Here is a 55052-nt window from a genome sequence, read left to right as displayed (position 1 = left end):
GCACCGACAGCGCAGCCGTGACCAACGATGCCGCACAGCCTGCCGTGACGCCGCCGACCACGACGGACACGGACACGCCCGGCACCAAGGGCACGACTGTAACCGATCTGTCCGACCTCAAGAGCATCGCCGGCGACACGCCCGATGCCGATGCGGTCGGCGGCGAGCCCAGCGAACCGCGTGCGCCCACCATGCCGCTGCGAGAGCAGGAACTGGACCAGTATGGCCGCGCCTATGCCACCGGTCGCCGCAAGGATGCGGTCGCCCGCGTCTGGCTGAAGCCCGGCAAGGGCAAGGTCACGATCAACGGCCGCGAGCAGGAAGTGTATTTCGCACGTCCCACGCTGCGCCTCGTCATCAACCAGCCCTTCGCCATTACCGATCGCGAAGACCAGTATGACGTGGTTGCCACCGTTTCGGGCGGCGGTCTGTCCGGTCAGGCCGGCGCTGTGAAGCACGGCATCAGCCAGGCTCTGACGCGTTACGAGCCCGCACTGCGCAGCACGGTCAAGGCCGCTGGCTTCCTCACCCGCGACAGCCGCGTGGTCGAACGTAAGAAGTATGGCCGCGCCAAGGCCCGCAAGAGCTTCCAGTTCTCGAAGCGCTGATCGGCTTTTCGATACACAAACAAAAAGGGGCGGCCTTCGCGGGCCGCCCCTTTTTTCATTTCGGCGATGCACTACCCGATCAGTGAACCGGCGGATCGGTTCGCGGCACCCGTCCGGCAGGCGCGATCGGTTCGCCCGGGCGGCGCGGCGGAGTCGCATCTTCGGGTACATCGAGGATCCGCATGGCGTCGTTTTCGATATTTTCCATATTGCGAACTTCGACACGCAATCCGGCTGAGTCGATGCGCAATTCATTGAAGCTTTGCGGGGTCGATCTGACTCGCTTCGACAAGGTGCCCGCACCGACCATCCGCACCGGTCCGTTGACCGTCTCGTGCACAAGGTCGAAGGCGTCGTGCACATGGCCCGATAGCACGGCCAGCACATCGCGCTTCGCAAGCTCGGTCAGCGCCTTCTGGCCATGCTTGGTAAGAGCAGTGCCCTGAGTCCCGACCTCCACCAGCGGGTGGTGCACCGTCACCAGTGCCTGTTTGCCCTTCGGCAGGGCGTCGATCTGCGCAAGTGCCTTCTTCAAGGCGCTATTCGTCACCCAGCCCTTGGACCAGTTGAAGCGGGGCTGGGCGCGAACAGCTGTTTTCAGCGGGACAACCGCAATGCCGGGCAAATCGAGAGCACGTTCAACCACGGCTTCCATGCCCTCGAATCGCTTGTACGGATTGAAGAAGCGCTCGATCACATTGAAATAGGGCATGTCGTGATTGCCCACCTCGACGGTGACCGGCACATCCAGCGTCGTGATCCATTCGCGCGCGGCGGCAAATTCGCGGTGCCGCGCCCGCATGGTCAGGTCGCCGGTGATCAGCACTGCATCGGGCCGGTGCCGGGCGATTTCGTCCCTCACCCAGTCAAGAGCGACGTTGCTTTCCAGACCGAAATGAATGTCGCTCAGGTGAAACAGCAGGGTAGGTTCAGCCATTGCGCGGTCCAAGCAGATCGACCCTGAGCCGGGCAAGGGAAAAACGTTCGGTCGGCATGCCTGTCGACCGTTCGCCATCGGTCATCAGCGGTAGCGGTTCACCGCGTGTCGATTCGAGCGTCAGGCCAGCGACCGGCTCAAGATCGTCATGCGGTCCGTCCCGGAATTCGCGTTTCAGGATGGCGAAGCCCTGCTGCAGATATTCGCCGATCCCTTCCGCGCCATAGCCTTCCACGCCGATGGCATTGCCGTCGAGCACCAGCCGAACACCGGGATAGCCTTCCTCGCGCCCCAAGACAGGGTCTGTGACCCGCACCCAGGGGCCTGACGCACTTCGTTCCGCAGCATCGATCGATTTGGCAAGAACCTCGCCCAGATTGTGATCGCGCATCTCTTCGCGCACGTCCGCCCAGCGCGCTCCCGGCCCGGCAACCACTTCCGCCAGTGCCGTGTGGTTCCGGCCCCTGATGCAGGCCATCCGCATGGGGGCGAATTCGCCTGCGCCAAGTGAGCGTATAATCGCCAGCGGGTCACATTGCGAATACAGGCGATGGCACAGCAGGTTGGCAGTGCCGCCGGGCAAGGCCAGGATCGCGCCCTTCCATTCCGGCATCCCCTCCTCCGCCTCAAGCCGAGTGATCGCGCCGTTTAGGGTCCCGTCACCGCCGTGGATCACGATATGGGTCACCCCTGCGGCATCGGCCATTGCAGCATCGGGCAGATCGTCGTTTGCGCAGTCCAGAACCCGTTCCGGCGCCATGCCGATCACCGCGAGTTCGTTGCGTATCTTGGCGATCAGCGCATCATCGTGACTGCCGCTCGCCTCGTTCACGATCAGCCAGGTGCGATTGCTCTTCATGGCTGCACAGCGGTTTTAGGGGCGGCAAAGTTCCCGCCCGGTTTCAGACAATTGGCGATCGCGGTCACATGCGCTTCGTCATGATCGACCATGCGGCGAAACCGTTCATGAGCGTGTAGATGCCATATCCCCAGATCGCACCGTTCCAGCCGCCGGCGGCCGCCAGCATGATTCCGACGAGGATGGCGAATTCCACCGCCAGCATGATCTTGCCGCCGCGCGAACGGGCTGCGCTGGACAGTTTACTCAGCGCCGGGTGGCCGCTTTCGATTACCGCCTTGTGCAGCGCGAAGTTCAGGACGCCGAGAATGAAGGGCAGCAGCAATTCCATGCTTTTCCATCCTGCGCCGATCACCGCCAAATTGCAAAACCAATGCGGTCAGCGGCCTGCCATCGCCTTGACGCCGGGCAGATAGGTTCGCCCGATACGAAGGTCTTCGCCATTCTCCAGTTCCACGCTCCACACGCCCAGCCCGTCGTGGCGCAACCCCCGGATCGTGTCGCGGCGCAGGATGGTGGAGCGATGGATACGAATGAATTCCTTCGGGTCCAGCCGCTCCTCCAGCCCGGCGATCGTCTTAAGCAGCAGATAGCTGCTTTCGCCCACATGCAGGCGGACATAGTCGCGTTCGGCGTCGATGCGGGCCACCTGGGCAATATCGATCCGCAGCAATTCACTGCGGTGAGGGACCCACAGTTCCTGCAGCCAGCCCTCGTCGCTTCCATTCTGCGCACTGTCGCGCGGCTCTTCCGACCCCCGGGCTTGCGTCCGCGCAATCGTGCGGGCGACGGCGCGTTCCAGCCGTTCGGCAGAGACGGGCTTCAGCACATAATCGACAGCATCGAGATCGAAGGCCTCGACCGCGAAATGGTCATGAGCCGTGACAAAGACGATGGCAGGTGCAGGCGCATCCGCCCGCTCCCTGGTATTGGCGGCAAGGCGCCGGGCAACCTCCAGCCCGTCCAGATGCGGCATCGTCATGTCGAGCAGGACCAGATCGGGCGCGAGTTCGCCGATTCGCTCCAGCGCCTCTTCGCCATCTGCGGCATCGCCGACGATCTCGATCCCGTCCAGCCTGCCGCAGATTACCCGTAATCTCTCGACCGCCAGCGGCTCGTCATCGACGATCAGGATACGCAGCCGCTGGCCCTCAGTCGTTGCGGCCATGCAGCCCGCTCTCCTCACCTTGCGTCAGCGGCAAGGATATTTTCGTGGCATAGCCACCTCTCTCCAGCGGCCCCGATGTCAGCGAGGCCGCGTCGCCGAAACGGGCCTGCAACCGGTCGCGCACATTGGCAAGACCTATTCCGAAGCCGGAGATACCCTTTTCGTCCCCACCCGCCCCGTCATCGCGGACCTCGATGAACAGCCGGCCATTCTCCTGCCTCGCCGAGACACTGATCGTCACCGGCCGGCGCTGCGGCGCGACAGCGTATTTCACCGAATTTTCCACCAGCGGCTGCAGGATCATTCCCGGAACCCGCGCTTCTTCGAGATCGCGGGGCAGTTCGAATACGGGGCGCAGCCTTTCGGGAAAACGCACCGCCTCGATATCGAGATATTGCTGCTGCAGGTCGAATTCGTCCGCCAGTGCGACATCCATCGTCGGCGAATCGGCGAGCGAATGCCGGTAGAAGCGCGAGACTGCCTGAATCATCTCCTCCGCCCTGTCTGCGCGGCCGGTCATTACCAGCGCCGACAAGGAATTGAGCGTGTTGAACAGGAAATGCGGATTGACCTGGTAGCGCAAAGATCGCAGTTCGGCGGCCTTGGCGGCCCGGCGGAACTCGCCCTCGCGCCGTTCCGCCATGCGCGCCTGCGCGCCCGCCAGCAGCGCGAAATACAGCGCGGCCCATGCCAGCAGCAGGAAGTAGCGGCCCAAGGCCACATCTGTCAGCTGACGCCAATTATCCAGCCCGCCATCGGCAGGAGCGAGGGTGATGGTACGCGCCGGAACATCGCCGTTTCGCAGATCGCCTCTTTCGGGAAGATAGGGGATTTCGGCAAGGAGATTGCCCGTCTGGTCGCGGTAGATGCGCACACCCTGTTCGGCTCCCATCTTTTCAATCATGCGGCCTTCCAGTTCGGCAAAGGCCATCTGGTTCGCCTGGGCGATCAGGACTGCAGCCGGAATCGCCATCACCAATGCGGCAACGATCTTGATCAGAAGCGAGCGCGCGTCGAAGGCGCGCAGAACGATCCACAGCGCCAGGGTAACGACCATGCCGGTCCCGCAGACCAGCGCCCGCGCTGCCAGCAGTTCACCCTGCAGGTCCAGACCGATGATCGCGCCGCGGAGCGTGGTGATCGCGAAATAGCACAGCCACAGGCCCAGGATACTGGCGAGCACATGGCCCAGCGGCACACGCGCCTCATGTTCTGCGCAAGGGCGCTTTCCAACCGCACCAGCATCCGCTGACGAGTTCCCGGTAAAGGAGATATGGCGAGGGGCGTGCATGGTCCCTCACCCTACATCCAGTCCGAAGCTGCGCCAGCCCCCGTCATCGACGCGGCTAGCCTGTTTGTCGAACAGGTTCAGCCTGCCAGCAGACCTTCCCTGGCGATGCGTTCGCGCCAGTACGCCGGGGCGAGCGTGTGAACATTGTTGCCCGCACTGTCGACGGCGACGGTCACCGGCATGTTCTCGACCGTGAATTCGTAGATCGCCTCCATTCCCAGATCCTCGAACGCGATGACTTTTGCATCCTTGATCGCCCGGCTGACCAGATAGGCCGCCCCGCCGGTCGCCATCAGATAGGCCACCTTGAAACGGCTGATCACCTCTACCGCATTGGCACCGCGCTCCGCCTTGCCGATCATGGCGAGCAGACCGAGGTCGAGCATGGTTTCGGTAAACTGGTCCATCCGGGTCGCGGTGGTCGGACCGGCGGGGCCGACGACTTCGCCCATGACCGGATCGACCGGCCCGACGTAATAGATGGCGCGCCCACGGAAATCGACCGGCAGATCCTCGCCCGCCGCCACCATGTCGCGGATCCGCTTATGCGCCGCATCGCGCCCGGTCAGCATCCTGCCCGACAGGAGCAGGCGGTCGCCATTCTGCCAGCCCTGCACTTCTTCGGGCGTGAGACTGTCGAGATCGACCCGCTTGGCCGCCGCATCGGGCTGCCAATTTACATCGGGCCAATTGTCGAGGTCCGGCTTTTCCAGATAGCTCGGCCCCGATCCGTCCAGCGTGAAATGCGCATGGCGGGTCGCGGCGCAGTTCGGGATCATGGCGACGGGCTTCCCCGCAGCATGGCAGGGCCAGTCGAGGATCTTGACATCCAGCACTGTGGACAATCCGCCCAGCCCCTGCGCCCCGATGCCCTGGGCATTCACCGCATCAAAGATCTCGATCCGCAGCTTCTCGATGTCGTTCGACGGGCCGCGCGCCTTCAACTGGGCCATGTTGATCGGCTCCATCAGCGACTTCTTGGCCAGCTTCATGCAATGTTCCGCCGTGCCGCCGATGCCAATGCCGAGCATGCCGGGCGGGCACCAGCCCGCGCCCATGGACGGGATCTGTTCGATCACCCAGTCAACGATATTGTCCGACGGGTTCATCATCTTGAACTTGGACTTGTTCTCGCTGCCGCCGCCCTTGGCCGCCACGTCGATGTCCACGCGATTGCCCGGCACCATGTCGACGCTGAGCACGCAGGGCGTGTTGTCGCGCGTGTTGCGCCGAGTGAAGGCAGGGTCGGCCAGGATCGAGGCGCGCAGCTTGTTCTCGGCGAAATTATAGGCGCGCCGTACGCCTTCATCGACGACTTCCTGCAGGCTGCGGCGCGAATCCAGGCGGCAATCCTGCCCCCAGCGGATGAACACATTGACGATGCCGGTGTCCTGGCAGATCGGGCGGTGTCCTTCGGCGCACATCCGGCTGTTGGTCAGGATCTGCGCGATCGCATCCTTGGCTGCAGGACCCTGTTCGGCCTTGTACGCGTCGCCAAGGGCGCGGATGTAATCCATGGGGTGGTAGTAGGATATGAACTGCAGCGCGTCGGCGACACTGTCGATCAGGTCGCCCTCGCGAATGATGGTGCTGCTGGTCATGCCGTTCATCGAATGCTCGCTCCTGCCGGTCGAAGGAAAGGCCCCATAGTCCGAAGGTGCCGCTAGCGTCAAAGCGCTTGGAAGCCGGGGTCTTCACGCCTATGGATGTTGACCAAGTGTATTGTTGCTATAATACGGTTGATCCTATGACCCAGATGGACTTCGGTGCCGCCCGGCGCGCCATGATCGACAGCCAGTTGCGCACCAGCGGGGTGAACGCACCCTTCGTGCTCGACCGCATGCGTACCGTGCGACGTGAAGATTACGTTCCCGATCACGCCCGCGGCTCTGCCTATATGGACCGTGCCGTTCCGCTCGGCGGCGGGCGCTTCCTCGCTCCTGCCGTGTTTCACGGCGCCATGCTGGAGGAAGCCAGGCCGCGGATCGGCGACCGGACGCTGGTGGTCGACGGCGGCAGTAATTACCTGCCCGCCCTGATCGCCACTCTGGTCGGAACGGTCGACACCATTTCGGCCGACGAGGCTGCCGGTATTGCGGACGAAGGCACCGAAGGCGAATACGATCTGCTGCTGGTGGATGGCGCGGTCGAGAAGCTGCCTTCCGGCCTGATTTCCAGGGTCAAGGACAATGGCCGCATCCTGACCGGCCTCGTCAAGAACAGCGTGACCCGCCTCGCCATCGGCCGCAAAGTCGCGGGCCATGTGGCACTGCTGCCGCTGTCGGAAATGGGCATTCCGCATCTGCCGCAGTTCGACATAGCCAGGGAATGGAGCTTCTAGGAATGCATCGCATCGCATCGGGGGGTGTGCGCACATGATGGTCGATCGTGGATCCCGTCGCGCTTGCAAAACCGCGCCTTTCAGGAAGTTCTGGCGGGTCGCCCTGCTCGGCGCGGCTGCCGCCGTTGCCACGCCCGCATCGGCCGATACGCTGCGCGAGGCGCTGGTGCAGGCCTATCTGACCAATCCGACGCTCGAAGGCGCACGCGCGCAGCAGCGGGTGACAGATGAAAACGTCGCCATCGAAAAAGCCGCAGGCCGCCCCAGTGCCGATGCGACCGGACAATATATCGAATTTCTGAAGCAGAACGCCACCAGCTTCACCGCACCGGCGCGATCCGTTGGCGTCGGCATCGATCTCGGCGTGCCGATCTATACGGGCGGAGCGATCAAGAACAGCATCCTCGCCGCCGAAACTCGTGTCGAGGCGGGTCTGGCCGATCTGCGCGGAACCGAAAGCGCGCTCTTCACGCAGGTCGTTGCAGCTTACATGGACGTGATCCGGGCCGAGGCGCTGGTCGGCCTTGCCGCCAATCAGGTGGATATTCTGGGTGTCAATTTTGAAGCCACCAGTGATCGCTTTGAAATCGGCGACCTCACCCGCACCGATGTGGCCCAGTCGCAGGCTCGGCTTGCCTTGGCGCAGGGCGACCTGCAATCCAGCCGCTCGAATCTGATCGCCGCGCGCGAAATTTACATCCAGTTGGTAGGCGAGGCACCCACCAATCTCCAGCCGCCGCCGCCGCTGCCCAATCTGCCCGACAGCATCGCACAGGCGGTTGAAACTGCGCTGGATAACAATCCCGACCTCATTGCGGCCGAAATCCGGGCGAGGGCGGCAGGTTACGACATCGACGTCGCCGGCGCGAGCCGGCTGCCGCGAGTGTCGCTATTCGCGGGCGGCGATTACACCAACTATCTCGGCACTTTGGGCGATCCGGGTATCGGTGCACCCGTGACAATCCCACAGGTCGCTACTTCCGCGCAGGCCGGTGTCCAGTTCTCGATCCCCATCTACCAGGGCGGGCTGCCCGCTGCACGGGAGCGACAGGCGCAGGCGCTTGCCGGTGCGGCGCTCGAGCAGGTGATACTCGTCGAACGCGATGTCATCGCGCAGGTACGGTCGGCCTTCGCAAGCTGGCAGGCCGCGCTCGCCATCGTCGAATCGGCACAGGTAGCCGTGAGCGCCGCGGATCTCAGCCTTGAGGGCGTGCGCGCGGAAAATACCGTCGGCAACCGGACAATCCTCGATATTCTGGATGCCGAACGTGAGCTGCTCTCCTCGCGGGTGCAACTGGTGACGGCGCGGCGGAACGCCTATGTCGCAGGGTTCAGCCTGCTCGCCGCCATGGGCCTTGCCGAGGCGCGTGATCTGAGCCTCGACGAAGACGGCATCCTTTACGATCCGCTGCTGAATTACGAACGCGCCCGCGACAGCTGGTGGGACTGGGATCGCCAGCCCGATCCGGTCACCCAATCGACGCGGACCGTTGACATACCGGCACCGGACGCGGAAATTCCCGCCGAATCGGAACCGGCCGACGCTATCTACTGACAGGCGCGGTCGACGGGCTGAAATTAGGGATTTGGGCAGATGCAGCACAATGGCGACGCTTCGGTCGAGGAAATTCTCGAATCGATCAAGAAAGTCATCGCCCGCGACAATCGCGCCGGCGCCGCCGACCTTCGCAGCCGGCGCGAACGTGCCGGTGTGACCCGTGCCGAATCGCAAACGGCCGAAGCATCGGACCTGGAACCCGTCGATGCCGAGGAAGCCGAGGAAATCCTCGATCTGGGCGAGGCCGATCTGGCCGATGACAATGCGGAAATGTTCGGGCCGCCTGTGGATGGTCGGGCAGACGGGGCCGATCACGGCGAAAACGACGACCTGGACGAGCCTCTGATCAATGCCGGCGGCAGCGCGTCGATGCGCGACAATTTCGCCGCGCTTGCCATGCTTGCCCAGCCCGGTGCAGCCCCGCAGATCGTGCGCAGCGGCGAAACCTCGCTGGAAGGGCTGACCCGCGAATTGCTGCGGCCGATGCTGGCGCAGTGGCTCGACGACAATCTGCCGCCGATGGTGGAAAAAATGGTCCAGGCCGAGATCGCCCGCATCGCGGGCAAGCGTTCCTGAAGGCAGCCTGCGAAAACCCTTTCCCGATGCGGCGTGCCGTTCTATCCCCTGACACATGAAGATAACGCTCGGGTTCGCTCCCATTGTCCTGGCCGCCTGCGTGGTTGCCGCTCCCGCCTCCGCCCAGCAGAAAGCACCTGCGCCGCAGCAGGACCGGCCGGTCATGACTGCGCAGGATCTCGTCACTCTGCCCCGTCTCGGCGGCGTGGCGCCGTCACCCGATGGGCAGCGCGCGATCTACGGGGTGACGACTACCGATCCGCAAAATTACGAACGCAGTACTTCCTACAAGCTCAAATCGCTCGTCGATCTTTCCGCCGATCCCATCCACGTTTCACTGCCAGAGGGCGCCTCCTCTCCGGCTTTCGGAACAGACGGCTGGCTGTACTTTCTTGCACCAGCCGACCGGCTACAGACAGCAGGGAATAGCGGTGAAACTTCGGCAGTCCAGCAGGTCTGGCGCGGCAGGCTTTCCGCCAGCGGCGTTCTGTCGGAACTGGCGCTCGTAACGGATGCTGCAGGTGATGTCGGGGGTTTCATACTCTCGCCCGACGCTTCGCGCATCGCCCTGCTGGGCGACTTTGCCCGCGAATGTACAACCTTCGCCTGTGACGCACCGGGCGCCACCCATCTGCCCGGCCCCGGCACCGGACGCCTCTACGACAGCAATGTCGGCTTTGTCCGGCATTGGGACCAGTGGGAGACTCCCGGCATATATGGGCGGGTCTTCACCTATGATCTGGTGAACGGACGGACAGCCGGCAACGGTATCGCTGCGGACGGTCCGGCGCAGTCTGCAGCCGGTGCTGCCGTTCTGATTGGCGATACGCCGACGAAGCCCTTCGGCGGAACGGAAGAGGTCGCCTTTGCCGCAGACGGGTCTGGCCTGTTCTTCGCCGCCCGCCAGGCCGATGCGATGGAGCCGCGCAGTACCAATGTGGACATTTATTATTCCGACCTGTCGGGCGGCGCACCGGTCAATCTGACGGCGCAGAACGAAGCCACCGATACGCTGCCCGCTCCCAGCCCCGACGGCAAATGGCTGGCCTATGCCGCCATGGCGCGTCCCGGTTACGAGGCCGACCGCCTTGTCATCCAGTTGCGCGATCTGCAAACCGGACAGACTCGTGCGCTTACCGGAGAATTCGACCGCAGCTTCGGATCGCTCGCCTGGACACCCGATTCGCGCTGGATCATCGCCACGGCGCAGGACACGCTCGACACGCCCGCCTTCCGCATCGATCCGCAAAGCGGGGCAGTCGAACCGCTCGATCTCATGGCCGGGAACGAGGCGCATATCGGCAGCGTCATGCCGCTTCTGGGCGAACGCTTGCTGTTCACCCGCGATTCGGTCGGCGCACCGGCGGAACTGTTCCTGTCCGAACGCTGGGGTCAAGCCGAACCCGTCACCGATGTCGCGACCAGCATTGTCGGCCAGCAGGCTTCGGTCAGCACGCGGCGGTTCAATTTCCCCGGCGCGAATGGCGACACGGTCTGGGGCCAGATCCACAAGCCTGAACGGGTTTCGGGCGGTACGGCGAGCCTCCCCGTCATCCTTTATGTTCATGGCGGCCCGCAGGGGTCGTTCAACGATGCCTGGTCGACTCGCTGGAACCCGCGCGTGCTGGCGAGCCAGGGTTATGCGGTGGTCTCCATCGATTTCCACGGTTCGACCGGGTACGGACAGGCCTTCACCGACAGCATCAATCGGGACTGGGGCGGTAAGCCTCTCGAGGATCTCCAGCTCGGGCTGGCGGCGGCGCTTGCGCTCGACCCTCAGATCGACGGATCGCGCGCCTGCGCCATGGGGGCATCCTACGGCGGATACATGATGAACTGGATCCAGGGCCAATGGCCCGAACGGTTCGACTGCCTGGTGCAGCATGACGGCGTTTTCGACCAGCGGGCCATGTATTACGAAACCGAGGAACTGTGGTTCATCGAATGGGAGCATGGCGGCGACGCCGGCCCGCGCGCCTATTACGAAGACCCTGAGATCTACGAACGCTGGAACCCTGCCAATTACGTGCAGAACTGGCAGACGCCGATGCTGGTCATCACCGGTGAACAGGATTTCCGCATTCCCTACACGCAGGGTCTGGCCGCCTTCACCGCACTGCAACGGCGCGGTATCGAAGGCGAATTGCTCGTCTTCCCCGATGAGAATCACTGGGTGCTGAAGCCGAAGAACTCGCTGCAATGGCACAATACGGTCTTTGCCTGGGTGGACCGCTGGTTGAAGCCGGAGTGAGCGCCACCGTTTCCACACCCGCAAGCGATCCGCGCTTCTCGGGCAAGGAGATTGCCAAGGCGGAACGCTGCCTGACGAAGCTGGGCGGCAACGACATACGCCGCCACATCTTCCTCTGCGCGCTACCGACCAAGCAGAAGTGCTGCAGCCGGGAAGAAGGCGAGCGGGCCTGGAAGTTCCTCAAGAAGCGGCTGAAGCAACTCGGCCTCGTCGGTCCGGTTCGCGAAGGCGAAGGCGGGGCGATCGGCGGCGTTCAGCGGACGAAGGCCGATTGCCTGCAGATCTGCAAGGCGGGGCCCATCGCCGTCGTGTGGCCTGACAATGTCTGGTATCACCATTGCGACGAGGCGGCTTTGGAACAGATCATTCAGCAGCATCTCATCGGCGGCCAGCCGGTCGAGGAATTTCGCCTCCATCCACAATCCGCGACGGATGCAGCTGACGGCTGATTTCTACCGGTCTTTCCAGCCGTCGCTGTCGTTGATGCGATCGTCGACGGTTTCGTCATGACCGGTTCCGCTCGACAGGAATACGAGGCCCATCAGCGCTGACATCAGCAGCATGGCCAAGCCGATGCCGAGCCCGGTTGCGATGTAGAAGTGGACCGAAACCATCCCATTATAGGCATACAGAATGCCGAGCGACACGATTACGGTGGTCAGCGTCACCGCCACCATGAACCGCATCAGGCGCTTGAAACGCGCCCAGGCGAAACGGGCGTTCTTGGAATCTTCCAGAGGGCTGTTGCGGTTCACTGCGCTTTGATGGACCCCTGCCCCGCCCGATGCAAGCTTTCCGGCGAGGTCTGCTTACGCAACGCCCTTCAATTTGGCGTTTCCGGCAGGACATGTCATTCTGCTTTCACTCGAGGATGCAGGAGACCGGGAAAATGGAAGTCGCCAAATTGCTCAAGGGCCGTGATCCGGCCGACATCATTCGCTGCGATGTCGGTTCGACGGTGCGCGATGTCGTTGCCTTGCTCGCGGGCAAGCGGATCGGCGCGGTGCCGGTGATGGAAAGAGGCACCGTTGCCGGTATCTTTTCCGAACGCGACGTCCTCTACCGCCTGGCGGATGAAGGGGCGCTCTGCCTCGACCGCAAGGTGGGCGAGGTGATGACCTCGCCGCCGATCACGGTCGAACCGTCGACGGATACCGACGAGGCCATGGCGCTGATGACCCGCCGGCGCATTCGCCATTTGCCGGTTTGCGACAAGGGCGAAATGTGCGGCTTCGTGTCGATCGGTGATCTGGTCAAGTCGCGCATGGATGCGATCGAGGCGGAGGCGCAGAACCTGCGCACCTACATCCAGACAGCCTGACCGCTTGAGGACCCCGGCAGTGCTCCCTATATCGGCATCATGGCCGACCCCTTGACCCTGTCCCCCGCCGCCGCGCAGCGTGTGGCCCTGATCGCCGAAAAGCAGGCGAAACCGGCGATCTTGCGCCTGTCGGTGGAAGGCGGCGGCTGTTCTGGATTCCAGTACAAATTTGCCTTGGCCGACGGTGCCGAAGCCGACGATTCGGTCAGCGAGCGGGACGGCGTGCGGCTGGTGGTCGATCCTGTCAGTCATGATCTGGTCGCCGGTGCGGTGGTGGATTATGTCGAATCGCTTGGCGGTGCCGCCTTCCGGGTGGAAAATCCGATGGCAGCGGCGGGCTGCGGCTGCGGCTCCAGCTTCGGAATCTGATCGGCGGCTATCCGGTCTGACAATCGGATCGGGCCAATAGCTCTGGTCAAAACCTGCCCCGTTCCATAGGAATCGCGGGCATGAAGATTGCCACTTTCAACATCAATGGCGTCAAGGCACGCCTTCCCCGTCTGCTCGAGTGGCTGGAGGAAACGCGGCCGACTGTCGCCTGCCTGCAGGAGATCAAGAGTCCGGACGAAAACTTTCCGGCGGAGGAGTTCGAGAAGATCGGCTACCACGCCATCTGGCACGGGCAGAAGAGCTTTAACGGCGTGGCGATACTGGCTGACGGGGTGAAACCGGAGGAGACGCAGCGCGGCTTGCCGGGCGATCCCGATGACGACCACTCCCGCTATCTGGAAGCCGATGTGAACGGGGTGCGCATCGCCTGCATCTATCTGCCCAACGGCAATCCGCAGCCCGGCCCCAAATTCGACTACAAGCTGCGCTGGATGGAACGGCTGCAGGCGCGGATGCGGGAATTGTGGGCGCTGGAAGTGCCCTGCGCGGTCGTTGGCGATTACAACGTCGTCCCGCAGGACAAGGACATCTGGTCAACCGCCGCTCTGGCCAGCGACGCCCTGATGCAGCCTGAGTCGCGCGACGCCTATTCCCGCTTGCTTGCGGACGGATGGACGGACGCCATCGACACGCTGAACCCGCGGGGCGGCATCTGGACCTTCTGGGATTACCAGGCCGGGGCATGGCAGCGCGATCATGGCTTTCGCATCGATCATCTGCTGCTGTCGCCCGAACTGGCGGATCGCCTGGTGGCCGCCGGTGTCGACAAGGCGCATCGCGGGCGAGAGAAGGCGAGCGACCACGCGCCGGTGTGGGTCACCCTGGCCGAACCGGACTGAATTCCTGGGCGTTCATGAAAGAGGGGCCAGTCCGCAGCGGACCAGCCCCTTTTCTCAAGGTCCAGGTTTTCGCATTCAGCGATAGAAGATGTGCGTATCGATCGTGGCGCGCGCGATCTTGCTGCGGCTCCAGCTCGGCTTCACATATTTCGCGTGGAAATACAGCGAATCGTCGGCCGGACTTTCCCAGGTGCCTTCATGTGCGATCTTCGCGATGGCTTTCGCCTTGGTCCAGGCGGCCGATGAGCGCTTGATGCTGGGCATCTTACCGCCTTTAACGAAAGAGAATTGCGACCGCTGATAAACGACGCCGCAATAGCTGGACGGAAATGCACGGTCTTCCGAACGATTGATGATGACCTGCGCCACGGCAAGCTGGCCGTCGAGCGGTTCGCCCCGGGCTTCGAAATAAACGGCGCCGGCGAGGCATTCCATCTCGGGCGACAATTCGCTCTGGCGCGGCATTTCGCCCACCAGTTCATGCAGCGAAGCAGCATCGATGTTTGCGGATGTGGATTCCGGCTCATCGTCCTGTTCCGTAGTTTCAGAAACTGGCTGGACGATCTCTTCGGACACGAAGACCGGAGTGGCGACGGGAACGCGTTCGCCTGTCAGTTCGGCCTCGGGAAGCTGAAGCCGCGGGGTTTCCAGCGCATCTTGTGCGACAGCACCGGAACCATTGGCAGCGAAAAACGTAAGGGTTGCAGTGACGGCTATGGCCGCGAAACTTGCAGTAAAATTTTTCTTGCGAGCATTCTTTTTACGCGAGGTATGGCTCATATTTTCCGTTACTTACGGCGGTGAGCGGACTGACGCAGGCGGGAACCGTTTGCTTGGTGCAAATCTGTAACTGGTTCTTCGGGCCTGCCGGCCACTCCCCGTCTGCGCGCTGACCCGGTGACCCCATTGCCACCCGTGCCGCCTACGCCGTAGGAAGTGGCGCCGAAATAGTCTCAATCGAAACCAAGTCAAGTTAACCGGGCGCACCTGCGATGAAGCGTTCCGGGTTCGGGACATCCAGTTCGACTATCCAGCAATCACTGTCCTGCTGCTGTCTGCGGCGCAGATACTCCTCAAATTCCTCTTTTTTATCAGGTATTTGATGTTTAGCGACTTGGTACGAACGACTGCCATCCGGTAATGGCATGCGTTCCCACAACTGGCCGTTTCGCGCCGAATCCATGGTTAAGATCAGGATCGTACCCGCATCTCGTTCGCCCTTGGCTAGAACCGTCGCGAACCCTCCCTCCGCATTAACAGAACGGATCAGACCGGCGATTTCGACATGTGCAGGCAGCCGCGAATCCATGGAATTTCACCTATCTCGAATATCCGGCAAGCCCCGACAGGGCGATTCGCGACCGCATGAAGGTGCCCGTGCCGCGGCCAATCTCGTCACCCTCTTCGTCCGTCAGCCGCGACTCGGCCACCAGTACTCGCTTGCGCCCGCTTATCCAGCGCCCCTCGGCCACGACCTTGCCGCCGCGCACCGGCTTGGTGAAATGCAGGTTGAAGCTGGTGGTGAGTAGAAAGCGGTCCGTCACCAACGTGTTGGCGGCATAGAAGGCGGCATCGTCGAGCATCTTGAAATAGATGGTGCCGTGCGCGGCGCCTGCCGCGTGGTACACATCTTCCGATACCGTGAAGACGAGGCGGGACAGCCCCTCGCCCGCGATATGTAGTTCCGACGGGAACATCGAATTGACCGGCGCTGCATTGTAAAGCCGCTCCAGCGCACGGTAATGCGACGAAGCGCCATCACGGGTCTGTTCAGGCAGCATCGCGATCGGTCGCATTGGCGATGAGGGCGTAGAGAGCTTCTGCATTGGGCGCCTCTGTCATGGCGCGGTGTGTCGCATCGCTGCGAACCATGCGCGAAATCGCGGCAAGGGCATGAAGATGCGAAACACCGGAATTGTGCGGCGAGAGCAGACCGAACACCAGATCGACCGGCAATCCGTCAGCTGCTGCGAAGTCGACCGGCTGTTCCAGGCGCAACAGCGCCGCGATTGGCCGCTTGACTGCGCCAGACCGTGCATGGGGGATGGCGACGCCCCGCCCAAAGCCCGTGCTGCCGAGCGCTTCACGCTCAAGCAGGTCGCGCAGGATCTCTGCCTCGTCGAGATCATAAGCGCGTGAAAACCGCTGCGCCAGCAATTCGAGTACGGCGTCCTTTGCAGTCGCAGTCACGGTTTCCACCGCTTCGGGCACAAGTCTGAATATTGCGGTCATTGTCTCGCTACGGGCGCTATCGGGCGTGATGCGGATGCGCGCCCGCAAGGCTATCGCATCCGCCGAAGAGGTTTGCAGCCAGAGCTGCATCTGCGGTGTTCGTTACCCCTGTTCAGGGGTCGCTGTCACTGCGGTTCGACCCAGCCGATCGAACCATCGTCACGCCGATAGACCATATTGTGCCGCCCGCTACCCGCGTTCTTGAACAGCAGCGCGCTGGTGTCCCGCAAATCGAGCATCATCACGGCGTCGGCAACGCTGGTTTCGGGTATGTCGACGCGTGTTTCGGCTACGATCAGCGGGGCGTCGCCCTCGGCGTCATAGCTTCCCTCATCGCTGCTGTCGGCATCGTCATCATGCGTATCGGGCAAGGGGGCGAAGACCGTGTAGGCGGCTTCTTCCATCTGCAGTGCGTGGTCCGCCTGTTCATGGCGATCTTTCAACCGCCGCTTGTAACGGCGTAATTGCTTGTCCATCTTGCCCGCGGCCTGTTCGAACGCCTGATGTGCATCATGCGCCTCGCCGCGGCTCTTCACGGTAAGGCCCTGCCGCACATGGGTGACGATATCGCAGGTGAAGGCCCCTTGTGGCCCCTTGCCGAAGGTAGTGTGCGAGGAAAGCCCGCCGTTGAAATATTTGTCGACCATCGCGTTCAGCCGGTCCGAGGCGTGATCCTGCAGTGCAGCGCCGGTTTCCATCTGATGACCCGAAACGCGAATATCCATGATTTATGCTCCTTCGGTGCGATGCGACCCGTCGATTTTGCCTGATTATTCAGGCACCCCAAAGGGGTGAGTCCATCTTACTTATAAACTCCCTGTGGCGCGCAAGTTCCGCCGCACTGGCCATATGCGGGCGCGGTTCGCGGCGGGGACGGGCGATTTCGCGGGAAAGCGGCGCCAGCGCGATACTGCCTGCCACCCCAGACGGGTGCGACATGGCCGTATTCGCAGCCGCGAGTTCCAGCCCGATCTGCCGCCCGCCGGTCAATTCCACATAGACCTGTGCCAGCAATTCGGCGTCGAGCAGCGCGCCGTGCTTGACGCGGTGACTGCGATCGATGCCGTAACGCGAACACAGCGCATCGAGCGAAAGCTTGGCTCCGGGATGCCGTTTCTTCGCAATTGCCACCGTGTCGATCATGCGCGTGAGGCAGATCGCCGGCTGGCTGCACAGGCCCAGTTCCGCGTTGAGGAAGCCGAAATCGAATGCGGCATTGTGCGCCACCAGCGGCGAATCGCCGATGAATTCGATCAGTTCCGCCGCCTTGTCGCGGAAGAACGGTTTGTCCGACAGGAACACCGCCGAAAGGCCGTGAACCGCCTCGGCCCCGGCAGGCATATCGCGTTCGGGATTGTAATAGCAGTGATAGGTCGCGCCGGTCGTGACCCGGTTCACCATTTCGATGCAGCCGATTTCCACCATCCGGTCGCCGCTTTTCGGGTCGAGGCCGGTAGTTTCCGTATCGAATATGATCTCGCGCATGGTCTCTTGTATCGCCAAGCTGCGCCCTCTTGGCAAGGGGAGGGCGGCAGCGATCATCTGCGGCGATGACCGGGAAGGTCAGGCCTGGCAGCCGGCCAGTTCCGCGATCAGTCGGCGAACGGATTCTTCTGTCTCGGCAAGGCTGGTGCCCGTGTCGATGATGTGATCGGCCCGCTCCCGCTTCTCTGCATCGGGCATCTGCAGTGCCAGGATCTGCGAGAATTTCTGCGGCGTCATGCCAGCACGGGCGAGCACGCGGGCGCGCTGCACCTCGGGCGGCGCGGACACCACGATGATGCGGTCCACACGGTCTGCTCCGCCTTTCTCGAACAGCAGCGGAATGTCGAACAGCACCATGGGCGCGCCGGCATGTTCAAGGAGGAAGGCCTGCCGTTCGGCGGCGACGGCGGGGTGGATGATGCCCTCCAGACGCGCAAGCGCGGCGCCAACTCCGAAGACCTGCTCGCCCAGATGCTCCCTGCGCACGCCGCTCTCATCGGTGCTGCCGGGGAAAGCGGCCTCGATCTGCGGGATCAGCTTGCCGCCCGGGCCCTGCATGGCGCGCACGGCAGCATCGGCGTCGAAGACCGGCACGCCTTCGCCAGCGAACATCGCGGCGACTGTCGATTTGCCCATGCCGATGGAGCCGGTGAGCCCGAGAATGCAGGGCTTGCTCATGCGGTCAGCATCCGGCGCAGATCGGCATCCCCGCTACGGTCCGGCGCCTGTCCGAAGAACAGGGCAAAAGCCGCAGCCGCCTGCCCGATCAGCATGGCCAAGCCGTCCACAGTTCGAAATCCGGCCGCGGCACCTTGTTTCAGGAGCGGCGTGAGCGGAGGGCTGGTGACGATGTCGTAGATTATGCTCCCCGGCGGAGCATGGCTCAGATCGAATTCGAGCGGCGGCTGGCCGGTCATGCCGAGCGGGCTGGCATTGACAACAAGATCGAGAAGCTGGCTGCGATTGTCGAAAGCGAAGTCGGTGCTCGTGGCAAAATGCGACATGCACACCGCGTGGTGCTCACCGCCTTGCGGCAGTTCGTCCAGAATGGCCTGCGCCTTCGCAGGATTGCGGCCCGCGAGTACCAGGGTGAAGTTCCGGTCTGCCAAGGCATTGACGATGGCCCGTGCAGCGCCGCCCGTTCCCAATATCCGCGCCATCCGGAAGAGATGCGGCTGGCGCAGGTCGGCGGCAATCGGTTCTAGAAATCCGGCGGCATCGGTATTGTAGCCTGCAAGGGTGCCATCGGCTTCGCGGATGATCGTGTTCACCGCACCGATCCTCTCGGCCACGGGATCCAGTCGATCGCACAGCGGCAGGACCGCTTCCTTGAGAGGCATGGTGACGTTGCAGCCCCGCCAATCCGTATCGCCCCGGCGGCTGGCCACGTAATCCGGTAGCTCCTCCCGCGTGACTTCCGTTGCAGAATATCCGGCGTCGATGCTGGCGCGGTTCAGCCAGAAATTGTGGGTAGCCGGCGAACGGGACTGGCGAACAGGGCTGCCAATCACTTCGGCAAAAGGACGGCTCATGAGGGCAACGTCCCCAAGTCGCGCAAGGCGGCGAGCACGGGCACCAGCGGCATGCCAAGCACGGTGAACATGTCACCTTCCATGCCGGCGAACAGTTGCACACCCTGTCCCTCTATACGGAAGGCCCCGGCGCAGTGGGTGATCGCCGGCCATTCCATGTCGAGATAATGTGCGATGAAATCTTCCGACAATTCGCGGATTTGCAGTTTCGCCAGCGCAGTGTGTTGCCACAGCGTCTCCTCACCCCGAACCAGGGCAGCAGCACTGTGCAGATGCATGGTCCGGCCCGAAAAGAAACGCAGGTGCTCGGCGGCGGCTTGCCGGCTCCCCGGCTTGTCGAAGCGGCGGCCTGCCACACTGACGAGCGAATCGCTGCCGAGAACCAGCCGGCCGGGCAAGCGATCGGCAACATTGCGAGCTTTCTTTAAGGCGAGTGCGCCAGCCACTTCGGCAGCACTGGCATCGCCGAGCTTTGCTTCCAGCGCGCGTTCATCAACGTCGGCAGGGCAGGGCTCGAACAAGACCCCCGCCGCGCGCAGCATGTCCTGGCGCGAGGCGCTTTTTGAAGCGAGAACCAGCAGGCTCACCGAACCACCTCGCTCATATCGGCTTGGTTCCGGTTTCGCCTTTTCGCGCATTGCGGCTGCGCTCGTTGTATATCTTGATGATGGCTGCGGCAGTTTCCTCGATCGATCGGCGGCTGACATCGATGACCGGCCAGCCATTGTCGGCGAACATGCGGCGGGCATAGCGCAATTCCTCCGTCACCCGGTCGTTGTCGACATAGGCGGTCTCTGTGCGTTCGTTCAGCGTCAGCAACCGGTTGCGGCGGATCTGCACCAGCCGGTCGGGCGAGGTGGTCAGGCCCACGACCAGCGGCTTGCGCAGGCCATATAGCGCCTGCGGAGGCGGGCTTTCCGGCACTATGGGGATGTTGGCAACGCGGTAGCCGCGGTTGGCGAGATAGATGCTGGTCGGGGTCTTCGACGTGCGCGACACGCCGGCCAGCACCATCTCGGCTTCCTCCCATTCCTCCCAGGCGATGCCGTCATCATGGGCGATAGTGAACTGGATCGCCTCCACCCGTTCGAAATAGGCTTCGTCCATCAGGTGCTGGCGCCCCGGCCGACCATGCGCCTCCTGCCCCAGCTGCACCTCCAGTGCCTCGGTCACGCGGTCGAGAACAGGCACGGCGGGAAGGCCGAGGCGGCGGCAATGCGCCTCCAGCGCCTCCCGCGTCTGGGTGTTCACCAGGGTAAACAGGACGAGCCCCGGGCTGGCGGCAAGATCGCTGACGATCCGGTCGAGATGCTGGTGCGAACGCACCATCGGCCAGAAATGGCGAATGACATCGGCATCCTCGAACTGGGCGAGGGCGGCCTTGGCGATCATTTCCAGCGTCTCGCCGGTGGAATCGGAAAGGAGGTGAAGATGCGTCTTCTTTGCGGGCAGATCGCCGGGTTCCGCTTCGCTGGACTCCGGCTCATCGCCGTTGGAAAGGGAATCCTGCTGCAAGCCTTTTGCCTCCGCTATCCTGCAGATGTGGGCACTCGGAGGATCTCTCCCGCCCCTGTGGACAGGTGCCGGTATAAACCACGGGACAGGCCCGTGGACAAGCGGAAGGGCTGATTTCATGCCCGCTACCAGCCTGCTAGCGGCCGATTTGTGGACAGGCCTGCCAGCTTGCCAACAGCCTGTGGACAGCGTGGACAGATGCCGTTTGACTCACGGCATGACAGGAGTCGCCAGGCGGCACCCCCCTGTTCAGCCGGGGAGAATTCGGGCAGAGCCGCTTCGTCCCCGTTTTCCACAGGGCCAACAGACTCCATCAATCCTTTTAAGAATCTTTATTATTTTGGATAGGAACCGAGATGCCCGGTCTTCTTCTCGACACCCTGCGCGGAAATCGCGCGGATCGCGTGCCGCTCTGGCTCATGCGGCAAGCAGGTCGGTATCTGCCGGAATACAGGGCCTTGCGCGCCGACAAGGGCGGCTTCCTCGACCTCTGCTACGATGCCGAGGCTGCGGCCGAAGTGACCGTGCAACCGATCCGGCGTTTCGGCTTCGATGGGGCGATCCTGTTTTCCGATATTCTGATCGTGCCGCATGCCATGGGTCAGAAGCTGGAATTCCTCGCCGGAGAAGGACCGCGCCTCTCGCCTACCCTGCTGGAAAGCACCCTGGATGCGCTTGAAGGAGTGCCTGAGCGCCTCGACGCGATCTATGCCACCGTGGCCCGGGTTCGCAGTCTGCTCGCACCTCAGACCGCGTTGCTGGGCTTTGCCGGAAGCCCCTGGACGGTCGCGACCTACATGATTTCAGGCGAGGGCAGCCGCGACCAGCACGATGCCCGGGCGCTGGCCTATCGCGATCCCGCGAGAATGCAGGCGATCCTCGATGCCGTGGGCGATCTGACCGTGGATTATCTCTCCGGACAGGTGAAGGCAGGCGCGGAAGCGGTGCAATTGTTCGACAGCTGGGCGGGCAGCCTGGCGCCGGACGAATTCGACCGCTGGGTCGTGGCCCCGAATGCGCGCATCGTCGATCGGTTGCGCGCGCTGCATCCGGATTTGCCGATCATCGGCTTCCCGAAAGGCGCGGGTGAGAAATTGCCGCGCTATGCCGAGGCGACCGGGGTCGACGCGCTTGGCGTGGATGAAACCATCGATCCCGATTGGGCAGCCCGCCATCTGCCTGCCGCCATGCCCTTGCAAGGCAATCTCGACCCGCTGCTGCTACTGGCTGGGGGAAGGGCGCTGGAAGACCGCATCGATGTGATCCTGCGCGCTTTCGCCGGGCGTCCGCATGTTTTCAATCTGGGTCATGGTATCGATCGCCGAACCCCGATCACCCATGTCGAGCGGCTGGTGGAGAAAGTGCGCGGCTGGCAGGGGTGAAGCGACGCTGTTCGCGGACGATGCGGAAACACTGGCGCCGCGGCCCCGTCTTGCCTAAACGGCCAACATGCAGGAAACGCTCGCCATGCTTTATTTCTGGCTGAAAGCCGGTCACCTCATCTTTGTCATCTTCTGGATGGCCGGCTTGTTCATCCTGCCGCGCCAGCTGATCTACATGCATGCCTCGCCAGCCGGATCGGAAGAAGAAGCACTGTGGGCATCGCGCGGCCGCACCTTGCGCAAGATGATCCTCATTCCCAGCCTGATCGTGGTGTGGGTGCTCGGCCTTATCCTGGCCGTGACCATCGGCGCTTTCGAGCAGGGCTGGTTTCATGCCAAACTGCTGCTGGTCATCTTGCTGACCGCCTATCACGGCTGGCTGACCGGCGTGGCGAAAAAGATGGCGGGCGGGGCGCGTCCTCTGACCGAAAAGGCCTTGCGCCTGTGGGGCGAGGTTCCTGCCGGTGCCGTGGCGTTGATCGTCGTGCTGGTGATCGTCAAGCCGTTCTGAACAAGCGCCTTCGCTTCTTGCGAATAGGATTGACCGGCGCGCTGCGTCGGCGTAAATCTCCGGTCCTGCTCCGGATCGGGGTTTCGCGCCTGCCGCGATGCTCCACGGGTTCGCTTTCCCCAAGCCCTACGACCTGCCGGCCCGCAAACTCCCTTTCTGGAATATATCTATGCATCTCAAGGAACTGAAACAGAAACCGCCGGCCGATCTCGTGCAGATGGCGGAAGACCTCGGCGTCGAGGGCGCCTCCACCATGCGCCGGCAGGATCTGATGTTCTGCATCTTGCGCGAACTGGCGGAGGATGAGGAATATGAAGAAGAAATCATGGGCATCGGCACCATCGAGGTGATGTCCGACGGCTTCGGCTTTCTCCGCAGCCCCGAAGCCAATTATCTCGCCGGTCCTGACGACATTTACCTGTCGCCCAACCAGGTCCGCAAATGGGGCCTGCGCACCGGCGATACGGTCGAAGGCCAGATCCGCGCACCGCGCGAAGGCGAGCGCTATTTCGCGCTGACCAAGCTGACCAGCGTCAATTATGACGATCCCGACCAGGTTCGCCTGCGGACCAATTTCGACAACCTCACCCCGCTCTATCCGGATGAAAAGCTGTCGCTCGACACGCTCGACCCGACGGAAAAGGACAAGTCCGCGCGAGTGATCGACATCATCTCGCCGCAGGGCAAGGGCCAGCGCGCGCTGATCGTCGCGCCGCCGCGCACCGGCAAGACCGTTCTGCTGCAGAACATCGCCAAGGCGATCACCGACAATCATCCCGAAGTGTTCCTGCTGGTTCTGCTGGTCGACGAACGGCCCGAGGAGGTCACCGACATGCAGCGCAGTGTGAAGGGCGAGGTCATCTCCTCCACCTTCGACGAACCGGCGCAGCGGCACGTGCAGGTTGCCGAAATGGTGATCGAAAAGGCGAAACGCCTGGTCGAGCACAAGAAGGACGTGGTCATCCTGCTCGATTCCATCACCCGCCTCGGCCGCGCCTACAACACCGTGGTTCCCTCCAGCGGCAAGGTGTTGACGGGCGGCGTCGATGCCAACGCCCTGCAGCGCCCGAAGCGCTTCTTCGGTGCGGCGCGCAATATCGAGGAAGGCGGATCGCTGTCCATCATCGCCACGGCGCTGATCGATACCGGCAGCCGCATGGACGAAGTGATTTTCGAGGAATTCAAGGGCACCGGCAATTCTGAGATCGTGCTCGACCGCAAGGTCGCCGACAAGCGCATCTTTCCGGCGCTGGATGTCGGAAAGTCCGGCACTCGCAAGGAAGAGCTGCTGGTCGAAAAGGACAAGCTGTCGAAAATGTGGGTGCTGCGCCGCATCCTCATGCAGATGGGCACCATCGATTCGATGGAGTTCCTGCTCGATAAGATGAAGGATTCCAAGACCAACGAGGATTTCTTCGCCACCATGAATCAGTAGGGAAAATCAGTAGGGTGGCGCGCCTCGCGTGAACCGGCGGGTAAGATGTTCCTGCTAATCAGCGCGCATGATGCGCCAATATCTCTATTCCAGCACAGCTGCACCGGGCTTCGGGCAGGTCGACATGGTCGATCTGCTCGAAGCTTCGGCGCGTAACAACGCCGCAGCCGAGATCACCGGCTTTCTCCTGTTCGACGAGAGCCAATTCCTGCAAATGATCGAGGGTCCGGAAGCGGCGCTGCAGGATCTGATGCGCCGCCTGGGCCAGGACAAGCGCCATGGCGATATCGCGCTTCTGGAAGACCTGCCGCTCACCACGCGCAATTGTCCGAAGTGGACGATGAAACGGCTCCGCTTGGGTATCGCCAGCGAATTGCAGGCTCTCGTGCCGCGCAGCCTGCCGCTCGCAATCCGCCGCAAGGTCATGGACTTTGCCGCGCACCGCGCTGCGGCATAGCATGGCGTTCAGGCGGCTATCCTGAAGCTGCTTGCCTGCGCCCCCTGCCAGTATCGCCCATATTGCGTGTTCTCGGCAGCGGTAAGAAGTTCGCCTTCCTGCAGGAAATTGTAGAAACCGTCCATCGGACCGGACTGCACGGTGTTCAGCCTTTCGCTGATGTGGTGCGGCTGGATCTGCCACGGATTGTCCAGCCCCATCGCCACGACGATCTCCCGCAGGCCATGCAGGGTCTGCCGCTGGAAACGGGCCACCCGCGGCCCTTTGTCCGCGACCACCAATCCGCGCTGACGGGTGCGATCCTGCGTCGCGACCCCCGTGGGGCAGGTATCGTCATGGCACCGCATCGACTGCACGCAACCGAGCGCGAACATGAAGGCGCGCCCCGAATTGCACCAATCGGCGCCAAGGCCGAATTTCATCGCCATGCCTGCGCCGGAATGTACCTTACCTGCGGCGGCGACTTTCACCTGGCTCTTCAGACCCGTGCCGACGAGAGCGTTCCGCATCAGGATCAAGCCTTCGCGCAGCGGCATGCCGACGCGGTTCGAAAGTTCGAGCGGGGCCGCGCCCGTGCCGCCTTCCGCGCCGTCCACGGTGATGAAATCCAGCCTTATCCCGGTCTCCAGAATCGCCTTCGCCATGGCGAACACCTGGTGCGGCTGTCCGACGCAAAGCTTAATGCCGACCGGCTTGCCGCCGGAGAGTTCGCGCAACTGCGCTGCCCATTCCAGCATCCCGACCGGTGTCGAAAAGGTCGAGTGAGCGGCGGGCGATACGCAATCCTCACCGCGTTCCACACCGCGCGTCTCGGCTATTTCCTGCGTGACTTTCGCACCGGGCAAAACTCCGCCATGCCCCGGCTTGGCTCCCTGGCTCAGCTTGATCTCGATCATCTTTACCTGATCGAGTGACGCATTCTCTGCAAACATCTCGGGATTGAACCTGCCGTCTGGATGGCGGCAGCCGAAATATCCCGAGCCGATCTCCCATACCAGATCGCCGCCATGCGACCGGTGATGGCGCGACAATCCGCCTTCGCCGCTGTCGTGGTAAAAATTGCCCATCGCTGCACCCTGATTGAGCGCGAGGATCGCATTCGCAGACAGCGAGCCGAAGCTCATGGCTGAAATGTTGAGCAATGCCGCATCGTAAGGCTTCGTACATTGGTCGCTCCCGACCAGGCAGCGCCATTCCTCGGCGGCCTGCGCGTTTGGCACGATGGAATGGGCCAGCCACTCATATTCTTCGGAATAGACGTCGAGTTCGGTCCCGAACGGATAGGAGTCGAGTTGCCCCTTGGCGCGAGCATAGACGAGCGCCCGTTCGTCGGGATTGAACGGGCGCCCTCCGAGATCGCTTTCGACCACATACGACCGAAAATAGGGCCGCAGCGATTCCATCAGCCAGCGAAACCGCGCCACCAGCGGAAAATTGCGGCGCAGCGTGTGCCTCTTCTGAAAAAAGTCGAGGACTGCAATCAGAAGCAGCGGAACGAGGACGACCAGAGTCCATCGTGCCGGACTCCAGAACGCGGCTGCAACGGCAAGAACCAGCAGGATGGCTGGAACGGCGAAGCGCAGGGTGAGATTGCTGGATTCGGTTACCGGCGCGAAATTTCTCATGGATCAGCCGAGATGCTCCGCGAAGAAGGCCACAGTGCGTTCGTCGGCAAGCTTGGCTCCGGCCTCATTCCGCCGCTTGCCGAACTCGGTTGCGAAACCGTGATCCAGACCTTCGTAATCGTGCAGGGTCACCTTGGGATGGCTATCCAGCCCTTCGTGCATCGCCTTTTGCGCTGCCTTGTTCACGAAGCCGTCTTCGGTCGGGATATGGAGCATCAGGGGACGGGAGATGGCATTCTTCTCCCGCAGCAGATTGTCGACGCCGACAGCATAATAGCCGACCGTTGCATCGGAATCGGTGCGGGCGGCGGTCATGAACGCCAGCCTGCCGCCAAGGCAATAACCAACCGCCCCGACCTTGTCACAACCTTCCTTGCGGGCGTATTTGATTGTCGCCTCGATATCGCGGATACCTTCATCCTGATCGAACTTGTTCATGAGGTCGAGCGCGCGCTGGAATTCAGGTTCCACATCGGGGTCAAGCTCGATGCCAGGCTCCAGCCGCCAGAACAGATCCGGTGCGATGGCGAGATAACCATCTTCCGCCAGCCTGTCGCACTTGCGGCGGATCCCGGCGTTCACGCCGAAAATCTCCTGAATCACGACGATGGCGGCCCGGGGCGTGTCAGCGGGGCGGGCGATATACGCCCGAAATTTGCCGGAGCCATTCAGCGTCTGCACGGTCACATTATCGGTCATTCAGTACTCCTGTCGGTAATTCACGAAAGCCTCGGTCGTTATCGCTTGCGAAGCGTCGGCATGGAACCCAATTAAGGGAAGCTATCAGCACTAACGGGAGAGTGGACATGAAGGTCCAAGTCGAGATCGATTGTACGCCGGAAGAGGCCCGGGCCTTTATGGGTCTGCCCGATGTAAGCCGCGCCAACGACATTTATGTCGATACGATCAGCCGTGCGATGAAGGGCGTCAGCAACCCCGAACAGGTGCAGGAGTATGCCCGTCAGATGGCACCCATGGGGCAGATGGGTCTGAAGATGTTCCAGAAGTTCATGGAAAGCAGCGCCGCGGCGGCCGAAGGTGCGCGCGATGCCGCTGACAAGGCGAAGTCGAAAGACTGAATACACGCGCCGCGATGGACACCATTTACGCCCTTTCCAGCGGCCTTCCGCCTGCCGGGATTGGCATCATCCGGATCAGTGGACCGTCGGCATCCGCTGCGCTTCAGGCTTTGGCCGGGCGTGTGCCTGAGCCAAGAAGGGCAAGCTATGCCAGCTTCAAAGATCCTGATGGGCTGCTGCTCGACAAGGGGTTGATGCTGTTCTTCCCCGGTCCGAAAACCGCGACGGGTGAAGATCTGGCCGAGCTGCACTGCCATGGGGGCAGGGCAGTTATTTTTGCGATCCAGAGCGCGTTGGCGTCGCTCGAGGGGCTGCGCGCGGCTACCCCCGGCGAATTTACGCGCCGCGCCTTTGCCAACGGTGTCGTTGACCTTGCTGAGGCTGAGGGGCTTGGCGATCTCCTGTCTGCGGAAACAGAACTGCAGCGCCGCTCGGCCATGACCATGGCCGAGGGTCACTTGTCACGGCGCTGTGAAAGTTGGCGTAAAAGCATCCTGTCATTATCCGCCCAAGTGGAAGCTGTGCTGGATTTTTCCGACGAGGAGGATGTCGAGGAGCTATCGCCATCATTCGAGCAGGAGTGTGAGGGGCTCGCCAGTGAATTTCGGGAGTGGCTGGAGAAGCCATCTGCCGAACGTTTGAAGGATGGCGTTCGGGTCGTTCTGGCGGGGCCGCCGAATGCAGGAAAGTCGTCTCTTTTCAATCTTTTGACCGATAGCGAAGCAGCTATCATTACGCCGATCGCCGGGACGACGCGTGATGTGCTTGAAAGGCCTGTCGCCCTGTCGGGAACCCCGATCATATTCATGGATACCGCAGGGCTGCACGAAAGTTCGCGAGACGAGGTGGAGATCATCGGGATCGCCCGCGCGCAACATGCCCTGTCGCAAGCCGACATCGTGTTGTGGCTGGGCACCGAGGGCGAGGGACCTCAAGGCGCAATAGAAGTCGAATCCTATGCGGATGTGCCGGACAGAACACGAAAAGGTTCAGCCTGCCATCTGGTTTCAGGCAAGACAGGATCCGGAGTAGATGCTCTCAAGGCTGCCATCGTCGCAATTGCACGGCAGATGCTGCCGAATCCGGGCGAGGTCGCGTTGAACGCACGGCAACGCCAACGCATCGAAGAGGCTCACAGATCTATGATGCGCGCCAGGGAGGCTCTGGATCTCCTCGTACTGGCCGAGGAACTTCGACAGGTTCGGGTTTCCCTGGATGGCTTGATTGGGCGGACATCGACGGAGGACATGTTGGACGGTCTGTTTGGCAGTTTCTGCATCGGCAAATAGCGTTTCACGTGGAACCGTAGAACGAGCAAGCAGATCGTTCCACGTGAAACGGCGCTCAGTCTTTATCGCGCCAACCTGATGCTGTACGGGGCGACGTATGAACCCTTTTGACATTTTGGTGGTGGGCGGCGGACACGCCGGCGTGGAGGCTGCCTCGGCTGCAGCCCGTATGGGCGCACGGGTAGGTTTGATCAGTTTCGATCGCCGCACGATCGGTGCGATGAGCTGCAATCCGGCGATAGGCGGGCTCGGCAAAGGGCATCTCGTGCGCGAAGTGGATGCTCTGGATGGAATAATCGGGCGGGCGGCGGACGCTGCTGCCATTCACTACCGGATGTTGAACCGGTCGAAAGGCAGCGCAGTCTGGGGGCCACGCGTTCAAGCCGATCGCAATCTGTATCGCCGCGAAGTGCATCGGCTCCTTTTGCAGCAGGACGAGATAACGATTGTCGAAGGCGAAGCAGCCGAGTTGATTCAAGAGGGAGGCAGGGCCCTCGGACTCGTCTTGTCCAATGGTTCAGCCTTGCGGGCCGAGGCTGTAGTTCTCTGCACCGGCACTTTTCTTGGCGGGAGGATGTTCAGGGGCGAAGAACGCCACGAAGGGGGGCGGATTGGCGAAAATGCCGCCAAGCGCCTGGCCGAGCAGCTGCGCAATGCCGATCTTCCCATGGCCCGTTTGAAAACCGGAACTCCGCCCCGGCTCGACGGGCGATCCATCGATTGGTCCCGGCTGGAAAATCAGCCCTCCGATACGGACCCCTGGACGATGTCCCCCCTCACCGATGTGCGGGGCAACCCGCAAATCTTCTGCGGAATCACGAGGACAAATGCGGCGAGTCACGACATCATTCGCGCGAATCTCGACAGGTCTCCCCTGTTTGCTGGTGCGATAGAAGGGGCGGGTCCGCGGTACTGTCCTTCCATTGAAGACAAGATACACCGGTTCGGCGACCGTGACGGTCACCAGATCTTCCTGGAACCTGAAGGGCTTGCCACGCATGTCATCTATCCGAACGGCATCAGCACATCTCTTCCGGCTGACGTTCAACTGGCCATGCTCCGCGAAATCGAGGGGCTGGAATCCGTCAGGATCGAGGTTCCGGGGTATGCGGTAGAATATGACTATATCGATCCCCGCGCGCTTTTTTCGACGCTGGAGGTCAGGAGCTTGCCAGGCCTTTACTGCGCAGGGCAGATCAATGGCACTACCGGTTATGAAGAGGCTGCTGCGCAAGGCCTCGTAGCGGGCATGAATGCTGCATCTGCCGTCCTTGGCAAAGAAGCGGCGCCGCTGAACCGCGCCAATTCCTATATTGCGGTGATGGTGGATGATCTGACCCTACAGGGCGTCACCGAACCCTATCGCATGCTGACCGCCCGAGCAGAATACCGGCTGCGTCTGCGGGCGAACAATGCCACCTCGCGCCTTACCGGATGCGGGGTGGCTGCCGGGTTGGTGCATGACGAACGAAAATCATGGTACGTCGACCGCGAGACGCGAAGAGATAAATGGAAGCGTTTTTTCAACACCCCGGTCCACTCCGCAGACCTTGCGGACAGGGGTAGCGAAATCCGCCGAGACGATGGGCGACGTACTATCGCGGAATGGATGCGATTTAACGCCATTACAATTGATGATTTCACGTGGAACATGCCAAGCGATCTGAACAGCGCTGACGATCTAAAGCATGAGATGGCAGAGGATGCGGTCTATGCGCCCTACATCGCGCGCCAGGAGGCAGAACTGCGTGACTTGGCGCATGCTGAAGAATTGCCTCTGTCCCTGGCGTTTCCCTATGAGCAAATCCCGGGCCTCTCGAATGAGATGAAGCAAGTCCTTACTGCGGCGAAACCGGAGAATTTAGCGGCCGCAGGACGGGTAAGAGGCATTACACCCGCCGCGCTCTCCGCAATTCTGGTTCACGCCCGCAGCTTGAGTGTCGATGCATGATTGCAAACGAAGATGATGCTCGCGAGTTCGTCGCACGCAGGTGTACAGACCAGGCATTTTTGACATTGAACGACTATGTGGATGAGCTCCGCGCAGAAGCATTCGAGCAGAACCTTGTCTCCAGATCTTCTCTTGATCAGGTGTGGACGCGACACATTGCTGATAGCGCTCAATTACTGGATCATGTTTCACATGGAACACGATCATGGGCTGACCTCGGGTCCGGAGCTGGTCTGCCGGGCTTGGTGATTGCTATCATGCGGCCAGATTTGAAAGTCAGCCTGATCGAATCGCGGCGCAAGCGTTTCGAATGGCTACAAACTGTCTGCGTGAATCTTGAGCTGCGTAACTGCCAGGTACTTGGCAGGCGCTTGGAAACGATCGAAGATCGCCATTTCGATGTCATTAGCGCGCGTGCATTTGCGCCCCTGCAGAAGCTGTTTGCGCTGGCTGGACGTCTTGCGGACGAAAGCACCTTTTGGATATTACCGAAAGGAAAGTCGGCGGCCGATGAGCTTGCGCAACTTCCATCCGAGGCGCAGAAGGGTTTTCACGTGGAACAATCCGTCAGTGACCAGAACGCTGGCATACTCGTCGGATACCATCGGGCACTGGAGAACCGAGTATGATCGTCGTTGCCATTGCGAACCAGAAGGGCGGTGTCGGAAAGACTACCACCGCGATTAACATTGCAACGGCAATGGCGGCGACCGGCTGGCGGACTTTGCTGGTCGATCTCGATCCGCAAGGAAACGCATCGACCGGCCTCGGCATTGGCAATGACCAGCGTGAGACCTCGAGTTACGATCTTCTGGTGAATGACGCGACCTTGGCAGATTGCACATTGGGGTCAGCGATTCCCGGGTTGGATATCGTCCCTGCAACGGTCGATTTGAGCGGTGCCGAGGTCGAGCTGGTTTCCGTCGAGGATCGAACAGGGCGATTGCGTAAAAGCCTGGAGGCGCATCACGGTCATGACATCTGTTTTATCGACTGTCCGCCTTCGCTAGGTCTGCTCACCCTCAACGCCTTGGGCGCGGCGGATACGCTGATGGTTCCGCTCCAATGTGAATTCTTCGCACTCGAGGGGTTGAGCCAGCTTCTGCAGACGGTGGAAAGGGTGCAGCAGCGCTTCAATCCGAACCTAGGCATCATCGGGATCGTTCTCACCATGTTCGATAGGCGGAACCGCCTGACCGATCAGGTCTCGGACGATGTCCGCGACTGCTTGGGACCATTGGTTTTCGAATCGGTAATTCCCCGAAATGTGCGGCTGTCTGAGGCTCCTAGTCACGGAATGCCGGCTTTGGTGTATGATCATTCCTGCGCGGGCAGCCGCGCCTATATTTCACTGGCTCGCGAATTGATCGGGCGCCTGCCGGAACGAAGGAAAGCCGCATGAGCACGCAAGCGACAGACCCGATCCGCTTTTCCGTTCCCGATCGCACAGCGGGAGAGGCAAAGAAGCGAAAGCTCGGCAAAGGCCTCGGTGCCTTGCTGGGCGAGAGCAGGCGCGAAGAACCGCTCGTGCGCAGCGAAAGCGGTTCAGATGGGTCTGCGGAGCGCGAGAGCGGAGAAGCAAACCCGGCCGGCGGACTGGCTATGCTCGCAGTTGCATCAATCGAACCGCTGCCCAATCAGCCTCGGCGGCATTTCGATCCGGATGCTCTCGACGAACTGGCGGCGTCGATCCGCTCGCGTGGCGTTATTCAGCCGATCATCGTCCGGCCGCTTGCTGGTGGGCGGTATCAGCTTGTAGCCGGGGAACGGCGTTGGCGCGCCGCGCAGAAGGCACAGTTGCATGAGATCCCGGCACTGATTCGAAAACTCGACAAGCGCGAGATCATGGCGCTCGCGCTGATCGAGAATATACAGCGTGAAGATCTCAACCCGATCGAAGAGGCGCGCGCTTATCACCATCTGGCTGAAGAGGAAAATCTCAAGCAGTCGGAGATAGCACGGCTTGTCGACAAATCGCGTAGCCATGTAGCGAATCTACAGCGCCTTCTGCAATTACCTGAAGCCGTGGTCACCATGGTCGAGGAAGGCGCGCTGTCGATGGGACACGCCCGCGCCCTGATTGGCCACGTCGACGCGGTTGCTATTGCCCGGCGGGCCGTCGACCAGAAGCTGTCCGTTCGCGCGGTCGAGCGGCTTGCCAAGGGAGAAAGCGATGGCGATTCGGCTCGTCGGCAGGCGCGACCCTCTTCGCGTGATCCGGCACAGGATGCCGACATCGCTGCGGTGCAGACTCACCTTGAGGAATTTCTTGGGCTGCATGTGCGAATCAAGGCCGACAGCGATCCCAAGTCGGGTCAGGTGACGATTCGCTACCGCACGCTCGACCAGCTAGACCTGGTCTGCCAACGGCTGACCGGCGGCGATATTTAAGCCAAGTGCCGGATCCCGGGCGTTGCAATGGTTACCAAGACAGGCTTCAGATGTTAACCATACTCGTGAGTGAAACCTGAACCCCGGGATTGTACCTAGTGTTGGCGAATGGGGGCTTCCCGTTCCGCGGGGCTTCCAAGAACGTCCCGTTACGGGCCGAAAGGCTGCACAACCAGGGACACCAGTTTCTATGAAAAATTTGATCCGCCTCGGCGCCGTTGGAACCGCCATGGTCGTTGCAATGGGAATGAGCTCGGCTGCAATGGCTGCCGCAACCGCTAGCAGCAACGCGACGGTCGAAATTCTGAAGCCCATTCAGCTGGAAAACATCTCCGGGCTGGACTTCGGTGCGATTGCCGTGAACGCTGCAGGAACCGTCGTCCTGTCGACTGAAAATGTCGCAACCTGCACCGGCGGTCTCGTATGCACGGGCACAACGTCGGTATCCGAATTCCGCGTCTTCAATGGCACTGCCGGCAAGAGGGTGACGATCACCATGCCGGAAAATCTGGACCTTGTCAGCACGGCGGCTGCCATCCCGGGTTCGCCGACAGCTGCCGAGAAGGTTGAGCTGACGGATTTCACCACCGATGCCGCAACGCGCACGGTCTTAAATGGAACGGTCTCCTCAACGTTTCGCGAGGTGACTCTCAGTAACACTACGGCTGCAGCCAATTTCAAGCTCGGTGGCACGTTGACCTTTGACGGCAGCGAAGCCTCAGGAACCTACAATGGCACCTTCAGTGTCACCGTCGAATACAGCTGATCTGAAAATTCCTGCCGATCATTTGGCTTGAAGTATAGCAGGGCTGTCCCGCGTCGCGGGGCAGCCCCTTCTCACATCTGTTCCCCTGATGGTTTAGGCAATCTTAACCACGACTTGGTAGGTCTACCTACCGTCCTGGAGAATGCCATTCGCACTCTTCAGAAATCGAGGATCTGAACAGATGAAATTGCCGAAACTCCGTACCCGTGCCGCTCTGGCGATGTTCAGCGCCGCCATGATCAGCGCAGTGTTACCTGGACCGGTTGCCGCGCAAGGAGATTTGCTGGTGGCGCCCACCCGCATCATCATGGATGGGCGGCGCGGCACCGAAGTGATCCTGAGCAACATCGGAACTGAAGAAGCAACTTACAGGATCGGCTTGGAACTGCGCCGGATGACACCGGAAGGCAATCTCGTCGAGGTTTCACGTGAAACTGCAAGCGAGCGTGAACTCGCCGCTCTGGACATGATCAGATATGCCCCTCGGCGGATTACCCTTCCGCCTGGACAGCCGCAGTCTGTTCGGATCGGTGCGAGGCCGGGTGCCGATTTACCGGACGGAGAATACCGCGTTCACATGTCCTTCTCGGGCATTCCCAATCCACAGCCGTTGGCTGGTCCTTCCGAAGAAGCAAATGGCATCAGTATACGTCTGACGCCGATTTACGGGGTTACTATACCGGTCATGGTGCGGCATGGTCGTCTGGAGGCGCAGATCGCCATTTCCGACGCTCGCCTGGTGCAACACTCCGATGGTTCGGTTCTTGACGTCGCCATCACCAGATCCGGCGAAAGCTCCACTTATGGCGAATTGCGCGTACTCACCCAAGGCTCTGACGAGCCTGTGGCGATAGCCCGCGGAATAGCAATCTATGCAGAGCTAGACGAACGCCGCGCCGCGATTCCTCTCTCGCCCGAACAGGCCGCACTACTCAACGGACCAGTCCGCATCGAATATCGGGAAATGCCCGAATCGGGCGGTGCCCTGCTGGCTGCAATCGATACGACGCTGAACTGAACGGGCTGCAGCAGATCAGAAGACCAGAATGACTTCTCTCGTTTCGAGGATGTTGATCGCCGTGGCCATGTTGGCCGCGGCTTTCGGCATTTCCGGAACTACGGCCGCACAGACCGGCGAATGGCAAGCGAACGATGACGATTTTCTGCTCCTGCAGATCACGGTGGGGCAGTACCGCCTGACGGACGATGTCCGAGGCTATCAGATGGCCGACGGCATCTGTCTCGATCTTGCCGACGTGGTTCGCGCGCTCGACATGCCCCTCAGGATCGACAAGAAGTCGCGCCGCGCAACTGGGTGGTTGTTCAGTGAAGAGCAGACTTTCACTCTCGATCGGGATAGTGGCACGGTACAAACCGTGAACGGAGAGATCTCGCTCGAGGATGAGATCAGGGACACTCCCGAAGGGTGGTGTGTTCGCGTCGGCACTCTATCCCGCTGGTTTGGGCTCGAACTGGAGCCTGACCTGTTCAATTCGGCCATCCGCATGTCCAGCGAAGAACCCCTACCCTTTATCGAGGCGATCAATCGCAAGAACCGCGCAGCGCGGCTGCCCGCTAAGCGGCAAACATTCGACCTGGGGCGATTTCCGCATGCTGATACGGAGTACCGGGTCTGGCGGACTCCATCTGTCGATATAGTCGTAACTGCCGGCATGAACGGGGGAGCGAAGCGCAAATTCTCGTCCAATCGGAGGGCAGAAGCTTACCTTGCGGGTGAAATCGCTGCGGCGAGCGTAACCGCCCGGATTGCGACGGATCAGGATTTCGTGCCGCAGACCGTGCGGCTGAGGGCCTTCCGCAATGCTCCCGACGGCGGGTTGCTGGGCCCTCTAAATGCAAGACAGGTCGCAGCAGGCGACGTGGAGACCTTGTCCGGCCAGCTCACCGGGCAGACGAGCGTAGGGCGGGGTGCCTTCGTCAGCAACCGGCCGCTGGGCAGCAGCACGCGTTTTTCCTCGACAACACTTCGCGGCACGCTGCCGACCGGGTGGGATGCCGAACTGTATCGAAACGGCCAGCTGATCGCTTTCCAGAGCGACACCGAAGATGGCAGATACGAGTTCCTTGACGTCGAACTCTTTTACGGCGGCAACGATCTGGAGGTCGTGCTCTATGGGCCGCAGGGGCAGATCCGTCGGGAAAGCGTCAATCTGCCCATCGGGTTCAACCAGATCGAACCGGGTCAGACCTATTACTGGGCAGGGATCGTGGAAAAGGACCGCGATCTCCTCTCCCTTCGCCGATCCGATGATCTGGTCGGCAGTCTGCAACCGGGCGGCTGGCGCTGGGGCGTTGGGGTCGAACACGGCCTCGACAAGCGAACCAGCGTTGCATTTGGTGCGCAAAGCCTCTTTCTGGCAAACCGCCGGCGGCATTATCTCGAAGGCACGGTGTGGCGCACGTTCGGCGCGATGCAGGCCGAATTTGCTGCTGCGCATGAGTTGGGCGAGGGAGCAGTCTTTCAGGGCAACGCTCTTGGACGGATCGGAAGCATCAATCTCGGCGCTTCGGCTGTATGGAAGATGGGCGACTACGTCAGCGACTTCATCTCCGGAGACCTGAGCCACCGTTTCGGATTGCAGGCCGACATGTCGTTGAATCTCGGCGTATTCAAGCTCCCGCTCCAGATCGGGGCCGGACGGGCGATACAGCGGAATGGCGAAAGTGTTACCGAGTGGCAGATCGCCACCGCCGTGCGGGCGGGTCGGATCAACATCGGTGCCGAGCTCGAGCGTGAGACGCGCTATGACCCTTCGCGCGATTTCTCCAACACGGGCACGCGTCTGCAGGTACTCGCCAATACGGTCGTCAGAAAGTTCCGGCTGCGCGGCAATGCGGGTTTCGATCTGTCGGAAGGCAGTGGCCGGTTCGATTTCGCGCAACTTTCGCTGCAGCGCGATCTTTCCGAAAGGTCGGAATTGCGGGCGCAAGTGGAATATCTCGGCCCAAGCAATCTGGCGCGGCTGAGCCTTGGTTATGCCCACCGCTTTTCCAAATTCGCCTTGCGAGCGGATACGACCTACGCATCCGATGGTGCCATCGGTGCGAACCTGTCGCTCGCCTTCAGCCTTGGTCCCGACCCCATCGGCGGCGGGTTCCGCGTCAGCGAGAGCAAGCTTGCGAGGAACGGTCAGGTGGAGGTCACGGTGTTCCGCGATGAAGACGGTGACGGACTCCGCAGCGAAGGAGAAGATCTGCTGCCCGAGATCGGGGTCGAGGCTGGCTTTCGCCTGACCGATGCCATTACCGATGAAACCGGGCGCGCCCTGGTCGATGGACTGCGTCCGTATACCCCGGTGCTTGTCGGTATCGACGAGGCTTCCCTCGGCGATCCCTATCTCGTTCCGCAGAGCAAGGGAGTTGTCCTGATTCCCAGACCAGGGGTAATGGCTTCCTTGATGTTGCCGATTTCACCATCTGGCGAAGTAGAGGGCATCATCCGGTCGCCGAGCGGAGTGGATCTTGGCGGCGTAGTGCTGGAATTGCTGGATCAGCGCGGTAATGTAGTCGCCTCCACCATCAGCGAATATGACGGTTTCTTCCTTCTGGACAGAGTGCCTTACGGCACTTACCGGCTGCAAGTTGCGGAAGACACTGCACAGAAGCTGGACGTGGAAAGCGCCCTTCCCGGCGACATAAAGCTGGCGCGGGGCAGTGATGTGGCCCGCCTTGGAACCATCAGCCTCAAGGCTAACGCTTCTCGCCCGCTGGCCTTACAGGGTGCAGCCGAACCCGACCTGCGCCTGGCTTTCAGATAAGCTTTATACAGCCATCCTGCTGAGCGCCGGCTCAGTCGATATATTCTTCGGTCACATATTCCCGCACGACAACGCGCTGCTGGATCGGAACCATGACCGGCACCAGCATCATCGGCTGTCCGTATGGCCCGTAAAAGGCCGTGCCATACGCCGCATGAGCAGGCGTGTTGTAATAAGGATCGGGCCGGCGCGAATAATTGTCTCCATATCGGAGATAGATCTCGCAATCGTCCAGACGATCTCGCCTCGTATCGGCGCCCACCGCAGATCCTACTGCAAGCCCGGCCAGTCCGCCCACTCCGGCACCGATCAGAGTTCCCGCAAGACGTTCGCCGCTTGCGATCCGATTACCCAGCAGGCCGCCCGCCGCCGCACCCAGCAATCCGCCCAAGGCTCCGCTTCGGTCGAGTCCGTTGCGGTCGAGGTAATTGGCTCGGCAATAATCCAGCCACGCGTCGCGTTCGTAAGTGGCGGAATACGGGATTTGCGCAACCGGCTCTCTATACGGTTCGGCGTAAGGCTGCGCATAGGGCGCGCTGTAAGGTTGCACGGTGTCCTGCGGATAGGCCGTCTGTAGAACAGGGTCGTAATCGATCGGGGCAGCATAAGGCTGCGCTGGCGCCACATAGGATTCATCGAGCTCCGGGGGAAGGACTATGGTCTGCCCGGCGCCAGGCACGATATCCTGAGCGGCGACCGATCCGGTTGCAAACAGAGCCGCGACCGCGGCGGCAGAAACGGCAGGGCGCAACTTCATCATATTCCCCTTTGGCGCGGTTGAACGCTTAACGGAAAATAAACCAGGAAGGTCCCATCCTGCCACTGCGGGTAGACGCTTGTCCCGTTTCGGGGCGTAGCTTTTCAGATCCGGGCGCTGAGCAGCGTGGCCAGGGCCTCGATACCTGCCGCATCATCCTTGTCGAAGCGGGCCTTCTGCGGGCTGTCGATGTCGATCACGGCAATGACTGTGTCGTCACGGATAATTGGCACGACAATTTCCGACTGGCTCGCCGCATCGCAGGCGATGTGCCCGGGAAAGGCATGAACATCGTCGACCAGCTGCGTCTTGCCGGTCGCCGCTGCGGTGCCGCATACGCCCTGGCCCGAAGCGATGCGGATGCAGGCCGGACGTCCGACGAAAGGCCCAAGGATCAGATCGCCATCGACCATCCGGTAGAATCCTGCCCAATTGATGGCCGGCAGATATTCACCCATCAGCGCCGCGACATTCGCCATGTTGGCAATGCCGTCGCTTTCTCCGTCGGTGAGCGCCGCAGCGGCCTGAACCAGCTGGCGATAGAGTTCGGGCTTGGCGAGGTCGGCGTCGGGCTGAAAATCGTACATGGCACGTTCGTGTAGCGATCCACGGCATTGCCGCAAGCGACCGCGTGCATTATTGCTGCGCGCATGAGAAAATTCCTGATCGTCTTCCTGGTGCTGGTTCTGGCGCTTCTGTTCCTTGCAGCCTATCTCGCCCAGGGTGACAAGGCCGATTACACGGTTGCAGCGGTTGCCGGGACGGACCCCGTTTTCGACGATCCCGAATCCGAAATCATCCCCACGGTGAACATAGCGGAACCGGTCGGCTGGGCCGCGACCGAAGCGCCAATACCGGCAGAGGGACTGGCGGTTACCCGCTTTGCCGAGGGGCTCGATCATCCACGTGTCATCTATGCCATGCCGAATGGCGACGTGCTGGTGACGCTGACGAACAGCCCGCCGCGCGAGGGCGGTGGCTTCCAGGCATGGATTGCCAAGCTGCTGTTCTCCAAGGCAGGAGCGGGCGAACCGTCCCCTGACCAGTTGATCCTGCTGCGAGATCGGGACAGCGACGGCAGGGCCGACCAGAAGTTCGTGCTGAGCGACGATCTGTCCTCCCCGTCGGGCATCGCCTATGGCGACGGCACGCTTTACATCGCCAATCACGATGCCTTGCTGGCCTTTCCCTATGATGTGGGCGCCACAAGGCTGACTGCCGAACCGCGCAAGCTGATGGACCTGCCGGGCGGCGGCAATCACTGGATGCGGAACATTATCCTCAATGACGATAACACCCGGATCTATGTCGCCGTCGGTTCCGCCTCGAACATCGGCGAAAACGGGATGGAAGCCGAAGAAGGCCGCGCAGCGATATGGGAGTATAATCTCGAGACCAACCGCCAGCGCCTGTTCGCGACTGGATTGCGCAACCCGAACGGTCTCGCCTTCAATCCCTGGAGCGACGAATTGTGGGTGACGGTGAACGAGCGTGACATGCTCGGTTCGGATCTCGTGCCCGATTACCTAACCAATGTGCCGGTCGGTGCGCAATATGGATGGCCCTGGGTCTATTACAAGGACATGGTGGACGAACGGGTCGACGTGCCGATGCCGGCCTTCCTGACCGAATATGCCCGCTATCCGGAATATGCGCTCGGTCCGCACGTTGCGGCGCTGGGGCTGGTCTTTACCGAGGAAGGCAGCCGGTTGAGCACGTTTGGGCAGGGCGCCTTCATTGCACGGCATGGTTCGTGGAACCGTGTGCCGGCGTCAGGTTATGACGTCGTTTTCGTCCGCTTCGACGATTTGGGCAACCCGCAGGGCAAGCCTGTTCCGGTGCTGACCGGCTTCCTCAATGACGATGGCGAAGCACGCGGCCGACCGACATGGGTGGAATGGTCGCAAGATGGTGCTCTGCTGGTCAGCGATGACACGGCGGGCATTATCTGGAGTGTCGTCGCTCCTGGCGGCGCTCCCGCACCGGCGATCGAGCGGGTGCAGAGAGAATCCCTTCGCCCTCAACGCGAGTTGCAAGGCGACCCTAGTGCGGTTTTCGAAGAAGAGTATCAGCGCGAATCCCGCTGAAGAACTCTGGCCCTATAGCACCACGTTCGCGCGACCGGCCAGTTCGGTGACGAACTGCCACGCCGTGCGCCCCGAACGGGCGCCGCGCTGCCGCGCCCATTGCAGGGCTTCATCGTCGTTCCACCGCAGACCCAGCGGGTCTGCATATCCTGCCACGATGGCGAGGTATGTAATCTGATCGCAGGCGTGAAAGCCGACCGACAGACCGAACCGGTCAGCCAAGGCCAGGGAGTCGTCGAGCGCGTTGCGCGGGTGCAGGTCGCCCCCTTCGTCTCCGCCATCGCCAGAGCGGGATTGTATGACGCGGTGATTGGTCGTGATGGCGAGGCGCACATTAGCAGGCCGTGCTTCGACCCCTCCGTCCAGCAGGCTTCGCAACTGCCTTGGGCCGATAGCGTCTGCGCCGGAAAAGGTCAGATCGTCGAGAAAGACGAGAAAGTTCCGGCGCACCCCGCCGAGTTCACGGAACAGATGCGGCAGGGATGACAGCGCATCGCTCGCCGCCTGAACGATAGCAAGACGATGTGGGTCATCCTCTTGCGCAACTACCGTAGCAGCGCGCAGCAGGGCGGACTTTCCCATCCCTCGCGCGCCCCACAACAGCATGTCATGCGCGGCCACTCCTGCGGCGAGGCGGTCCAAATTATCGACCACCGCTCGCTTCTGCCGCTCTATCCCTCTCAGTTGGTCGAGATGCGGAGCGATGATGGCAGCAACCGGATGCGCTGACTGGCCGCTCCACACATAGGCGGGAGCGGCTGCCCAATCGGTCCGCTCTGCAGGGGGTGGCGCCAAACGTTCGACTGCATCGGCCAAACGCCGGATGGTATCCTCATTCACGGGTCCCGAACGCCGATCAACCCACCAACTGACTCGTGCCGAGCTTGTAAAGCAGGGACGCACCGTCCGTCGCGGCGGATTTCAATCCGGCAGCTTCGGGCACGACATGGTCGATGAAATAACGGGTGGTTACCTCCTTCACCTCACGCAGGGTCGGCGCTGCCCCGGCATCCACTGCGCGCTTCTGCCGCAGCAACTGCCAGCCTGCGAAGGCCACGGCGCACATGGTCGTGAAAGGGACGCTTCCAGCGAGCCGGTCGTCGAGGCTTGCTTCTTCCCGCATCCATGCGGCTACGGCAGCACAATCGCCGGCGAGTGTGAACAGGGCGGGTTCGTCCACGCAATCGCGCGCCATGTCCTCGAACAATGCGGTGACCACTGCGCCGCCTTCCATGTTCAGCTTGCGCGTAACCAGATCGGCAGCCTGAATCCCGTTGGTACCTTCGTAAATGGGCGCGATCCGCGCGTCGCGGTAATGCTGTGCGGCGCCGGTTTCCTCGACGAAACCCATGCCGCCGTGGACCTGTATGCCGATGCTGGCGACCTCCACCCCGGTGTCCGTGCCCCAGGCCTTTATGAGGGGAACCAGCACCTCGGCGCGGCGAGCTGCCGCGACATTGCCTAGCGTACCGCGATCGAACTGCCCGGCCGTGTAATAGAGCAGGGCGCGCATTCCTTCGGTCAGCGATTTCATGCGGATCAGCATGCGGCGCACGTCGGGATGCTCCACGATGGCGACGGGGTTGCGGTCGTCCGAGCCGGCTCGTGCCGACTGGATGCGTTCGCGCGCGTAATGCTGAGCCTGCTGAAGGGCACGCTCGGCTATCTGGACGCCCTGATTGCCGACATTGATGCGGGCGGAGTTCATCATCGTGAACATCGCGCGCAAGCCGCCATGTTCGCCGCCGACCATCTCGCCGATGCATTCGTCATTGTCGCCATAGCTCATGACACAGGTGGGCGAGGCATTGATGCCGAGCTTATGCTCCAAGCTGACGCAGCGAACATCGTTGTCTGCGCCGGGCGACCCGTCGGCATTCACGTGATATTTCGGCACGACGAACAGGGATATACCGCGGCTGCCTTCGGGTGCATCCGGCGTGCGGGCCAGCACGAGATGGATGATGTTGCGGGCCAGCTGGTGGTCGCCCCAAGTTATGTAGATCTTCTGGCCCTTGATGCGGTATTTGCCCGCATGTTCGCCGTCGTCGATGGGTTCCGCAGTCGTCCGCAGCGCACCGACATCGCTGCCCGCCTGCGGTTCGGTCAGGTTCATGGTGCCCGACCATTCTCCGCTGACCAGTTTCGGCAGATATTTTGCTTTTTGCGCGTCGCTGCCATGATGATCCAGAGCATCAATGGCGCCGACCGAAAGGATCGGCAGCAGGGTGAAGGCCATGTTGGCGGCACCCAGATTTTCCAGCACATTGCAGGAAAGGGTGAAAGGCAGGCCCTGTCCGCCGTGACCTGCAGGAGCCGCAATCGCGTTCCAGCCCTGTTCTACGTAGTGATCGTAAGCCTCGGCAAATCCGTCCGGCAGACGGACGACACCGTTTTCCAGCCTTGCGCCTTCCGTATCACCAATGCGGTTCAGCGGCGCGAATTCCCCCGCTGCAAAGGCGCCGACGCCCTCGACAATGGCTTCGACCAGATCGTCTTCTGCTGCTGCAAATCGTTCGCTCTGCGCGAGTTCGGCGATCCCGGCGTTGGTACGAATGGCGAGGAGCTGGTCCTGGACCGGCGGCGTATACGGTGTCACTGGCGGTTTCCCTTGGCTTTTGTCACCGCCAACCTATAGCGCCCCGGCATGGGCGGCAAGCGCGCTACGGAATGGCTGCAAGCCGATGCGGCGGGTGTCGAACGCGCCAGCGAATTGCTGCGCGCAGGCGGGTTGGTCGCCTTGCCGACGGAGACTGTCTATGGGCTCGCTGCCCGGGCGGATGATGCCGATGCGGTGGCGGGCATTTACCGCGCCAAGGGCCGCCCCGATTTCAATCCGCTGATCGTGCATGTGGCGGATACTGGCAGCGGAGAGCGACTGGCCCGCTTCGACGATCGTGCACGCAAGCTGGCCGACCGGTTCTGGCCAGGGCCCCTGACCATGGTGCTGCCACTGCGCGAGAACGCTGGTATCGCTCCTGCGGTCACGGCCGGTCTTGCAACCATCGCGCTTCGCGTGCCGGGCCATCCTGTAATGCAGGCGGTGCTGCGAAGGAGCGGCCTTGCCCTTGCCGCTCCCTCGGCCAATCGCAGCGGCTTGATCAGCCCGACTGCGCCGCAGCATGTTGCCGCCACTCTGGATGGACGGATTGCCGCCATCATGAATGGGGGGCCTTGCGCCAGCGGCATCGAATCGACGATCCTCGCCCTGCGAAACAAAGGCTGGTCACTGCTCAGGCCGGGCCCGATCTCTGCCGAAAGCCTGACTGACGTGCTGGGCAGTGATATGGTCGAGGCTTCGGAAGGGATCGAAGCTCCAGGGCAGATGACCAGCCATTATGCACCCGGCAAACCCCTGCGGTTGAATGCTCAGGCTGCGGGCGAAAATGAATTTTTGATCGGCTTTGGCGAGATACCGGGCGACTGTTCGCTGTCGGCAACGGGAGACATGGCGGAGGCAGCAGCCCGTTTGTACGAGTGCCTGCATGTGGCCGCGGCAGCGGCGCAGCCTTCGATCGCGGTCGCGCCGATCCCTTTCAGCGGGGTGGGCGCTGCGATCAACGACCGATTGCGCAGGGCCGCCGCCTGAATTCTACTCTGGCTCCAAAGGGACGGTGGGCAGCAAGGCGGTGATTTCCGCGTAGACGCCTCTCGCCTGTGTGCAGGCCTCGGTATCGCCCGCGACACACTTCTGGCGAAGGCGTTCGTAAGTGCGTTCGAGCGCGCCGAGGCGCTCCTCTCGCCGCCTGATCTCACGCCCGCGGTTCTCATCCGCTTCTGACTGGCTGGTCGTGGCCACGTCGACTGCCTTGCCTGCCGCCCGGACCGGCAGGGTTACGACGTCCCAGGCCGTTTTGGCGATGCAGCCCTGCAGCATCGCCGTGCAACTGGCGAGCAGGAGAAGGCGAGTCCAGCGGGCAGAGGGCCGCAGTGAATGCTTCGTCCCAGGAGAGGAGTGCGGCAAGAGAGTGCCCGTGGGTACATCCATCGCGTCCGGCCTTCCAAGACAAAGGGGCCGCCCGGCAGGCAGCCCCCTTGTTTGTCTCAAAAGACGCGGCGAGTCACTCCGCTTCGTCGGACTCGTAATATTGCGGCGCATGCTCGCGCAGAACGTCGAGGATCTTTTCCAGCGCTGCCGGTTCGTCGGTCTTTTCCATCGCGGCCAGTTCGCGCGCGAGTCGGCTGGACGCCGCTTCGAAAATCTGGCGTTCGGAATAGGATTGTTCCGGCTGATCTTCGGGACGGAACAGGTCGCGCGTCACTTCGGCGATGGATACCAGATCGCCGGAATTGATCTTCGCTTCATATTCCTGGGCGCGGCGGCTCCACATCGTGCGCTTGACCTTGGGCTTGCCCTTCAGCGTTTCCATAGCTTCCTTCAGCGTCTTGTCGCTGGACAGCTTGCGCATGCCGATCGATTCGATCTTGTTGGTCGGAACGCGCAGGGTCATGCGTTCCTTTTCAAATCGCAGGACATACAGTTCGAGCTGCATTCCGGCGATTTCCTCGTTCTGCAATTCCATCACGCGGCCAACGCCGTGCTTGGGGTAAACGACGTAATCGCCAACTTCGAAGGCCGGGGCTTTCGTTGCCATATATAATCCTTTCCAGCAGAAAGGCAGACCCGGTTCCGCAAGAACCCCGATTTCCCACACGAAGGCGGGTAACCGGGAAATCATGACGGTCTGGGGCGGGAAGGCCTGCCTTTCGGTTCGGTCCGCATGCTCTCCGGGGTCAATCCGGTGCAAGTGCAGTGCGGTTGATCCATTATATAGCAGATTCGCAACAAAATTACCAGTGCCGCGAATCACCGGTCAGTCAGCGCACAGATGCGACCTGCCTGTTATCGCTTTCTGCCAGGCCTTCGCGATTGTCCCGTTCGGCCGGGGCGTTTAATTCGGCGCCGATCAGCAGGACATAAGCAGTCAGATACAACCAGGTCAGCAGCACGACCACGGCGCCCAAGGAGCCATAAGTAGCGTTGTAACTGCCGAAATTCGCCACATAGATGCCGAACAGGATGGTCAGCACCATCCAAACCACGCCGAAGAACACGGCGCCCGGCAGTTGATGATGCCATTCGGGCGGATCACGATCGGGAGCATAGCGGTAGAGCAGCAATGCGCCGCCGATCCCTGCACCGCAAATCACGACATAGCTTGCCAGCTTGCCGATAAACCCGTCGAGCAGGCCGGTGGCGGCCACAGCACCACCCACCAGCGCGAAGCCGAGGATAGCGCCCAGCGTGATCAGAAGAGCCAGCAGGTTGCGCTTGAGGAAGCTGCGCCTGTCCTCCAGATCATAGGCGATGTCGAGCGCCAGCATGACCGAACCCGCACCATTCCGGGCGCCGAACAAAGCCACGGCCAATGCAATCAGCAGCCCGAGGCCCTTCTTGCCAGCCTCTGTTTCGGTTACGCTTTCCAGTTGGTCGGTAATCAGGCCGGCAGCGGTTTCCGGTAATGCCCCGGCAATGGCCTGCGCATGACGCGCCACGGTTTCGGCATCCACCACGAGGCCGTAGACCAGCACCGATGCCGCCAGCAGCGGCACGATCGCGAGGAAGGTGTAATAGGCGACGCCAGCTGAAACCAGCCCGGCATTGTCCTTGCCCGCTTCCTTGCCGGCCAGCTTCAGCGCGGCGAACCACCCTTGCGGATGATCGTTGCCGGTCGCGTGCTGCTTGTCGGAATGCGCCGTCAATCGCCTTCCCCCGGTTCGCCGGTGAAGTATTTGTCGAACTTGCCTTCTTCGCCCTTATGCTCGTCGGCATCGGCAGGCGGTTCTTTCTGCTGCGTGATGTTCGGCCATTCGGCGGAAAACTTCGTGTTGAGCTCCAGCCATTTTTCGAGATTATCCTCGGTGTCGGGCAGGATCGCTTCCGCCGGGCATTCCGGTTCGCAGACGCCGCAATCAATGCATTCGCTGGGGTTGATCACCAGCATGGTGTCGCCTTCGTAAAAGCAGTCGACCGGGCAGACTTCCACGCAGTCGGTATATTTGCATTTGATGCAGGCGTCGGTGACGACGTAGGTCATGGCGAAGAATGCCCTTCGGTAATTTACAGTTCAGGATGTGCTATGCCGCTCTTTTCGTGTGGGTCAAGGTCGCGGTAGCATGCCTGCGCCTCGCACGGCGGCCCGCGACGGGCGGGGATCCGCTCGATAGTAACAACCTTGATGGCTCTGCCCAGGGGCAGAGTAATCGTATCGCCGATGCCGATCGGCTGGCTTGTCCGGGTGACACGCTGGCCATTGCGGCGGATCTGCCCGGCGGCGACCAGTTCCTGGGCCCGGCTGCGAGTCTTCACGAAGCGAAGATAGCATAACAGCCGGTCTATGCGCACCGGCGTGTCGACGCCTGCGCATTGCGTTTCAGGCGCCTTCACGCGGCCCCATGCTCATCGAGTCGATCCATAACGCATTACTCCATCAGCGAACCAGATCTGCCAGCGCGGCAAACGGACTGTTCGGATCGGGCTGGCGCTGCGGCTTGGCATTCGGCGCGTGCGACTTGCCGCGCTTGTCCGGAACGCCGGGCTTCCGGTCGCCCTGCTTCGGTTTTGCGCGTCCGTTGCTCGCCATTTCGCTACCCTGTCCGAAACCGCGCTTGCGGTCAGGCCGAGCACCTTGCTGGGGCGCGTTGCGGCGCGATGCAGGCCGCCATTCCCAACTGTCGGGCCGCGGCGGGCCGAACTGCCCTTCGGCAAGGGGAGTTGCCCGCTGCACCCGGAAGCCTGCTCCCCCTACAAGGCGCTGATATCCTTCGGGCGTCAGTCCCGTGGATGTCGGAAGTGCGGGGTCGATGACGAACCGGCGATTGCCCTGCCTGCCGTTCTTGTCCCTCGATCCGCGGGCATCGTGAGCAGCCTTCAGCAGCTTTTCAGCGATGTCGACGCGAATGGCCTGCTCGCCTGCAGGACGATAACCGGCGGGCAGTCGACCCTCGCCTGCAATGACGGGCTGCATGGCTGCTGCAAGAGGCCGCCGGTCGATCCCCAGCGCATGCAGCAACTGGCGCGGCGCAGGCTTCAGGAGATCGCGGGCAAAGATGTCGAGCGCACCGAAGGTGACGCCAAGCCGCCGCAGGAACGGGCGCATTTCCTTCGGCAGATGCTCGACCCCTGCTTTTTCACGGCTCACGTGACCGTGGCCCCCGATTAGGTTCAGCAGCAACGCACGCGCTTCCGATCCCGCATCGGGATTGCGAGCAGCTACCCGCAGCTTCTCCAGCGGTTCGAGCGGGGCCAAGCGAGCCGTCAGCCATTCGCGCAGCGCTGTCAGCAGTTCCGCGTGCGCAGCTTCGGGCAATTGCGCCAGATCGCGGGCGGGTGAGAGTACCGGGGCAAGGATGGTCTCGGTTGCCGTAACGCTTGCCAGTTCATCGCCGTTCCAGCGGATCGACCCTTCGGCCAGCTCCAGTTCGGCCATCCGATTCTGCACCAGATCCTGTGCGCGTTTCGCCAGCAGGCGGGGCAGCGCCTTCTCGGCCGCGGCGAGCAGCATCTTGCGGTCGCCGTGGCTGGTTGCATGATCGACACTGAAGCGGAAGCCGTCGAGCCTGCCGATGGGCTCCCCCTCCACCGTCATGGTGCCGTCTTCGTTCAATTCGACGGGCAGCAGCGAAGCATCCTGTCCCATTGCCTTCATCAAGATCGCCGTCCTCCGGTTCACGAATCGCTCGGTCAGCCGCGCATGCAGCGCATCCGACAGTCTGGCTTCCGCAGCGCGTGCCCGCGCCGCCATCTCGTCCCGCGCCAGAACCCAGTCGGGCCGCTGGCAGATATAAGCCCAGCTACGGATCGCCGCGATGCGCCCCTGCAGCGTATCGATATCCCCTTGCACATTGTCCAGTTCGGAAATGCGCGCTGCGACGAAATCCGCACCCAGATAGCCGCCGCGGAGATCCTGCCACAGGCGCGAAACGAAGCGAGCGTGCACTTCCGGCCCGTGCTGGCGGAAATCGGGGAGGCTGCAGACCTCCCAGAAACGGCGGACCGAGGCAGCACCGCGAATGTCTGCAGCGAGCGGCTCTTCGGACAGGCGTTTCAACACGGTCAGGTCGATCGCCTCAGGGGGGCGGACGAGTTCGGGATCGTCGGGGATTGCCTCGAGATCCGCAATCAGCGTGCCGAGGCTGTCGAAGCGGGGCTGTGCCTCGCGCCAGAACAGGCGGGTCAGCGGCGCGAAGCGGTGTTCCTCGATCGCGTAGATTTCCTCGTCTGTGAACTCGGCAGAAGCGGCGGGCATTCCCCGGCCGCCATCCAAGCCTGCGCCCATGCCGGACAGAACGCCGAAAGTGCCGTCGCGCTGATGGCGGCCCGCCCGCCCGGCGATCTGCGCCATTTCCGCAGGCAACAAGCGGCGTTTGCGCACACCGTCGAATTTGGCGAGGCTGGCGAAGGCGACATGGTTCACATCGAGGTTGAGGCCCATGCCGATCGCATCGGTCGCGACGATGTAGTCGACCTCGCCATTCTGGAACAATTCGACCTGGCGATTCCGGGTGGCTGGGCTGAGCGAGCCCATCACCACGGCCGCACCGCCGCGAAAACGCCGCAGCATTTCCGCCATCGCGTAGACCTGTTCGGTGCTGAAGGCGACGATTGCGCTGCGCGGGGGAAGGCGCGACAATTTGCGCGCGCCGATGTGCTTCAGCGTAGAAAAGCGCGGGCGGGTCGTGATCTCCGCTCTCGGCAGCAGGCTACGCACGAGTGGTTCCAGCGTTGCCGCGCCCAGCAGCATGGTTTCTTCCCGCCCCCGAGCATTGAGCAACCGGTCGGTGAAAATGTGTCCTCTTTCGCGATTGGCACCCAATTGTGCCTCGTCCAATGCGACGAAGGCGCGGCCGCCACCGTCGCGCGGCATCGCTTCCGCCGTGCAGCACAGATAGCGCGCGTCCGGCGGCTCGATCTTTTCCTCGCCCGTGATCAGCGCGACCTGCTTCTCGCCCTTGATCGCCACGACCCGGTCGTACACCTCGCGCGCTAAAAGGCGCAGCGGGAAGCCGATGGCTCCGCTTGAATGGGCACACATCCGCTCTATGGCGAGATGCGTCTTGCCGGTATTGGTCGGACCCAGAACCGCCTTGATGACGGCATCGTCGGACGTTCGCGCGTTCACGGTCATGAATGTGGCATCGACGAGGCTCTGCCGCAACCACCCGGCGCAGGAAATCACCGGATCGCCGTAGCTTTAGGCTGCTGTTAACTTTGATGCTTCACATTTCCGCCGTAACCGCCACAAGGCAGGCATCTGTTAACGACCGCATTCGATTGGACGGCCTTGCCTAAATCGCCGGGGGATCGGCAAGCAAGTCGAGGGGGAGCGGAGGCAAGTGTACAAACTGCGCGACACGGACGGGTTCGACACTGCCTGCGCAGGGCAGGACGCTGGCGGCATGGCTGCGCCTGCGGTGAGCCTGTCACACGACCAGATCGTCCCTGGCGCCCAGGAGAATGCAGATGCGGTGCAGGGCCGCCCCGTCCGGCTTCGCCGCCGGCATGGACTGACCGATCGGTTCGAGGCATGGCGGCTTGGCCTGTCAGCCCGGTTCGATGCGGTCGATCTGGCGCCCGACCTGGCCCGGGAGATCGGCAGTGCGCGCTGGCTCCGCGGCTTCGCCACGATGCTGGCCCTGGGTGCAGTGGCTTTTGCCTTCTGGCCCGATATCAGCCCGCTGCGGGCGGCTCCGCCGATGAATATCGATGCGCGGTCGCGGGACGAATACCGCAGCCAGATGATTATGCCCCTGGCGCTCGGGGCAGATAGCGGGCGTCACATGGGCGCGACCGCCGCCGTGACGCCATTACGATCGGCACCTGAGCGGCCACGTGTCGAAGTGCTGGCGACCCTGGCGCAAGGGGACAGTTTTGCCCGGATGCTGCAGCGTTCGGGCGTCGGTTCTGCCGAGGCAACTCGCATCGAAACCCTCGTGAGCCGTGCTCTTCCGGCCAGCGAGATCGAGGCTGGAACACGGGTCGATATCGTGCTCGGCCGCCGGCCTGCACCGGGTGAAGCACGCCCGCTGGAGCGGCTTTCCTTCCGCGCAAGCTTCGATCTGGAACTCGGCATCGTGCGGAATGACGGCAATCTGTCGCTCGAACGCACGCCGATCAGGGTGGACGATACGCCGCTCCGTATTCGCGGCACCGTGGGGGACAGCCTCTATCGCTCCGCCCGTGCGGCGGGCGCTCCTGCCAGCGCCGTGCAGCAATATCTGAAAACCCTGAACGAGCAGACGGATCAGGACAGCGAGATTCGTCCGACCGACATTTTCGACATGGTGCTCTCCCACCGCCGCGCGGCCACGGGCGAACGGCAGGCAGGGCAGTTGCTCTATGCAGGGGTCGAACGCGGCGGCGACGCTGTCGCGCAGCTGATGCGCTGGGGCGACGACGGCAAATTCTACGAGGCATCGGGCGTGGGCGAACAGCGCAGCGGCATGGTCGCGCCGGTGCCGGGCCGTATCTCCAGCAATTTCGGCATGCGGCGGCACCCGATCCTCGGCTATCGGCGTATGCATTCGGGCATGGATTTCAAAGCCCGGCATGGCACGCCGATCGTCGCCGTTACCGATGGCACAGTCTCGGGCGCGGGACGCATGGGCGGCTGCGGCAATGCGGTGCGGCTCAACCACGGCGGCGGCTTGCAGACCCGGTATTGCCACATGAGCCGCCTTGCCGTCAGCGGCGGGCAATCCGTGCGCAGGGGACAGGTCATCGGCTATGTCGGCTCGACCGGTCTTTCGACAGGCCCGCACCTCCATTACGAGATGTATCGCGGCGGAAGGGCGATTGATCCTGCGAGCGTCAGCTTCGTCACGCGGGCACAGCTTTCGGGAAGCGATCTCCGCCGCTTCCGCGAATCGCTGGCTCGGCTGAAAACGGTCGAACCTGGCGCAGCACTTGAATCGCTCGCGCCCGCCGCGCCGGTCGAAACAGCACCGAAACGGGAAATCGAAAAGCTTGAAGGGCCGCGCCAGATCGGCTGAACCGCTGCATTGCGCGCTAGCGGAAGATGCGGCAGATGCAGGACATGACCGCAAGCTATCCCAATATCCGCATGCGGCGGACCCGCGCGAGTGCATGGAGCCGCAATCTGCACCGCGAGACGCAGCCGCGCGCCGCCGACCTGATCTGGCCGCTCTTCGTGACCGAGGGTAAGGATGTCGAAGAGCCGATCGCCTCGCTTCCGGGCGTATCGCGCTGGTCGGTGGATCACATCACCCGCCGTGCGAAGGAAGCGATCGAGGCCGACATTCCCTGCATCGCCCTGTTCCCCAATACCCCGCCCGCCTTGCGCAGCGAAGATGGCGCCGAGGCCCTGTCGCCCGACAATCTGATGTGCCGGGCCATACGCGCAGTACGCGACGCCTGTGGGCAGGATATCGGCATTCTGACTGATGTGGCGCTCGACCCCTACACCAGCCACGGGCAGGATGGGCTGGTGGACGAGGCCGGCTACGTCACGAATGACGATACGGTGGCGGTGCTTGTCGATCAGGCGCTGAACCAAGCGGCAGCAGGTGCCGATATCGTCGCCCCGTCCGACATGATGGACGGCCGCATTCGCCAGATCCGCATGGGGCTGGAGATGCATGGCCATCACCACGTCCAGATCATGGCCTATGCCGCCAAGTTCGCCTCGGCCTTCTACGGACCGTTCCGCGATGCCGTCGGTTCGGGTGGGCTACTGAAGGGTGACAAGAAAAGCTACCAACTCGATCCCGCAAATGCCCAGGAAGCCATGCGCGAGGTCGCCCTCGACATTGCAGAGGGCGCCGACAGCGTGATGGTCAAGCCGGGGCTTGCGTATCTGGATATCGTGCTGCGCGTGAAGCAGCAATTCGGCATACCGGTCTTCGCCTATCAGACTAGCGGCGAACATGCGATGATCGAGGCTGCGGCGGCTTGCGGAGCGGCCGATCGGGACGCGGTTCTGCTGGAGACGCTCACCGCATTTCGCCGGGCGGGGGCTACCGGTATTCTCACCTACCATGCGCTTGCTGCCGCACGCTTGCTCAATGGTTGAGTTCCACGTGGAAACAGAGCGGCTCTGTTTGCGCGAGTTTCGCAGCGATGCCGATTGGGCTGCCTTTCTGCGCCACACCAATACGCCGCAAGTGATGCAGTGGTTGGCGGGAACCCTGAGTGACAAAGCCGTGGCGGCACAGCGGCAGCGCGTCGAAAACTGCGTCGCTGCCAATGGTTTCTGCTTCTGGCTGGTCGAGCGGCTGGACGACGGCGGCTGGCTGGCGGGCGAGGTGCTCGGCTTTTGCGGGTTGAAGCGCGCCGATGCACCGGGCAGCAGCGTTACAGGAGAGATGGAGATCGGCTGGCGCTTCCGTGCCGATTCATGGGGAAGGGGCTATGCCAGGGAAGCTGCTTGCGCTGCCCTGACCGCCGGGTTCGGCCGCTTCGGCGCTGAACGCATCGTCGCGCTGACCGTGGTAGGAAACACGCCGAGCTGGGGCCTGATGAAGCGCCTCGGCATGGTGCGGCGCGAGGATCTCGACTACGCCGACGCTCGCTACGATCCGCCGTTCCGCGACACGATCGTTTATGCCATCACGCGTGAACAATGGGAGAATGCGCCATGAGCAGCAACACCAGCGGTCACGACCGCCGCACCGATATTTCCATTATCGACATCCACGGCAAGAGCCCAAAAATTCACGACAGCGCCTTCATCGCGCCCGGCTGCCGAATTATCGGCGATGTCGAGATCGGTGCCGATGCGAGCATCTGGTATAATTGCGTCATCCGTGCCGAAGTGAACCGGGTGGTCATCGGCGCGCGCAGCAATGTCCAAGACGGCAGCATCGTGCATTGCGATCCGCCGGAGCCGGGCAATCCCGATGGGTTTCCGACCATCATCGGCGAAGATGTGCTGATCGGCCATCTCGCCATGGTGCATGGCTGCGTGCTGGAGGATCGGGCGTTTGTCGGCCTCGGCACCATCGTGATGAATGGCTGCCGGATGGAAAGCGATGCCATGCTGGCGGCGGGCGCCATGCTCACGCCGGGCAAGACGATCCCGGCGGGCCAGCTTTGGGCCGGGCGTCCGGCCAAATTCCTGCGCGATCTGCCTGCGAAAGCGAAGGCGGGCATGCAGATGGGCGTGGCGCATTATGTCGAAAATGGCCGAGCCCACGCAGCGGCGCTGGCGGAACATACCGGCGACTGATTTGCCCTTCGAGGGGGCGAAAGTTGCGCCGCGCAACCGGCGCACATGCCCTCAGTCGCGTATCAGGCCCTTCAGCGTATTGATCCGGTCCGCCTCATGCGCAGGCTTGTCCCAGCGGATACGGTGAATGCGGGGGAAGCGCATCGCCAACCCCGATTTGTGCCGCTTGCTCTCATGTACAGAATCGAAGGCGACCTCGAAAACCAGGATCTTCTCCGTTTCGCGCACAGGGCCGAAACGGTTGACGGTATTCTGCCGCACGTGACGGTCGATCTGCTTCAGTTCCGCATCGGTGAAGCCGGAATAGGCCTTGCCCACGGGCAGCAGTTCCGCCCCTTCGTCGGGGTCGCCGTCCCAGCAGCCGAAAGTGTAATCGGAGAAGAAGCTCGACCGCTTGCCGCTGCCCCGCTGGGCATACATCAGCACGCAATCTATCAGCAGCGGATCACGCTTCCACTTATACCACAGCCCGGTCCGCCGCCCCGCGACATAGGGAGAGTCGCGCCGCTTCAGCATCAGCCCTTCGATCGCATCGTCGCGTGTACTTTCGCGAATTTCAGCGAGGCTTTCGAAATCGCCGGCAGCGATGATGTTGCTGATGTCGAACCGGTCGGCGGGCAGCCGCGGCAGAAACGCTTCCAACCGCGCGCGCCGCTCGGTCCAGGGCAGACCGCGCAGATCCTCGCCCTCGATCATCAGCGCGTCGTAGAGGCGCACGAAGGCCGGGCTTTCGCTCAGCATCTTTTTTGACACGGTCTTGCGGCCCAGGCGCTGCTGCAATGCGTTGAAGCTGGCGGCACCACCTTGCGTCCGCTCGTTGGCTTCGCCGCCCTGATGGGTGCCGCGTACCAGCAATTCGCCGTCCAGTACCGCCGGGATCGACAGCGCCTCGACCATTTCGGGGAAAGTCGCGGAGATGTCGTCTCCGGATCGGGAATAGACTCGGGTTTCCGCTTCTACGCCAATTCCTGCATGCACGAGCTGCACCCGGATGCCGTCCCATTTCCATTCTGCCGCATAATCGGCCATGTCGACCACCGTCTCTTCCAGCGGATGGGCAAGCATGAAGGGCCGGAACAGCGGCATGTTTTCTGTGTCGGGCGCTTCGCCGCCCTCTGCCCAGGCGAAAAGTTCGGCATAGGGCGGGGTCAGCCCGTGCCAATATTCCTCCACATCGTCGACCGACACATTGAAAGCCTGGGCAAACGCAACCTTTCCGAGGCGCGCCGAAACCCCGATCCGCATCGCGCCCGTTGCCATCTTGAGCAAGGCATAGCGCCCCGATGAATCGAGCCGGTCCATCAACCGCGGCAGTTCGGCCTGTACGGTGGTCCGCTTCATATCGAAAAGCAGCGATACCGCTTCGGCGACGCCCGGTGCCGCGTCCCTGTGCCCCAGCGGCTCCGGCCACAGGAGGCTGGCGCATTCGGCGGTATCGCCGACGAAGTCGCGG

The 55052-nt window shown here is 62.2% G+C and carries 58 protein-coding genes (2 of these 58 running past the window's edge); 28 read left to right on the top strand and 30 right to left on the bottom strand.

Going from position 1 to position 55052, the window contains the following annotated elements:
* On the top strand, positions 1-608 hold the 3' portion of the coding sequence (gene rpsI, locus G7A66_RS14255) for a 30S ribosomal protein S9 (RefSeq protein WP_232366810.1). It extends 43 nt beyond the left edge of the window; 608 of the gene's 651 nt are visible here — the last part of the coding sequence; the start codon falls outside the window, past its left edge; it ends in the stop codon at positions 606-608.
* Positions 609-687: 79 nt separating this feature from the next.
* Here the strand turns inward: rpsI and G7A66_RS10765 are convergent, their stop codons facing one another.
* From G7A66_RS10765 to G7A66_RS10740, 6 genes are all read right to left on the bottom strand, one after another.
* Positions 688-1545, bottom strand: a complete 858-nt coding sequence (locus tag G7A66_RS10765) for a metallophosphoesterase family protein (protein WP_174295666.1) — start codon at positions 1543-1545, stop codon at positions 688-690.
* The gene (locus G7A66_RS10760) at positions 1538-2404 is read right to left on the bottom strand and encodes a diacylglycerol kinase family protein (RefSeq protein ID WP_174295665.1); all 867 of its coding nucleotides are present in this window, start codon (positions 2402-2404) and stop codon (positions 1538-1540) included. The genes G7A66_RS10765 and G7A66_RS10760 overlap by 8 nt, the downstream gene beginning before the upstream one ends.
* Before the next feature lie 64 nt (positions 2405-2468).
* On the bottom strand, positions 2469-2735 hold the full coding sequence (locus tag G7A66_RS10755) for a hypothetical protein (protein ID WP_174295664.1): 267 nt from the start codon (positions 2733-2735) through the stop codon (positions 2469-2471).
* 48 nt (positions 2736-2783) lie between these two features.
* Complete coding sequence (locus G7A66_RS10750) at positions 2784-3572, bottom strand: LytR/AlgR family response regulator transcription factor (RefSeq protein ID WP_174295663.1); 789 nt, start codon at positions 3570-3572, stop codon at positions 2784-2786.
* Positions 3556-4863, bottom strand: a complete 1308-nt coding sequence (locus tag G7A66_RS10745; RefSeq protein WP_174295662.1) for a sensor histidine kinase — start codon at positions 4861-4863, stop codon at positions 3556-3558. Before G7A66_RS10745 ends, G7A66_RS10750 begins: the two co-directional genes overlap by 17 nt.
* A gap of 77 nt (positions 4864-4940) precedes the next feature.
* On the bottom strand, positions 4941-6464 hold the full coding sequence (locus G7A66_RS10740) for a fumarate hydratase (protein WP_174296005.1): 1524 nt from the start codon (positions 6462-6464) through the stop codon (positions 4941-4943).
* Positions 6465-6610: 146 nt separating this feature from the next.
* Between G7A66_RS10740 and G7A66_RS10735 the strand changes: the two genes are divergently transcribed.
* The 5 genes from G7A66_RS10735 to G7A66_RS10715 are packed head-to-tail and all read left to right on the top strand — an operon-like array spanning position 6611 to position 12038.
* A complete protein-coding gene (locus G7A66_RS10735) occupies positions 6611-7204 on the top strand; it encodes a protein-L-isoaspartate O-methyltransferase family protein (protein ID WP_232366809.1) in 594 nt (197 codons plus the stop codon).
* Between the two features lie 34 nt (positions 7205-7238).
* Positions 7239-8759: a TolC family outer membrane protein gene (locus tag G7A66_RS10730; protein WP_408609259.1), complete on the top strand. Its 1521-nt coding sequence runs from the start codon at positions 7239-7241 to the stop codon at positions 8757-8759.
* A gap of 39 nt (positions 8760-8798) precedes the next feature.
* Positions 8799-9338 carry a DUF2497 domain-containing protein gene (locus G7A66_RS10725; protein WP_174295661.1) on the top strand — a complete coding sequence of 180 codons (540 nt, stop codon included), beginning with the start codon at positions 8799-8801 and terminating at the stop codon, positions 9336-9338.
* 55 nt (positions 9339-9393) lie between these two features.
* Entirely contained in the window at positions 9394-11589 is a 2196-nt protein-coding gene (locus G7A66_RS10720; protein ID WP_408609258.1) for a dipeptidyl-peptidase 5, read from the top strand.
* Positions 11586-12038 (top strand): (2Fe-2S) ferredoxin domain-containing protein, encoded by a 453-nt coding sequence (locus G7A66_RS10715; protein WP_332310538.1) that lies wholly within the window; start codon positions 11586-11588, stop codon positions 12036-12038. The genes G7A66_RS10720 and G7A66_RS10715 overlap by 4 nt, the downstream gene beginning before the upstream one ends.
* 3 nt (positions 12039-12041) lie before the next feature.
* Here G7A66_RS10715 and G7A66_RS10710 read toward each other — a convergent pair whose 3' ends face one another.
* Positions 12042-12344, bottom strand: coding sequence for a hypothetical protein (locus tag G7A66_RS10710; protein WP_174295660.1), 303 nt, complete (start codon positions 12342-12344; stop codon positions 12042-12044).
* 134 nt (positions 12345-12478) lie between these two features.
* On the opposite strand from G7A66_RS10710, the gene G7A66_RS10705 reads away from it, so the two are divergent.
* The 3 genes from G7A66_RS10705 (at position 12479) to xth (ending at position 14139) form a co-directional block, all read left to right on the top strand.
* On the top strand, positions 12479-12910 hold the full coding sequence (locus G7A66_RS10705; RefSeq protein WP_174295659.1) for a CBS domain-containing protein: 432 nt from the start codon (positions 12479-12481) through the stop codon (positions 12908-12910).
* A 39-nt stretch (positions 12911-12949) separates the two neighbouring features.
* The gene (erpA, locus tag G7A66_RS10700; RefSeq protein WP_174295658.1) at positions 12950-13279 is read left to right on the top strand and encodes an iron-sulfur cluster insertion protein ErpA; all 330 of its coding nucleotides are present in this window, start codon (positions 12950-12952) and stop codon (positions 13277-13279) included.
* Between the two features lie 80 nt (positions 13280-13359).
* Positions 13360-14139, top strand: coding sequence for an exodeoxyribonuclease III (gene xth, locus G7A66_RS10695; RefSeq protein ID WP_174295657.1), 780 nt, complete (start codon positions 13360-13362; stop codon positions 14137-14139).
* A gap of 75 nt (positions 14140-14214) precedes the next feature.
* On the opposite strand, the gene G7A66_RS10690 is transcribed toward xth, so the two are convergent.
* From G7A66_RS10690 to G7A66_RS10645, 10 genes are all read right to left on the bottom strand, one after another.
* Positions 14215-14919 carry a cell wall hydrolase gene (locus tag G7A66_RS10690; protein ID WP_174295656.1) on the bottom strand — a complete coding sequence of 235 codons (705 nt, stop codon included), beginning with the start codon at positions 14917-14919 and terminating at the stop codon, positions 14215-14217.
* A 193-nt stretch (positions 14920-15112) separates the two neighbouring features.
* The gene (locus G7A66_RS10685) at positions 15113-15448 is read right to left on the bottom strand and encodes a DUF1491 family protein (protein ID WP_174295655.1); all 336 of its coding nucleotides are present in this window, start codon (positions 15446-15448) and stop codon (positions 15113-15115) included.
* 10 nt (positions 15449-15458) lie between these two features.
* A complete protein-coding gene (locus G7A66_RS10680) occupies positions 15459-15920 on the bottom strand; it encodes a PaaI family thioesterase (protein ID WP_174295654.1) in 462 nt (153 codons plus the stop codon).
* Entirely contained in the window at positions 15910-16371 is a 462-nt protein-coding gene (locus tag G7A66_RS10675) for a PTS sugar transporter subunit IIA (protein ID WP_174295653.1), read from the bottom strand. The genes G7A66_RS10680 and G7A66_RS10675 overlap by 11 nt, the downstream gene beginning before the upstream one ends.
* A gap of 125 nt (positions 16372-16496) precedes the next feature.
* Positions 16497-17096 (bottom strand): ribosome hibernation-promoting factor, HPF/YfiA family, encoded by a 600-nt coding sequence (hpf, locus tag G7A66_RS10670; protein WP_174295652.1) that lies wholly within the window; start codon positions 17094-17096, stop codon positions 16497-16499.
* Between the two features lie 49 nt (positions 17097-17145).
* Positions 17146-17856 (bottom strand): DNA polymerase III subunit epsilon, encoded by a 711-nt coding sequence (dnaQ, locus tag G7A66_RS10665; RefSeq protein WP_174295651.1) that lies wholly within the window; start codon positions 17854-17856, stop codon positions 17146-17148.
* Positions 17857-17934: 78 nt separating this feature from the next.
* Complete coding sequence (coaE, locus tag G7A66_RS10660; protein ID WP_174295650.1) at positions 17935-18534, bottom strand: dephospho-CoA kinase; 600 nt, start codon at positions 18532-18534, stop codon at positions 17935-17937.
* Positions 18531-19388, bottom strand: a complete 858-nt coding sequence (locus G7A66_RS10655; protein WP_174295649.1) for a shikimate dehydrogenase family protein — start codon at positions 19386-19388, stop codon at positions 18531-18533. Before G7A66_RS10655 ends, coaE begins: the two co-directional genes overlap by 4 nt.
* Complete coding sequence (locus tag G7A66_RS10650) at positions 19385-19969, bottom strand: Maf family protein (RefSeq protein WP_174296000.1); 585 nt, start codon at positions 19967-19969, stop codon at positions 19385-19387. Before G7A66_RS10650 ends, G7A66_RS10655 begins: the two co-directional genes overlap by 4 nt.
* A 19-nt stretch (positions 19970-19988) precedes the next feature.
* On the bottom strand, positions 19989-20840 hold the full coding sequence (locus tag G7A66_RS10645) for a pyruvate, water dikinase regulatory protein (RefSeq protein WP_269748207.1): 852 nt from the start codon (positions 20838-20840) through the stop codon (positions 19989-19991).
* A 419-nt stretch (positions 20841-21259) separates the two neighbouring features.
* Between G7A66_RS10645 and hemE the strand changes: the two genes are divergently transcribed.
* From hemE to G7A66_RS10625, 4 genes are all read left to right on the top strand, one after another.
* The gene (gene hemE / locus G7A66_RS10640) at positions 21260-22285 is read left to right on the top strand and encodes a uroporphyrinogen decarboxylase (RefSeq protein ID WP_174295647.1); all 1026 of its coding nucleotides are present in this window, start codon (positions 21260-21262) and stop codon (positions 22283-22285) included.
* A gap of 67 nt (positions 22286-22352) precedes the next feature.
* Complete coding sequence (locus G7A66_RS10635; protein WP_174295646.1) at positions 22353-22796, top strand: CopD family protein; 444 nt, start codon at positions 22353-22355, stop codon at positions 22794-22796.
* A gap of 169 nt (positions 22797-22965) precedes the next feature.
* Entirely contained in the window at positions 22966-24231 is a 1266-nt protein-coding gene (gene rho, locus G7A66_RS10630; protein WP_174295645.1) for a transcription termination factor Rho, read from the top strand.
* Between the two features lie 67 nt (positions 24232-24298).
* A complete protein-coding gene (locus tag G7A66_RS10625) occupies positions 24299-24688 on the top strand; it encodes a BLUF domain-containing protein (protein WP_174295644.1) in 390 nt (129 codons plus the stop codon).
* 8 nt (positions 24689-24696) lie between these two features.
* On the opposite strand, the gene G7A66_RS10620 is transcribed toward G7A66_RS10625, so the two are convergent.
* Both G7A66_RS10620 and G7A66_RS10615 read right to left on the bottom strand, forming a co-directional pair.
* Complete coding sequence (locus G7A66_RS10620) at positions 24697-26313, bottom strand: FMN-binding glutamate synthase family protein (protein ID WP_174295643.1); 1617 nt, start codon at positions 26311-26313, stop codon at positions 24697-24699.
* Positions 26314-26316: 3 nt separating this feature from the next.
* A complete protein-coding gene (locus tag G7A66_RS10615; RefSeq protein WP_174295642.1) occupies positions 26317-27012 on the bottom strand; it encodes a dienelactone hydrolase family protein in 696 nt (231 codons plus the stop codon).
* A gap of 107 nt (positions 27013-27119) precedes the next feature.
* Between G7A66_RS10615 and G7A66_RS10610 the strand changes: the two genes are divergently transcribed.
* The 9 genes from G7A66_RS10610 to G7A66_RS10570 all read left to right on the top strand — a co-directional run bounded on the left by G7A66_RS10610 (position 27120) and on the right by G7A66_RS10570 (position 37568).
* Complete coding sequence (locus G7A66_RS10610) at positions 27120-27392, top strand: DUF6489 family protein (protein WP_174295641.1); 273 nt, start codon at positions 27120-27122, stop codon at positions 27390-27392.
* 14 nt (positions 27393-27406) lie between these two features.
* On the top strand, positions 27407-28681 hold the full coding sequence (gene mnmE / locus G7A66_RS10605; protein ID WP_174295640.1) for a tRNA uridine-5-carboxymethylaminomethyl(34) synthesis GTPase MnmE: 1275 nt from the start codon (positions 27407-27409) through the stop codon (positions 28679-28681).
* Between the two features lie 97 nt (positions 28682-28778).
* On the top strand, positions 28779-30632 hold the full coding sequence (gene mnmG / locus G7A66_RS10600; protein ID WP_174295639.1) for a tRNA uridine-5-carboxymethylaminomethyl(34) synthesis enzyme MnmG: 1854 nt from the start codon (positions 28779-28781) through the stop codon (positions 30630-30632).
* Positions 30629-31261 carry a 16S rRNA (guanine(527)-N(7))-methyltransferase RsmG gene (gene rsmG / locus G7A66_RS10595; protein WP_174295638.1) on the top strand — a complete coding sequence of 211 codons (633 nt, stop codon included), beginning with the start codon at positions 30629-30631 and terminating at the stop codon, positions 31259-31261. Before mnmG ends, rsmG begins: the two co-directional genes overlap by 4 nt.
* A complete protein-coding gene (locus G7A66_RS10590) occupies positions 31258-32034 on the top strand; it encodes a ParA family protein (RefSeq protein WP_174295637.1) in 777 nt (258 codons plus the stop codon). Before rsmG ends, G7A66_RS10590 begins: the two co-directional genes overlap by 4 nt.
* A complete protein-coding gene (locus tag G7A66_RS10585) occupies positions 32031-33023 on the top strand; it encodes a ParB/RepB/Spo0J family partition protein (RefSeq protein ID WP_174295636.1) in 993 nt (330 codons plus the stop codon). The genes G7A66_RS10590 and G7A66_RS10585 overlap by 4 nt, the downstream gene beginning before the upstream one ends.
* 190 nt (positions 33024-33213) lie before the next feature.
* The gene (locus G7A66_RS10580) at positions 33214-33789 is read left to right on the top strand and encodes a DUF4402 domain-containing protein (RefSeq protein WP_174295635.1); all 576 of its coding nucleotides are present in this window, start codon (positions 33214-33216) and stop codon (positions 33787-33789) included.
* A gap of 181 nt (positions 33790-33970) precedes the next feature.
* On the top strand, positions 33971-34807 hold the full coding sequence (locus G7A66_RS10575) for a fimbrial biogenesis chaperone (protein ID WP_232366808.1): 837 nt from the start codon (positions 33971-33973) through the stop codon (positions 34805-34807).
* A gap of 61 nt (positions 34808-34868) precedes the next feature.
* Positions 34869-37568 (top strand): MSCRAMM family protein, encoded by a 2700-nt coding sequence (locus G7A66_RS10570; RefSeq protein WP_174295634.1) that lies wholly within the window; start codon positions 34869-34871, stop codon positions 37566-37568.
* A gap of 31 nt (positions 37569-37599) precedes the next feature.
* On the opposite strand, the gene G7A66_RS10565 is transcribed toward G7A66_RS10570, so the two are convergent.
* Positions 37600-38325 carry a glycine zipper 2TM domain-containing protein gene (locus tag G7A66_RS10565; RefSeq protein ID WP_174295633.1) on the bottom strand — a complete coding sequence of 242 codons (726 nt, stop codon included), beginning with the start codon at positions 38323-38325 and terminating at the stop codon, positions 37600-37602.
* Between the two features lie 104 nt (positions 38326-38429).
* Complete coding sequence (locus G7A66_RS10560; RefSeq protein ID WP_174295632.1) at positions 38430-38912, bottom strand: GAF domain-containing protein; 483 nt, start codon at positions 38910-38912, stop codon at positions 38430-38432.
* A 63-nt stretch (positions 38913-38975) separates the two neighbouring features.
* Between G7A66_RS10560 and G7A66_RS10555 the strand changes: the two genes are divergently transcribed.
* Complete coding sequence (locus G7A66_RS10555; RefSeq protein WP_174295631.1) at positions 38976-40412, top strand: PQQ-dependent sugar dehydrogenase; 1437 nt, start codon at positions 38976-38978, stop codon at positions 40410-40412.
* A gap of 12 nt (positions 40413-40424) precedes the next feature.
* Here G7A66_RS10555 and G7A66_RS10550 read toward each other — a convergent pair whose 3' ends face one another.
* A complete protein-coding gene (locus G7A66_RS10550; protein ID WP_174295630.1) occupies positions 40425-41252 on the bottom strand; it encodes a DUF815 domain-containing protein in 828 nt (275 codons plus the stop codon).
* 16 nt (positions 41253-41268) lie between these two features.
* Complete coding sequence (locus G7A66_RS10545) at positions 41269-43011, bottom strand: acyl-CoA dehydrogenase (protein WP_174295629.1); 1743 nt, start codon at positions 43009-43011, stop codon at positions 41269-41271.
* Between the two features lie 48 nt (positions 43012-43059).
* Between G7A66_RS10545 and G7A66_RS10540 the strand changes: the two genes are divergently transcribed.
* A complete protein-coding gene (locus G7A66_RS10540; RefSeq protein WP_174295628.1) occupies positions 43060-44001 on the top strand; it encodes an L-threonylcarbamoyladenylate synthase in 942 nt (313 codons plus the stop codon).
* 3 nt (positions 44002-44004) lie between these two features.
* Here G7A66_RS10540 and G7A66_RS10535 read toward each other — a convergent pair whose 3' ends face one another.
* From G7A66_RS10535 to G7A66_RS10510, 6 genes are all read right to left on the bottom strand, one after another.
* On the bottom strand, positions 44005-44400 hold the full coding sequence (locus G7A66_RS10535; RefSeq protein ID WP_332310537.1) for a hypothetical protein: 396 nt from the start codon (positions 44398-44400) through the stop codon (positions 44005-44007).
* 73 nt (positions 44401-44473) lie between these two features.
* Positions 44474-45007 (bottom strand): CarD family transcriptional regulator, encoded by a 534-nt coding sequence (locus G7A66_RS10530; protein ID WP_174295627.1) that lies wholly within the window; start codon positions 45005-45007, stop codon positions 44474-44476.
* A 223-nt stretch (positions 45008-45230) separates the two neighbouring features.
* The gene (locus G7A66_RS10525) at positions 45231-46115 is read right to left on the bottom strand and encodes a YihY/virulence factor BrkB family protein (protein ID WP_174295626.1); all 885 of its coding nucleotides are present in this window, start codon (positions 46113-46115) and stop codon (positions 45231-45233) included.
* Positions 46112-46450: a ferredoxin FdxA gene (fdxA, locus tag G7A66_RS10520; RefSeq protein WP_174295625.1), complete on the bottom strand. Its 339-nt coding sequence runs from the start codon at positions 46448-46450 to the stop codon at positions 46112-46114. Before fdxA ends, G7A66_RS10525 begins: the two co-directional genes overlap by 4 nt.
* A gap of 23 nt (positions 46451-46473) precedes the next feature.
* Positions 46474-46800 (bottom strand): RNA-binding S4 domain-containing protein, encoded by a 327-nt coding sequence (locus G7A66_RS10515; protein ID WP_332310536.1) that lies wholly within the window; start codon positions 46798-46800, stop codon positions 46474-46476.
* Between the two features lie 43 nt (positions 46801-46843).
* On the bottom strand, positions 46844-49540 hold the full coding sequence (locus G7A66_RS10510; protein WP_174295996.1) for a helicase-related protein: 2697 nt from the start codon (positions 49538-49540) through the stop codon (positions 46844-46846).
* A gap of 271 nt (positions 49541-49811) precedes the next feature.
* Between G7A66_RS10510 and G7A66_RS10505 the strand changes: the two genes are divergently transcribed.
* Genes G7A66_RS10505 through G7A66_RS10490 form a run of 4 tightly spaced genes read left to right on the top strand, consistent with a single transcriptional unit; the run spans position 49812 to position 53599 of the window.
* Entirely contained in the window at positions 49812-51404 is a 1593-nt protein-coding gene (locus G7A66_RS10505; protein WP_174295995.1) for a M23 family metallopeptidase, read from the top strand.
* A 44-nt stretch (positions 51405-51448) separates the two neighbouring features.
* A complete protein-coding gene (gene hemB, locus G7A66_RS10500; protein ID WP_174295624.1) occupies positions 51449-52444 on the top strand; it encodes a porphobilinogen synthase in 996 nt (331 codons plus the stop codon).
* Entirely contained in the window at positions 52437-53012 is a 576-nt protein-coding gene (locus G7A66_RS10495) for a GNAT family N-acetyltransferase (RefSeq protein ID WP_174295623.1), read from the top strand. The genes hemB and G7A66_RS10495 overlap by 8 nt, the downstream gene beginning before the upstream one ends.
* Positions 53009-53599 carry a gamma carbonic anhydrase family protein gene (locus G7A66_RS10490; protein WP_174295622.1) on the top strand — a complete coding sequence of 197 codons (591 nt, stop codon included), beginning with the start codon at positions 53009-53011 and terminating at the stop codon, positions 53597-53599. Before G7A66_RS10495 ends, G7A66_RS10490 begins: the two co-directional genes overlap by 4 nt.
* 51 nt (positions 53600-53650) lie before the next feature.
* Here the strand turns inward: G7A66_RS10490 and G7A66_RS10485 are convergent, their stop codons facing one another.
* A protein-coding gene (locus G7A66_RS10485; protein ID WP_174295621.1) for a cisplatin damage response ATP-dependent DNA ligase crosses the window boundary here: on the bottom strand, positions 53651-55052 show its 3' portion. The gene runs 218 nt beyond the window's last position; 1402 of the gene's 1620 nt are visible here — the last part of the coding sequence; its start codon lies beyond the right edge, outside the window; its stop codon occupies positions 53651-53653.

It is taken from the genome of Alteripontixanthobacter muriae (assembly GCF_013336795.1).
In the GTDB taxonomy this organism is placed as follows: Bacteria; Pseudomonadota; Alphaproteobacteria; order Sphingomonadales; family Sphingomonadaceae; genus Pseudopontixanthobacter; species Pseudopontixanthobacter muriae.
Note: the sequence above shows the minus strand (reverse complement) of the source record. Positions and strands in the feature narration are given on the sequence as shown.

Excerpts from the sequence above, each read along its gene's own strand:
- G7A66_RS10765 (WP_174295666.1), bottom strand. The coding sequence starts at position 1,545 with ATGGCTGAACCTACCCTGCTGTTTCACCTGAGCGACATTCATTTCGGT.
- G7A66_RS10760 (WP_174295665.1), bottom strand. The coding sequence starts at position 2,404 with ATGAAGAGCAATCGCACCTGGCTGATCGTGAACGAGGCGAGCGGCAGT.
- G7A66_RS10755 (WP_174295664.1), bottom strand. The coding sequence starts at position 2,735 with ATGGAATTGCTGCTGCCCTTCATTCTCGGCGTCCTGAACTTCGCGCTG.
- G7A66_RS10750 (WP_174295663.1), bottom strand. The coding sequence starts at position 3,572 with ATGGCCGCAACGACTGAGGGCCAGCGGCTGCGTATCCTGATCGTCGAT.
- G7A66_RS10745 (WP_174295662.1), bottom strand. The coding sequence starts at position 4,863 with ATGCACGCCCCTCGCCATATCTCCTTTACCGGGAACTCGTCAGCGGAT.
- G7A66_RS10740 (WP_174296005.1), bottom strand. The coding sequence starts at position 6,464 with ATGACCAGCAGCACCATCATTCGCGAGGGCGACCTGATCGACAGTGTC.
- G7A66_RS10735 (WP_232366809.1), top strand. The coding sequence starts at position 6,611 with ATGACCCAGATGGACTTCGGTGCCGCCCGGCGCGCCATGATCGACAGC.
- G7A66_RS10730 (WP_408609259.1), top strand. The coding sequence starts at position 7,239 with ATGATGGTCGATCGTGGATCCCGTCGCGCTTGCAAAACCGCGCCTTTC.
- G7A66_RS10725 (WP_174295661.1), top strand. The coding sequence starts at position 8,799 with ATGCAGCACAATGGCGACGCTTCGGTCGAGGAAATTCTCGAATCGATC.
- G7A66_RS10720 (WP_408609258.1), top strand. The coding sequence starts at position 9,394 with ATGAAGATAACGCTCGGGTTCGCTCCCATTGTCCTGGCCGCCTGCGTG.
- G7A66_RS10705 (WP_174295659.1), top strand. The coding sequence starts at position 12,479 with ATGGAAGTCGCCAAATTGCTCAAGGGCCGTGATCCGGCCGACATCATT.
- erpA (WP_174295658.1), top strand. The coding sequence starts at position 12,950 with ATGGCCGACCCCTTGACCCTGTCCCCCGCCGCCGCGCAGCGTGTGGCC.
- xth (WP_174295657.1), top strand. The coding sequence starts at position 13,360 with ATGAAGATTGCCACTTTCAACATCAATGGCGTCAAGGCACGCCTTCCC.
- G7A66_RS10690 (WP_174295656.1), bottom strand. The coding sequence starts at position 14,919 with ATGAGCCATACCTCGCGTAAAAAGAATGCTCGCAAGAAAAATTTTACT.
- G7A66_RS10685 (WP_174295655.1), bottom strand. The coding sequence starts at position 15,448 with ATGGATTCGCGGCTGCCTGCACATGTCGAAATCGCCGGTCTGATCCGT.
- G7A66_RS10680 (WP_174295654.1), bottom strand. The coding sequence starts at position 15,920 with ATGCTGCCTGAACAGACCCGTGATGGCGCTTCGTCGCATTACCGTGCG.
- G7A66_RS10675 (WP_174295653.1), bottom strand. The coding sequence starts at position 16,371 with ATGACCGCAATATTCAGACTTGTGCCCGAAGCGGTGGAAACCGTGACT.
- hpf (WP_174295652.1), bottom strand. The coding sequence starts at position 17,096 with ATGGATATTCGCGTTTCGGGTCATCAGATGGAAACCGGCGCTGCACTG.
- dnaQ (WP_174295651.1), bottom strand. The coding sequence starts at position 17,856 with ATGCGCGAGATCATATTCGATACGGAAACTACCGGCCTCGACCCGAAA.
- coaE (WP_174295650.1), bottom strand. The coding sequence starts at position 18,534 with ATGAGCAAGCCCTGCATTCTCGGGCTCACCGGCTCCATCGGCATGGGC.
- G7A66_RS10655 (WP_174295649.1), bottom strand. The coding sequence starts at position 19,388 with ATGAGCCGTCCTTTTGCCGAAGTGATTGGCAGCCCTGTTCGCCAGTCC.
- hemE (WP_174295647.1), top strand. The coding sequence starts at position 21,260 with ATGCCCGGTCTTCTTCTCGACACCCTGCGCGGAAATCGCGCGGATCGC.
- G7A66_RS10635 (WP_174295646.1), top strand. The coding sequence starts at position 22,353 with ATGCAGGAAACGCTCGCCATGCTTTATTTCTGGCTGAAAGCCGGTCAC.
- rho (WP_174295645.1), top strand. The coding sequence starts at position 22,966 with ATGCATCTCAAGGAACTGAAACAGAAACCGCCGGCCGATCTCGTGCAG.
- G7A66_RS10625 (WP_174295644.1), top strand. The coding sequence starts at position 24,299 with ATGATGCGCCAATATCTCTATTCCAGCACAGCTGCACCGGGCTTCGGG.
- G7A66_RS10620 (WP_174295643.1), bottom strand. The coding sequence starts at position 26,313 with ATGAGAAATTTCGCGCCGGTAACCGAATCCAGCAATCTCACCCTGCGC.
- G7A66_RS10615 (WP_174295642.1), bottom strand. The coding sequence starts at position 27,012 with ATGACCGATAATGTGACCGTGCAGACGCTGAATGGCTCCGGCAAATTT.
- G7A66_RS10610 (WP_174295641.1), top strand. The coding sequence starts at position 27,120 with ATGAAGGTCCAAGTCGAGATCGATTGTACGCCGGAAGAGGCCCGGGCC.
- mnmE (WP_174295640.1), top strand. The coding sequence starts at position 27,407 with ATGGACACCATTTACGCCCTTTCCAGCGGCCTTCCGCCTGCCGGGATT.
- mnmG (WP_174295639.1), top strand. The coding sequence starts at position 28,779 with ATGAACCCTTTTGACATTTTGGTGGTGGGCGGCGGACACGCCGGCGTG.
- rsmG (WP_174295638.1), top strand. The coding sequence starts at position 30,629 with ATGATTGCAAACGAAGATGATGCTCGCGAGTTCGTCGCACGCAGGTGT.
- G7A66_RS10590 (WP_174295637.1), top strand. The coding sequence starts at position 31,258 with ATGATCGTCGTTGCCATTGCGAACCAGAAGGGCGGTGTCGGAAAGACT.
- G7A66_RS10585 (WP_174295636.1), top strand. The coding sequence starts at position 32,031 with ATGAGCACGCAAGCGACAGACCCGATCCGCTTTTCCGTTCCCGATCGC.
- G7A66_RS10580 (WP_174295635.1), top strand. The coding sequence starts at position 33,214 with ATGAAAAATTTGATCCGCCTCGGCGCCGTTGGAACCGCCATGGTCGTT.
- G7A66_RS10575 (WP_232366808.1), top strand. The coding sequence starts at position 33,971 with ATGAAATTGCCGAAACTCCGTACCCGTGCCGCTCTGGCGATGTTCAGC.
- G7A66_RS10565 (WP_174295633.1), bottom strand. The coding sequence starts at position 38,325 with ATGAAGTTGCGCCCTGCCGTTTCTGCCGCCGCGGTCGCGGCTCTGTTT.
- G7A66_RS10560 (WP_174295632.1), bottom strand. The coding sequence starts at position 38,912 with ATGTACGATTTTCAGCCCGACGCCGACCTCGCCAAGCCCGAACTCTAT.
- G7A66_RS10555 (WP_174295631.1), top strand. The coding sequence starts at position 38,976 with ATGAGAAAATTCCTGATCGTCTTCCTGGTGCTGGTTCTGGCGCTTCTG.
- G7A66_RS10540 (WP_174295628.1), top strand. The coding sequence starts at position 43,060 with ATGGGCGGCAAGCGCGCTACGGAATGGCTGCAAGCCGATGCGGCGGGT.
- G7A66_RS10535 (WP_332310537.1), bottom strand. The coding sequence starts at position 44,400 with ATGGATGTACCCACGGGCACTCTCTTGCCGCACTCCTCTCCTGGGACG.
- G7A66_RS10530 (WP_174295627.1), bottom strand. The coding sequence starts at position 45,007 with ATGGCAACGAAAGCCCCGGCCTTCGAAGTTGGCGATTACGTCGTTTAC.
- fdxA (WP_174295625.1), bottom strand. The coding sequence starts at position 46,450 with ATGACCTACGTCGTCACCGACGCCTGCATCAAATGCAAATATACCGAC.
- G7A66_RS10510 (WP_174295996.1), bottom strand. The coding sequence starts at position 49,540 with ATGACCGTGAACGCGCGAACGTCCGACGATGCCGTCATCAAGGCGGTT.
- G7A66_RS10505 (WP_174295995.1), top strand. The coding sequence starts at position 49,812 with ATGGCTGCGCCTGCGGTGAGCCTGTCACACGACCAGATCGTCCCTGGC.
- hemB (WP_174295624.1), top strand. The coding sequence starts at position 51,449 with ATGACCGCAAGCTATCCCAATATCCGCATGCGGCGGACCCGCGCGAGT.
- G7A66_RS10495 (WP_174295623.1), top strand. The coding sequence starts at position 52,437 with ATGGTTGAGTTCCACGTGGAAACAGAGCGGCTCTGTTTGCGCGAGTTT.
- G7A66_RS10490 (WP_174295622.1), top strand. The coding sequence starts at position 53,009 with ATGAGCAGCAACACCAGCGGTCACGACCGCCGCACCGATATTTCCATT.